We start from the raw sequence: 57,671 nt of genomic DNA, 5'->3' as shown, positions 1-57,671 counted from the left end.
ATGGCGAATGGCGGGCTTACCGCAATGTGCTGCTGACCATGGCCATCGCCGGTCTTTGGCACGGCGGCGACAGCTGGAACTTCCTGCTCTGGGGCATCGCACATGGCGTGGCACTGATGGTGGCGCGTCTGTGGCGCAATTTCGGCATGCCGGCTGTGCCATCGTGGCTATCGCATGTGTTGACGCTGGTTTTCGTCATGCTGGCCTGGACGCTTTTCCGCGCGGTGGGCTTTCACGCGGCCATGGCCATGTACCGCGGTCAATTCGGCTTGAACGGCATAGGCCTGAGCGATGGAATACACGTGCTGCTGCGGCCGTTGCATGCTCTGGCTGCCGGCCTGGGCATCGTTTGCGTGCTGCTGCCGTTGTGGCAACAGCGCTGGGAGAGCCTGCCCGACACGGCGCTGCGCCGGCTGTGGCAGGCTGCGTGGCCGCTGGCGGGTTTCCTGCTGTCGTTCGGGCTGATCGCCGCGCGCGGTTCGGTGCCTTTCCTCTACTTCCAATTCTGACGCCATGGAAGATCCCAAGCCGCTACCTCAATTGCCCGCCACGGGCGCCGGCAAGATCGCAGCTGTCGCGTTGATGGTCTTCATGTTCGGGGGCCTGGTTTCCAATATCTGGTTCGCATCGGCAACCAGGGCGCTGCTGCCTCAGGCCGCGACCAAGGCCAGTATTCTGGACGGCAAGGTGTCGAAAGAACTTGCCGCACGCATGGCCAACACGCCGCTTGCTTCCGCTGCGGCTCGCACGCAGCGCGCGCTGAGCTGGCTGACGCTGCGCGACCTGGGGCCGCGCGTGCGGCAGGGCTGCCCTGGCTGGCTCTTCCTGCGCGACGAACTGAACGTGTATGCCGATGGCGATAGTCATCTGGACACGCGCGCTGCGACAGTCTCCGCCGTACAGCGCGCGCTGGCTCGGCATGGCATTGCGTTGCTCGTCGCCGTGGTGCCCGACAAGTCGCGCATCGAGCAGCAGCATCTGTGCAGCCTGTACCGCCCGGCCTCGCTGAATTCACGCCTGGACGATTGGCTATCGCGCCTGACCGCCGAAGGCGTGCCGGCCGTTGACCTGAGCGCGGCGCTGCGCAGTGTGCCGGGCGACGCATTTTTCCGCACCGACACGCACTGGACGCAGGACGGAGCCGGCGCCGCGGCGCGGACCGTGGCCAAGCGCATCCGCGCCATGGGCGTGCCTCTGGGTTCGAGCAAGGCCGGTTATCGGGTCGAAGACGAGCCTGCGGCGCGCCGGCCGGGCGACCTGGTACGCCTAGCCGGGCTGGACGACCTGCCGCCTTCCTGGCAGCCAGCGCCCGAGATCGTGGCCAGCCGCCGCTACATTCCAGTGGCCAAGGCGGCCTCCTCGGCTGACGATCTGTTCGGCGACGAAGACCTGCCGAATGTCGCGGTGATAGGCACTTCGTATTCAACCACGTCCGATTTCGTACCCCAGCTCGCGCTGGCATTGGGAACGGGCGTGGGAAATTTCGCGCGCGACGGCGGCAAGTTCGGCGGATCGGCGCAAGCCTATTTCACCAGTACTGCCTATGCCCAGACGCCGCCCAAGCTCATCGTGTGGGAATTGGACGAGCGGGATCTACAGTCGCCGCTGGAGGCCCAGGACGCTGTCACAGTGCCGAAATAGCGCAGTCGGACCTGACCATTATGCAATCGACTTCCACCAAGATCGGAAAGTGGCCGGAATTATTCGGCACAAATGCGCTGAGCGTAAAGCCGTGGTTTTCGTACTCCGTGATCGCCTCCCTGAAATCCACGGAATCCGCATAGGTTTTGACGATCGCCAGTTCACTCTGCAAGCCGAGGAATTCGCGCACGCTCTCCGAGGAACCTTTGACGACCTTGACGTCGTACCCCTGGGTATCCATTTTCAGGAAAGGCCTCGCAAATCCGTATTCAGCCTGGAGTCTGCGCAAAGCCGTCTCGAGACGCTCCGTTTGCACGGTAATGGTCTTACGGATGGCGTTCATCTCGGTGAACAGTTTGACGTCTTCATGGGAGGGGGTGCTCAGCGAACTGAATTGATCCGCCTGCATCACATTGAATTCGGCAGTTCCGTCCCGATCGGAAATCGCCAGTTCGCTGACAATCCATTTATCATCGCCCTCGGCACGCTTGCGCGCGAGGGCGGCTTGATCCGGGTTGGGTTCGAACGAAAAGATATACCCCTTGAACCCCGCCTGTTTTCTGAGCATCATGGCGTATTGACCTTGATTGGCACCAATGTCAAAAACGCAATCGACTTCCAGATACGCCAGAAGCCTTCTCAGGTGAGTCTGCTCCCATTTTGCATAGAGCCGCAGGGGATCGATAAATCCCTGTTTTATTCTAGCTATGCTCCGCACAATAGAGTTCAGCACTATTTTCCCTTTATTTTTCGTATCTCAGGCCGCGCTTTCCGGTTTCCTCAGCGCCTGAGGTAAGCCGACGGGCAAACGCAATACCCTTTAACTCGATGAAACGATAGCAGGCCCACGACAAGGCAATCGCCACGGGTAGCGGAGCCGCCATATAGATGTCGAGCGGTGCGCCCACCAGGCCGTGCACCAGGCAGAACCAGAACAGCAGATAGGCCGGAATCCCATGTAATAGATAGACCGAATAGCTGATTTCGCCGAGCCACACCAGAAAACGCACGCGTATCTTGAGCACTGTCGCAAACAATGCGAAAAGGCCCATACCCGTGATATAGCTGATCGACACGAACACATGCGCATCGTCGTGCCGATGCCAGTAGACCGCGGCCATCAGCAACGCAACGGCCGCGATCAGCGCAGCAAGCAGCGTGACCGCCGCGCGGTACGTGAGCGTCAGGCCCCATTTGCCTAGCCTGAATCCTATGCGCGCGGCGGGGGTAACATAAGCCTGCCGAAAACACGCGCCCCAGAACATGATGGCAAGGTGGTACAGCATGCCCTTGTACTGTCCAGGAGCGGCGTCCGGTATCACGTGCAGCATGGCGGCAATGACGAATGCGGCAAGCAATACGGCGCTCGTAAGCAGCAGGCCGCGCATCCGATGCAGCACGCCCAGCCAAAACAGCACGAGGCACAGCACATAAAAATACAGTTCGGTCTCTAGCGTCCAGTAAAGACCCATCACCTGTTGGGCGCCGAAAGCGGTCGGGATCATCGTCAAGTTCGCCACGAGACCCGCGCCGCTCAGATGATTTCCGAACAGCGTCCAATACACCAGATACCCAAGCGGCACCGACACCCAGAACGCCGGGTACAGCCGGAAGAAGCGGCGCACGAGAAACCGCCGCGTGCCGCCGCCAGGCTGGCCGCGCAGGCTGGTCGGGATCAACACGCCGCTGATGCAGAAGAACATCACCACGCCGATGCGGCCGAAATCCACGACCCGCTGGAGCGTGTCGAGCCATTGGTGCGCGCCGGCTATCGGCGCGTAGAGTTCCGCGTAGTGCGTCCACAGCACCAGCAACACAGCAAGCGCACGCATGGCATCAATGTGGCCGAGACGACCGGATTGCGCAGAGGTGGCCATGTCGGTCATCAGAGAGTACTGGGCGATCGCGGCACCATCGATTCAATGACCAAGTGTATCTCGCCCCCCCCCGATCCACTAGGAATAGTCTGATCAATAAGCGGGCCGAGCGGCTTGAATCGCATTGACGCGCCTGCGGGAGGATAGTGATGATGCCAATCATCGTCGTACGTCAATGCAGCCAGACAGCAGAATCGCGGCCGCCGCACCCGCCAACAAATCTCTAATGGCTTGCATGATCGAGGTCTAGAAAAAGAAGAAAAATTCAGGGCAGGCGAATCTAGGCCCGGGCCGCTCAACCAGGCGCACAAACCTAACCCAAACGCCGGAACCGGCAACACGCTGTATGCAAACATGCGTTTTAAAGCCGATAGAAATTCGTCGCCTTCACCGAAGCGGAGTCCAAGCCGACGTAAACGTTGAATTTTCCAGGCTCGACCACGCGCTTGATCTGCTGGTTGTAGAAAGCCAGATCGTCATCGGTAATGTCGAAGCTCACTTCGCGCGACTGGCCGGGCTTCAGATCGATGCGGCGAAAGCCTCGCAGCTCTTGTACCGGACGGCTGATCGACGCCACGGGCTGGTTCAGATAGAGCTGCACCACCGTCGCGCCTTCGCGATCACCCGTATTGGTAACGGTGACGCTGGCCTTGAGCATGCCGCCGGCCTTCATCGTAGGCGCCGACAGCTTAATGTCGGAAACGGAGAAATTCGTGTAACTCAGGCCGTAGCCGAAGGGATAGAGCGGACCGTTGGTGATGTCGAAGTAGCGCGAGGTGTACTTGTCGGGATGGGCCGGGTCGAAAGGCCGGCCAGTGGGCAGATGGTTGTAGTACAACGGGATCTGACCCACCGCTCGCGGAAAGGTCACGGGCAGCTTGCCCGAGGGATTCATGTCGCCGAACAGCACGTCGGCGATGGCGTTCCCGCCTTCGGTGCCGGAGAACCAGGTTTCGAGCATCGCGTCGGCATTCTCGGCTTCCCATGGCAGCGCCAGCGGACGGCCGTTCATCAACACGATGATCAGGGGCTTGCCGGTCGCCTTCAGGGCCTTGAGCAGGCGTTCCTGCACGGGCGGTATGGTGATGTCGCTGCGGCTGGACGCCTCGTGGGCCATGCCCTGCGACTCGCCTACCGCGGCCACGATAACGTCGGCCTGCCTGGCGGCATCGACGGCCTCCTTGACCATGTCCGCTTCGCTGCGCCCGTCGACCTGCACGTCGTTCTTGTACAGATTGAGGTACTTGACCATGTCGGGATCGTCGGTGATGTCCGAACCCTTGGCATAGATCAGGCGCACCTTGCCGCCCACGATGTTCTGGATGCCTTGCCGCAAGGTAATGGTCTGGGAAGCGCGACCGGCGCCGGCCCAATTGCCCATCATGTCGACCTGGTCGTCGGCCAGCGGGCCGACCAGGGCGATGGTGCCGGCCTTCTTCAGCGGCAGGACCGAGCCCTGGTTCTTGAGCAATACCAGGCTCTCGCGCGCCACCTCGCGCGCCGCGGGACGATGCAGGCGGCTCTCGGCGAAAGAGTCGGGCAAATCGTCCGCCGCCGTGCCGATGTTGCGGTAGGGGTCCTTGAAAAGACCCAGGTCGTACTTGACGCGCAGCACGTCGCGGCAGGCCCGATCAATGTCGGCCATGCCGATCTTGCCGCTCTTGAGCAAAGGCATGAGATTGGTGCCGTAAATCGTGTCGCTCATGCTCATGTCGGTACCCGCCTGGACAGCCTTGCGCGCGGCGTCCTCGCCGTCAGCGGCCACGCCGTGCTTGATCAGTTCCATGATCGCACCGTGATCGCTGATGGTAATGCCCTTGAAACCCCACTCTTTGCGCAGCACGTCCTGCAGCAGCCATTTGTCCGACGTGGCGGGTTCGCCGTTGACGCTGTTGAGGGCGATCATCACCGCGGCCGCTCCGGCGTCGATGGCCGCCTTGTAGGGCGGGAAATAATCCTGGTACATACGCTGCGGGCTCATGTCCACGGTGTTGTAGTCGCGCCCGCCCTCGACGGCGCCGTACAGGGCGAAGTGCTTGACCGTGGCCATGATGTGGCCCGGCTGGGAGGGGTCGTCGCCCTGATAGGCCTTCACCAGGGCGGCGCCGATCCTGGAAGTCAGGTACGTGTCTTCGCCGAAGCCCTCAGAATTTCGGCCCCAGCGCGGATCGCGCGAAATGTCGACCATGGGCGAATACGTCAGGTTCAAGCCGTCAGCGCTGGCTTCGATGGCCGAAATGCGCCCCATGGTGTGGACGGCGTCCAAGTCCCAGGTCGAAGCCAGCCCCAGCCCGACGGGAAATAGGGTGCGCTGCCCGTGAATGACATCGAACGAGAAGAACAAGGGAATCTTCAGGCGGCTGCGCATGGCCGCTTCCTGCAGCACGCGGATGTCGGGGCGGACAACCGTGTTGAAGATGCCGCCCACGCGACCGTCGCTGATCTCTTTCTCGAAGCCGGCTCGATCGGGATGCGCGCCCGCCTCCAGGCTGCGCAGGCGCAGCTGGCCTATTTTTTCCTGGACGGTCATGCGCTTCATGAGCTGGTCGATGAAGGCCTCGCGCTTGGCGATGAAGGCAGGCGAAGGCTGCGCGACGGCAAGGGGCGCCGCGGCAAACGCGCCAGCCAGACCGATCAACAAGACACCAAGCGTGTAGAGCCGGTTCATAGATGTGCAAGAAGAAAATGCGCGGACAAAGCCGGCGATTTAGGAAGCGCTTGCTCGGCCTTTACCGTCCGAGCGAGTGGCGCAGCAGCTTGAGTCCGCGGCGCATCACGGCCGAGTACAGTTCGGCCGTCTTCAAGGCCCAGTCGACGCGGCGTTCGTAGGGCTGGATCTTGATGGGAAAATACGGCGACAGCTTGCGCGCCACCTGCTGCAGGGGGATCTTAGTATTGCTCTGCACCAATGCGAATAACCCGTCGCTGTCCGGCGCGAATTGGCGGGCGACATCCCAGCTTTCCATATGCTTGGCGTACCAGACGCTCTCTCTGGCGTGCAGCGTCCGCTGCCCCGGCCGGCAGGCAGTATGGTAACGGTCCAACAGCCCGTCTTGCTCGGCGACGAGCCAGTAGAGCGTGTATTCGGTCCAGTCGAGCGTGTAATTGCTGAGCAGCACGCGCCGCCAATCCTGGCCGAACTGGGTCTCAAGACGGCGATGCAGATTCAGGCACAGGGTGCGCGACAGAATGGCCGGCGTCCACCACAGGCCGGTGCGCTCCAGATGCGGATCGATGCCGAGCAGCTTGGCCGAGGCCTGCCAGAAGGAGGGTTCGGCCGTGCGCGGCATGTAATGCGTCAAGGCCTTGCCGTCGACGATCAGCGTGTCCACCGACAGGGGATGCGTAGCGAAGCAGTCCGGATCGAACACCAGGAAAAACTCGGTATCGATCAAGGCCGGTGCATAGAGCTTGATGATCTGCTGGCGATGCCAGTTGCGAATCTGATGCCGCTGCGAAAACTCGGCGAAGATGCCCATGTGCAGGGACTCGTCGACGACCTCGATCGGAAAGTCGGACCAGGCCTTGGCATAGCCCTTGACCTCCTCGACTTCGTCGTGCGGCACGACCAGTACAAAGCGGGAGAAAAGGTCCGGCGATGCAAAATGGCGCAGCGACGAAAACAGGATGTCGCAGCGGCCGATATTGTCGGCATAGTGTCGGCCACTAGTTTTGAGAGGCAGGATCGCACTGATCTGGGGCATGGCACTCGGATTAGCGGTTCAAAAAGAGCCGGTAGAGAAACCCGGGAATGTAGACGTGGCGGTAAGTCATGGCGACGCCGATGAGTTTGCCGCCTGAATCCAGCACCTGGCTCTTCAGGTTTTGGATCATCGGCTTGCGCGTGACCTCGGCCCGAACCACCAGCACTACCGCGTCGACCACCGCGGAATTTTCAATACCGTTGAAAGACTGATTGGCCGAAGGCCCATGGACCAAAATGTATTCGTGATCCTTGCGCAACGCACCGAACAGCGTGGCCGCATGCTGCCATGAGGGTCCCTGCACCTCAAGCTTGGGCCGCGCAACCACGATATTGTGCCGGGCAACCCGATGGAAATCGATGTCCGGCACTGCCTCTGACCGGCTTGCGAACAGCGCATCGCCGCCCAATTCGACGTCCTGCCAATCTATCAACCCCTGATCGTTGATCTGGCCGTAAGCCGAGGCGTCCACGGACGCCTCCATATCGAGGATCACGATAGGAAGCGCGGAACGGCGCTCCAGCTCGACGGCCAGCCCCTGGATGACCCGATGCACGCCTTCGCTCTTGCCGGAGGCGAGCAGCATGACGACTTTGGAAGTCGCGTCCGAACTGCCGCGTATGACGGAAGCCATGCGACCGTAGACCGAATGCGCGATGCGGGAATTCAGTCCGCTGCGGGAACGGCGTGGGGGCGCGGATTCCGGCTTGGCGGGCGCCGCCCCACGCCGGGCCGCGAAATAGCCGATGGCGCGGCGCACGATGATGGGCGCGCTCAGCACGGGCAATAGCAGCGCGCGCTCGATCTGTTCGGGGCTGAGAAAGGTTTCGCGCAAGCTGGCCATCACCAGCACGGCAAGGATGGAGACCACCAGCGCGGCGACGATGCTCGCCACCATCAGCAAGCCCAGGGTCAGGCTGCGCTGCGTCGGCGGCAACGGCGCCTGGATGACGCGCACGTTGGTGCTATTGGCGTTGCTGGCCTGTTCCTGTTGGATGTCGGCCTGCTCGACGAGTTGATATCTCGTGCGATAGCTGTCTGCCAGAAGATCGCGGTCGGCCTGCATCTGACGCAGCCGATCGGATATGGCGATCAGATTTTGCGACTGGGCATGGGCCTGAGCGAGCTGGGCCTGCAGTTCCTTCTGGCGGGCGATTTCTCCGGAAATATTGATCCGCAGGCTGGTCAGCCTGTCCCTGACCGTATCGTAATAGCTGTTGTGACCATAACGCGTGGCGTTGGCCAGCTGCCGCTTCTGCTTCTCGATGTTCAGGCGCACAGCCGCGATCTGCTTGTCGAGCTGCTGCACGAAAGGCGAGCCGTCCATGTAGCGCGACGCCATGTCCGAACGGCGCGTCTCCAGCTGCATCAACGAGATCTGCATCGTGGCCAGCGCCTGCACGGCCTGGGTGTTGTCGGTAAACAGCATGATGGTCGGCTGCACGTCCTGGCTGGCGACCAGCATGGTCTGAAGCGAGCTGCGGTCCTGGACCAGCGCGGCATCGTTCTCCAGCTTGCGCTGGAGCAGCAGATTTTCCAGCGCCACGGCGCGGTTGATCTGGTCAGTAATGTTGACGATGCCATGCGCCTTCTGGAAGGCCAGCAGGTCGGCATTGGCCTTGTCTAGCTTGGCCCGAACGGCGTCGCGCTGCTCGGCCAGCATAGCGGCCCGGCCCGATGTGAAGATGGCCGCGCGCTGGCTGAAATAATTCTTCAGCAGCAGGGAAAGCACCCTGGCCGCCCGTTGCGGGTCGGCATCGTAGTAAGACAGCTTGATCGTATTGGAGACGTCGCTCTGTTCGAGATGGAAGTGGCTTTCAAAATCCTGCAACTTCTTGTCGAACTCCTTCGTGCTGGCGTTGGGACCGAGTTCGGCGTGGACCACCTCCCGGTGCAGTTCGGGACTGTTCAGGATCTGGGATTCGACGCTGTTCAGCTGGCCGACGCCGGGGGCCACCGGGATGCCCTTGACCTCGTTGGACTGGTCGTAATACCCGGCAAACAACACAAGCAGCGTCGCCTGAGCCTGGTACGGCGGGGGCCGCAGCAGCGCAACGATGATACCCAGCGCCGCGATGAACAGGAACACTGCGATGGCGATCCTGCGGTAATAGAAAAAAGTATTGAGGTAATCGCGGAAGCTCAGCCCGGCGAGTTCCCTACGGTCTTGCCTCGCTCTAGTGGAAATAACCATACGGGATTTAACTACCGGACTTTGGATTGTATTTCGCCGCATGCTCGGACTCATCTTCGCCGAACGCGGAGCATGGCATGGGCCATGACGTATACTGGAGGGGCATTTTATATAGATTGCAGCTAATTGTTGCGCTTTTTTCACGCCGTCTGACGGTAACCTGAGAGGTTGGCTGCGCATGCGCCCACCACGCGTTCCGATGATACTTCGCTTGGTCTGCGCACTGGCGCTGGTGCCGACCTGCCTGACCGGTTGTTCCACGACCTGGGTGGATGCGAAATATCAGCAGCCCGCCAACTTCTCCACCTGGGTGAACGCCGCCCCCGCGCAGTATCTCATCCAGCCCGGGGACGACGTCGCCATCACCCTACCCTTAAATTCCGAACTGAACCAGAATGGCCTTGTGGCGCCCGACGGCACATTTACCATGACGCTGGCCGGCGTGCTGCCGGCGGCCGGCCGCACGACCACCCAGTTCGCCGACATCATCGACAAGGCGTTGGCGGCCAACGACGTGGTCGCCAACGCGCACGCCTCAGTCCGAGTCGCGAAATACGGCGGCCATGTGTACGTGGACGGCCAGGTCGGAAAGCCAGGGGCGGTGCCGCTCAGCGCAGACATGACCGTGATCCAGGCCATCGCGGCCGCCAGCGGCATGAAAGATACGGCACGCAGCGACGAAGTCGTGCTGATCCGGCGCAGCCCGGTGGACGGACGCCCCATGCTGCGCACCATCGACATCGACGCGCTGACCCACACGGGCGATCCGAACCAGGCAGTGGTCCTGCAGGCCTCCGACACGATCTTCGTGCCGAAATCCTCGATCGCCGAGGTCGACCAGTGGGTGGACCAGCACCTGAACCAGGCCGTGCCTTTCAGCAAATCCGTGGGCTACAGCTATAACGTAAACCCTACCCACTAAAGACCCTCGACCGCCCCATCGCCATGAATCCCCGCGGCCAGGCGGAGAGCTTGCCCGAGACGGACCAGGCCTCCTCTCACGGCGAACTCGCCCCTGTTTTCTCGACCGCCCCGGCCAGGCCGCGCATCCTGTGGCTGCTGATTGCCGTGCTGCCTCTGTTCGGCCAGACTTTTCACTACATCAAGGCACTGATGCCGCTCTGGGCGCTGTCCAAAGCCTGGCCCATACTGTCGCTGCCGCTGGCCCTTCACCTGATGCGCCACCCCCGCTTCCCCATGAGCCGGCAAATGCTCCTGAGCTTCGCCTGGCTGCTGCTGCTGCCGAGCCTTGCTGCGATGTTCTACTTCCACGAGGGCTTTTTCACCAGCATCACGGCGCAGGTCAAGCTGCTGCCACTCCTGTATTTCTTCTCATTCCTGGCCCTGCTACTCATCTTGCAGCCGACCCTACATGAGCTGGAACGTGGCTTTCTCTTCTGGGGCGCCGTCGTGTCCGCCGCCCTGATCTTGCTTGCGATCGTGGTTCCGGACAGTTGGTATCAAGGCTCCTACGCGCTCAACGCCCAGCCATTCTTCTCCAGCGACAACCGTGGCCACCGCATGCGCATGTCGATGTACTTTCCCATCGTCATGCTGTTCTTCTGCTACCGCAGGGCATGGTTCGAGCGCAGCCTGCGCTATCTGCTGGGCATGCTCGTCGCCTTCGCCGTCACGGCCCTGATCGTCAAGACGCGCGCCATGATCATCGGCATCGTAGGCGTCGTGGCCTTGAACTCCATCGTCTGGGCACGGCCCCGGACCCGGCTGCTGCTGCTGGTGCTCGCTCCCGTCGCGCTGGCAGGTATATTCTCGGTCGGCTACCTGGCCACCATCTTCGATACCGGCGCCGACAGCGGCCTCGAAGTCAAGGTGATTACCATGCAGTTGGCGACCGGGTTCCTTGGCGACAGCCCGCTGCGCTGGCTCTTTGGCGTAGGTTCGATCAGCCCCACAAGCAGCGACAGCCTGATCGCCTACTTCAACCACGCCTTTTTCCTGTCCGACATTACCTGGCTGGGGATCATTTTCGAGTACGGCATCTGCGGCGCGCTGCTGTGGCTCTTTGTCGAGCTGCGCGGCCTGGCCTTCTACCGGCGCCTGCGGACCAAGGTCGAGGACGACTTCCTCGGCGCCCTGGCCGACTACATCATCTATGTTCTGCTGATTTCTCCGTTCTACCCGCTGACGCTCACGCCCGGCGAGACCACGGTCATACTCGCGATCTTCGTCTACGTATGGCATGCGGGGGGACTCGAACACAACGATATCGACTCACGGAGTCCGCATGCCCAAGCTCAGACGTCTTAGCCTGCGCATCCTGCTGGCGATGCTGCTCTGGTCGGGCGCGACCGCCGGCGTCGCGTGCGCGCAGAATACGCCCCTACCGGTGACCATCGTTGTGAACGCCGGGGCCAACCGCCATCCCATTAGCCCGCTGATCTACGGCCTGAATTTCGGCACGACCGAAACTCTGAAAGACTTGCGCGTAACGATCAACCGTTCCGGCGGCAACAGCGCCTCGACCTACAACTGGAAAATCGACGCCCGCAACGCGGGCGTCGACTGGTTCTTCGAAAGCCAGGCGGTCGATCCGAAAGCCATCTACGACCAGTTCAACGAGCGCTTCGTAGAGCTCACCCGCGCGGGGGGAGCCGTCCCCATGCTGACCATCCCGATGATCGGCAGGGTAGCCAAGCTAGGCAAGGACCGCGCGCGGCTCGCCAGCTTCTCCATCGCCAAGTACGGTCCGCAGCAAAACTTCGACGTCAATGGCCTGATCGATGCCGGCAACGGCGTCGGACTCGACGGCAAGTTCATCAAGAACGACCCGGACGACGCCTCGGTTCCTGACGATCCGCAAAGCCAGGAAGATCGGGTCAAGCAACTGGTCCGCAAGTTCGGCCACGCCGGCGGCGCGCGCTATTACCTGATGGATAACGAGCCCAGCCTTTGGCAACTCGCCCATCGCGATATCCACCCCATTGGGGCCCACGCCCGTGAAATTGCAAGCAAGGTGATCGCCTACTCCAAAGCCGTGAAGGCGGCGGATCCGAAGGCATTGATCGTAGCGCCGGAAGAATGGGGCTGGATGGGTTTTCACTACAGCGGCTTCGATACGCAATACATGCACGACCAGAAGAGCATGGCCTATGCGCCCGACAGGCAAACCGAAACCCAGGGCATGGATTACGTACCCTGGCTGCTCACGCAATGGAAGAAAGCCGGCCATCCCATCGATGTATTCAGCCTGCACTTCTACCCCCAAGGCGGGGAATACAACGATGCGGGCGAGCCCAACACGCCAGCCATCGCGCTGGCCCGCAATCGCTCCACGCGCGACCTGTGGGACCCCAACTACAAGGACCCCAACTGGATCAACAGCGTGGTGGATCTGATCCCGACGATGCGCAAATGGGTCGATACCTACTACTATCCCGGCACGCCGATCGCGCTCACGGAATACAACTGGGGCGGCGAAAATCTCATGAACGGAGCCACGGCCCAGGCCGATCTGCTCGGCATTTTCGGCCGGGAGGGGCTGGATATCGCCACGCGCTGGGGCACCATCGATCCGTCCATGCCGGTCTATAAAGCCATCAAGCTCTACCGCAACTACGACGGCCACGGTTCGGCGTTCGGCACCACCAGCGTCGCCGACACGGCACCCGACCCGGACCAGGTCTCGTCATTCGCGGCGCTGCGCGACCATGATCACGTCATGACCATCATGGTCATCAACAAGCAGCTCGACCAATCAGCCGATACGACGATCGCAGTCGACAACTTTCCGGGCAAGGGCAAGGCCGAGACCTGGCAGCTCGCGGACAACGCCATAGCTCGCCTGCAAGACACCGACTATGCCAACAGCCAGCTGCACACTATGCTGCCGCCGCAAAGCGTGACCCTCTTCGTCCTACACGACACGGCGCATAAATGAGCAGACGGCAAGACGGGCAGAGCCCCGACTCGCCCCCGGCACAAAATCGCTCCATGATCCGGGGCGCGCTGGCCAGCCTGAGCGTGCGCCTGCTCGACCTGCCGAGCCGCTACGGCTTTCACCTGCTGGTTGCGGTCGCGCTGGGCGTGGTCGACACCGGGCGCTTCTACATCGTGTATAGCATGACGGTGGCGCTGGCCGGTTTCGGCCGCCTGGGCCTGGACATGGCGCTGACCCGGCAGATCGCGATGGACATGGCTTCGGATCGACCCGCCGCCGTACGCCCCGTGATCCGGCGCGGACTGATATTGGTTCTGGTGGCTTCCACCTGCGTCTCGGTGCTGCTCGCGGCGGGTGCCTCGCTTTTTGCCGTCCACGTGCTCAAAAAAAGCGAGCTGGCCGTGCCGCTGGCCCTGGGCGCGCTCACCCTCATTCCGCAGAATCTGGGCGCGGCATTGGCTGGCGCCCTGGCCGGACTGCAGCGCGTAAGCCGGAGCCAAATGATCTATTCCTGGCTCTGGCCGGCCATCTTCTGCGTCGCGGCCATTCCACTAAGCCTGGCGCACCTGCTCACGGTCAACAACACCCTGATCCTAACCGCCGCGAGCTTCGCCGTGGCCGCGCTCGTCGGCGCCGTTCTGCTCCAGCGCGCCTTGCCCGAGGCGCGCGCCGAACAACCCGCAACGGGGGTGCCGGCGCTACTCAAGCCGGGGCTGTCCTTCTTCTCGCTGGAAGTGACCAAGCTGCTCCTGACCTCCGCGCCCGCCATCGTGCTCGGCATCGTTGCCACGGACCGGGACGCCGGCTTGTTCGCCCTGACCTGGCGCATGGCCTTGGCCATCAATATGCTAATCAGCGGCGTGGCTGGCATGGCCGTGCCCAGGTTCGCCGAGCTGTACACGCGCGGCAACGCGCAAGCACTGGAAAAGAACGCGGCCCAGGCCATCGGCCTGGTAGTGTGCCTGGCGCTGCCGGCCGCTGCCCTCCTGCTGATCTTCCCCACCCATTTGCTGGCCCTGTTCGGCCATGGCTACGATCAGGGCGCAGCTACGCTGCGCTTGCTCACGATCGGCCAATTCGTGGCTGCCTGCTTCACCGCCATGCCCGAAATGCTGGGCATGACATCGCATATGAATGCGCTGTATCGAATCAATATCGCCACCCTGGCCGTGCTGCTCGTGGGACTGGCGGGACTGGCTCCGCTGTACGGTAGCGCGGGGGCTGCGCTGGCGACTTTGCTCGCGCTTGCCGTGAACGGCACCGCCTCGGCCTGGATGGCGCGCCGACTGCTGGGCGTGGCGCCGCATGCCTGGCTATGGCGTGAAGCGCTCGGCCATCTGCGCCGCCGCAACCCGCGCGGAGATGGAACCGCATCATGAATCGAGTCTCTTTCGCAGCAGCCATCCTCATCATCGTGCAGGCCTGCATGGGCCGCGCCGGGGCCGCACCCAGCATGGACCCGCCGCGCTATGACACCGATCTCTATTGCATGCTGCGCTCCCATACGGAGAACGGCTTCTCGGATGCCGCCCAATCGCAATGCCTGATAGGGCAGCGCACGGCCTATGACGCCATCCGACGCCGATGGGAGCAGACACCCGAAGCAATACAGGACGGCTGCAACGCATACACCCGTGCTGAGCATCCGCAGGACTACGTGACGCTGCTCGGTTGCATCGAGTCACAAAAGCGCAACGTCCCGCCAGCGCCAGACGGCAACTCGTCGCAATAAATCCGCCCACTCATCGCAGTACGATGGCAGGCTGCGCCCGCCTGTTTCGGAATCTCTTCGATGTCCCACGCCTTCTCCAGACCCACCGCGGCCAGCGCCTTCTGCGGCCAGGCCATGTACCAGGCCTGCGTGCCGGTTTTCATCCGCGGGCTGCGCGCACTGGCCGGGCAGGTGCAGCGCGCCAGCGACACGTCCAAGCTGTCGGCCGAGCGGCTGAGCGGCGTGCCCGTCGGAAAGATGGACTATCTGGGTGCGGCAGCCGAAACCCACGTGACCCGATGACCCTGAATACCTCCGTCACGCAGCACCGCCTGGGACGGGTGCTGTTCGCCTTGGCCATGGGCGGCTTTGCCATCGGCACCACCGAATTCGCCACCATGAGCCTGCTGCCCTATTTCGCACAGGGCCTGGGCATCGACGCGCCGACGGCCGGCCACGTCATCAGCGCCTATGCCTTGGGCGTAGTGGTGGGCGCGCCCATCCTGGCGGTGCTGGGTGCGCGCATGCCGCGCCGCAAGCTGCTCGTTTTGCTGATGGCCCTGTTCGCCCTGGGCAACGGCCTGAGCGGTCTGGCGCCCACCTACCACTGGATGCTGCTGTTCCGCTTCATTGCCGGCCTGCCGCACGGGGCCTACTTCGGCTTCGCCGCGCTGGTGGCGACCTCGCTGGTGCCGGATAACCGCCGCACCTGGGCCGTGGGCCGCATGTTCCTGGGGCTGACCTGCGCCACCATCCTGGGGGTGCCCCTGTCCAACTGGTTGGGACAGGCCCTGGGCTGGCGCTGGAGCTTCGGCCTGGTGGCCCTGCTCGGGCTGGCCACCATGCTGTTGGTGCGCCTGTGGGCTCCGCCCTCTCCCGTCGACCCGCAGGCCAGCCCGCTGCGCGAACTGAGCGCCCTGGCACGCGGCCAGGTATGGCTGACATTGGGCATAGGCGCCATCGGCTTCGGCGGCCTGTTCGCCGTATATACCTATCTGGCCGATACGCTGCACGATGTCACGCGGGTTTCGCCCGAAGCGACGCCGCTGGTGCTCAGCGTGCTGGGCATAGGCCTGACGGCAGGCAATCTTTTCATTCCGTATTTCGCCGACCGGGCGCTCATGCGCACCGCGGGCGCCATGCTCCTGTGGAGCGCGTTCGCGCTGGCGCTCTTTCCGTTCATGGCGGGCAATGTGTGGACGATCTCGCTGTCGGTCTTCATGATCGGCCTGGGCGGCGCGCTGGGTACGGTGCTGCAGACCCGCCTCATGGACGTGGCCCAGGACGCACAGGGCCTGGCCGCCGCGCTCAATCATTCGGCCTTCAACACCGCCAATGCTTTGGGTCCCTTCCTGGGCGGCTTGGCCATTGCGGGCGGCCACGGCTGGACATCCACCGGCTGGGTGGGATGCGGCCTGGCGCTGGGCGGCTTTGCCCTGTGGACAGTATCGGTCGCCGTCGACCGCCATAGCGGTTCGCGGCCCTGCGCGGCCTGAGCCTGCCGCGACAAGAGGCCGCGCCGACGACACCTGGCTCGCGCGGTCTTGGCCGTTCGCCTCGATCAGCGCGTGGACTCAAGCGCTGAACGTCAGCGCGCCGCTCAGGTCGCCCATGGGCTTCTGGCCCCGCGCCCGCATCGCGTCGTCGCGCAACTTGATGCCTTCGAGCGTGGGCAGATCGAACACCCGCGTGATCAGGCGCAGGATGGAGCCGGTGTCGTAAACCGTATGATCCACCAGGCCCTTCTTCGCATAGGGCGAGACCACCAGCGCCGGGATGCGCGTACCCGGCCCCCAGCGGTCGCCCTTGGGCGGAGACACGTGATCCCACCATCCGCCGTTCTCGTCCACGGTGATGATCACCACCATGTCCTGCCACTGGCTGCCGCGGCGCAGGCTGTCGACGATGTGGGCGATATGGCGGTCGCCCGATTCCACGTCGGAGTAGCCGGCATGCATGTTCAGGTTGCCCTGCGGTTTGTAGAACGTCACCGCGGGTAGCCGGCCGGCATCGACGTCGGCCATGAACTTGTTGGTGTCGGACATGTCGCCCAGACCGGCGTCGCGCAAATGTCGGGCGCGCGCCTCGGGATGCCGCGGGCCGAGATCCTCGAAGAAATTGAAGGGCTGGTGGTGATACTGGAAATTGGGCACGGGCGGAAAACCCGGCTCATTGGGCTTGCCGTCCACGGCGGCCTGCCAGCCGCCGGCATACCAGGCCCAATCCACGCCCTTGGCATCGAGCAGGTCACCGATATGCGCGTGGGTCTGCGGCGGCACCACCATCGGGCTGCCGGCATCGGCCAGCGCCGGGTTTTGCTTGTCGCGCGGTGCGTGGCTCGGCCAAAAAGGCGCGGCCATGGTGTTGACGGCGTAGCCGTCGGGCGTGAGCGCGCTGGGACCGAACACCGGCGGACCCAGCAGGGCGCTGGACGGCGACTTCTCGGGGTCAGGTTTCAGGCGCGGATCGGCCGGGTCGTCGCTTTCCAGGGTCGCGACCAGCCTGCGGGCCGGCGAGTTGTGCACGTCGGGATAGAAAGGCGCGCGCGCGGCAACAAGGTACTGGTGGTTGAGGAAGGAGCCGCCAAAAGCGCCCTGAAAGAAGTTGTCGCACAGCACGAACTCCTGGGCCAGGCTCCACAGGCGCAGGTTATAGGCCGTGTCGGCGTAATAGCCCATCGTCAGAGCGCCGGAATCGGCCCAGGCCACGAATTTGTCGTTCCTGCCGCCGTTGATCTGCATCTGGTTCTGGTAGAACACGTGCCAGAGGTCGCGCGTGACCACGCCCTGCGGCAGGTACTCGCCCTGGGGTCCGCGCAGCGCGAAGGGGCCGTTGTACAGCCCTGCCATGTACGGTGCGTCCTGCGAAACGTGGTACTTGACGTGGTTGACCGTCTGCTCGTGGGGTACCAGGCCCTTCCACACCGGCGGCAGCGTCGGCAGCGGCTTGCCGTCGCGGTCCACCTGCCGGTAGTCGTCGGCCTCGAGCGCGGACAGCGGTTTCTGCACGCCGGGAAAATTGCCGAACAGATTATTGAAGCTGCGGTTCTCGGCATAGATCACGACAATGTGCTTCACATGCTTGCGCAAGGCGTGCGTGAAAGCCGGGCTGGAAGGATGCGGCGCTGGCTGGCCGCCTTGCCCGCGGCCGTCCTGTGCCGCCAGGACGTCGCCCGCGGCCGCGCTGGCGCCCAGCGCGGCCATGCCGGTCAGAAAACCTCGGCGCGTCGCGCGCGCAAAGCCCTGGTCGATCTCGTCGCTGCCCTGGTCGTTCGTCTCTTGCGGTGTGTCGCTCATGGTTCACCTGATGGGAGGGTCCTGGCTCGTCAGCTTAAAGCCGCGGCATGTCAGTTTTCTTGCACCTCGGGCGCAAAGACGAGGGCGAAAAAAAACCCACGTCCTTGCGGACATGGGCCTTTCTACTGCGCCGCGCACCGCCGCGGCAAGCGGGCATTACATCTTGGGCATCATCAGCACGTTGGCGTTGTGCATCACCCACAGCGAACCGCCGACGGCGATGCCCAGGACCAGGGCGGTAAAAAGAAAGATCGCGGTGTTCTGCTGCTGTTCCGGGTTGGCGCCCAGGTGCAGGAAGAAGCCCAGCTGAACCAGCAGCTGGAGCACCGCGAACAGCGCCAGCGAGAGCTCGATCGCGTCGCGCGGCACCGCACCGCCCAGCACGATCCAGAAGGAGATCAGCGTCAGAACGATGGAAAGGGCGAAGCCCACGATGTAGGACTTCAGGCTGCCGTGGCCGCCATGACTGGCGTGGTCGTGGCCGGCCTCATGTGGGTGCGACATCAGAGGACTCCAAACAGATAGACGAAGGTAAACACGCAGATCCAGACGATGTCCAGGAAGTGCCAGAACAGGCTCAGGCAGGCCAGTCGGCGACGGGTCATGTCGTTCAGGCCGAAACGGCTGACCTGGTGCATCGAGATCGCGATCCAGATCAGGCCGAAGGTCACGTGCAGGCCGTGGGTGCCGACCAGCGTGAAATAGGCGGACAGGAAGGCGCTGCGGTCGGGGCCGTTGCCTTCGAGGATCAGATGATGGAATTCGTAGACTTCCATGCCGATGAAGCCCAGACCGAACAGGAAAGTGATGAGCAGCCAGCCGATCACCTTGCTCTTGTTGCCAGCGTACATATTGAGCATGGCCACGCCGAACGTAAAGCTGGAGATCAGCAGCAGCATGGTCTCGACCAGCACGTAGTGCAGGTCGAAGATTTCCTTGCCGTCGGGGCCGCCGGCATAGTTGTGGCCCAGGACGGCGAAGGTGGCGAACAGCACTGAAAAGATCAGGCAGTCGCTCATCAGGTAGATCCAGAAGCCAAGGGTGACCTTGGCTCCGTCGTCGTGGTGCTCGTGATGATGCGCCACGTCGTGCAGGGCGGAAGAAGCAGCTTGGGTCATGACTCAGGCAACCTGTTGCAGTTGACGATAGCGGGCGTTTTCGGTGGCTTGGACTTCAGCGGCCGGGACGTAGTAGTCCAGGTCGGTGCTGTAGCTGCGCACAACGAACGTGACGATCATGCCGACAAAACCGATGATGGCCATCCACCAGATGTGCCAGATCAGACCAAAGCCCATGGCCATGGAAAGAATGCCCATGATGGGACCCGCTGCGGTGTTGCGCGGCATGTGGATGTCTTCGTAGTGCGTCGGCTGCTTGTAGGCGGTGCCGTTTTCCTTGTCTTCCCAGAACTGGTCCAGGTGGTCGACGTGAGGCACGTGGGCGAAGTTGTAGAACGGCGCCGGCGAAGCGATGGCCCACTCGAGCGTGCGGCCGCCCCAGGGGTCGCCAGTCAGGTCGCGGTTCTTCTCGCGGTCCCGGATGCTGACCAGGATCTGCAGGATCAGGAAACCGATGCCCGCGGCGATGATGACCGCGCCGAACCAGGCCACCACCAGGTACGGATGCCACTCGGGGTTGTCATAGTGGTTCAGGCGGCGGGTCATGCCCTTCAGGCCCAGGATGTACAAGGGGATGAAAGCGAAGTAGAAGCCCACCAGCCAGCACCAGAACGAGCACTTGCCCAGGGTTTCGTTCAGCTTGAAGCCGAAGGCCTTGGGGAACCAGTAGTTCAGCGCGGCAATACAGCCGAACACCACGCCGCCGATGATCACGTTGTGAAAGTGCGCGATCAGGAACACGCTGTTGTGCAGCACGAAGTCGGCGCCGGGGATGGCCAGCATCACGCCGGTCATGCCGCCGATCACGAAGGTGATGATGAAGCCGATCGTCCAGTAGACCGGCACGGTCATGCGCACCCGGCCGCGGTACATGGTGAACAGCCAGTTGAAGATCTTCACGCCGGTCGGTATGGAGATGATCATCGTCGATATGCCGAAGAAAGCATTGACGTTGGCGCCCGAACCCATGGTGAAGAAGTGGTGCAGCCACACAATGAACGACATCACGCCGATCGCCGAGGTCGCGTAGACCATGGACTTGTAGCCGAACAGCGGCTTGCCCGAGAACGTGGCGACGATTTCAGAAAATGCGCCGAAGCACGGCAGGATCAGGATGTAGACCTCCGGGTGGCCCCAGATCCAGATCAGGTTGATGTACATCATGGCGTTGCCGCCGCCGTCGTTGGTAAAGAAGTGCATGCCCAGGTAGCGGTCGACCGTCAGCAGCGCCAGCGTGGCGGCCAGCACCGGGAAGGCCGCCACGATCAGCACGTTGGTGACCAGCGCCGTCCAGGTGAACACGGGCATCTTCATCAGCTTCATGCCGGGAGCGCGCATGCGCAGGATGGTGACCACGAAGTTGATGCCCGACAGCGTCGTGCCCAGGCCCGATATCTGCAGGGACCAGATGTAGTAGTCCACCCCCACCGTGGGGCTGTAGCTCAGCTCGGACAGCGGCGGATAGGCCAGCCAGCCCGTGGCGGCGAATTGCCCGATGAACAGCGAAAGCATGACCAGGACCACGCCCGAGACGAACAGCCAGAACGACAGCAGATTGAGGAAGGGATAGGCCACGTCGCGCGCGCCGATCTGCAGCGGCACCGCGATGTTCATCAAGCCCACGATGAAAGGCATGGCCATGAAGAAGATCATGATCACGCCGTGGGCGGTGAAGATCTGGTCGTAGTGATGCGGCGGCAGGAAGCCGGCCGAATCATTATTGGCGATGGCCAGCTGCGTGCGCATCATGATGGCATCGGCGAAGCCGCGCAGCAGCATGATCAGCGCCACGAAGATGTACATGATGCCGATGCGCTTGTGGTCGACCGAGGTGAACCATTCGGTCCAGAGGTACTTCCACAGACGGAAATAGGTGAGCGCCGCGACCACGACCACGCTGCCGAAAATAACGGCGGCCATGGTCACCATCACGATGGGCTCGTGGAAGGGGATGGAATCCAGTGTGAGTTTGCCGAACATCATTTACTCCGCGGCGGCGACCAGGTTTTTGGACTGGGGGGTGCAGACGGGGGAGTCCGTACCGGCGATCTTGGCCATTTGGGCATGCAGGATGAAATCGAACATGCTGGGAGGCGTACTCGAGTAGAACGTGACCGGGTTGTTTTCGCTGGGCTTGTTCAGCGCGGCGTAGACAGTCTGGGTCAGCGGGTTATTGGCGGCGCGGGCCTTGGCGACCCAGTCGTCGAAGCCCTTCTGGTCGGTGGCGATGGCGGTGAAACGCATGCCCGAGAACCCGGGGCCGCTGAAGTTCGACGAGATGCCCGCATAGGTGCCGGCATGGTCGGCGATCAGGCTGAGCTTGGTCTGCATGCCCGACATCGCGTAGATCTGGCTGCCCAACTGCGGGATGAAGAAGGAGTTCATCACCGTGGCGGACGTGATGCGAAAGTTCACCGGCGTGCCGACCGGCATCGCAATCTGGTTGACCGTGGCGATGTTCAGGTCGGGATAAATGAAGAGCCACTTCCAGTCCATGGCGACCACGTCGATATTCAGCGGCTTGACGTCGGACTTGATCGGCTTGTAGGGATCGAGTTCGTGCGTGCTCGTCCAGGTCAGGGTCGCCAGGATGGCGATAATGACGCAGGGGATGATCCACACCACCGCTTCGATGGCGGTCGAGTGCGACCAACGCGGCGCGTAGGTGGCCTTGGTATTGGTGGAGCGGTAGCGCCAGGCAAAGACCAGAGTCATGATGATCACGGGGATCACCACAATCAGCATCAGCCACAGGGCGGTCAGCATGAGGTGCTTTTCCTGCATGCCGATCGCCCCCTTGGGGTCGAGTAGTTCGGCTTTGCAGCCGCTGAGCAGCATGAGGGCGCCGACCGAGAGCGTGCGCGCCGTGGTTGCAAGGGACGGGATTTTCACTGACTACCTTCTCGTGGGTAATAAGGCCGCGATTGCAGCAACGTCGGCATAATAACGCTCAAGCGCCGCGGGGACACGCGGCACGATGTCGCACCTTCTCCTAAACTTGCACCTTATTGGGGCAAAATCCTCTGTAAACCTTAGTAACGCCACGAAAAGTCCGACACAAAGGTGCGACAAAATGTCGCACCCCATTGTTACCAATTTACAACCCAGCCCTTGTTCCGACCGGCTTCAATCCTCGGCCGAAAGGTCGCGCTCGGGCCCTGGTTTCTTGGCCAGCTTGCGTTGCAGCGAACGCCGGTGCATGCCCAGCAGCCGGGCGGCGGCCGAGACGTTGCCGCCGGTCTCGGCCAGGGCCTGGTGAATATGCTCCCACTCCAGGCGATGCAAGGGAATCATGGTTTCTTCGATGGCCACGTCCCGCGCCTGACCCAGGCCCAGGGTGCGCAGGATCATGGGGATGGTGGCCGGCTTGGGCAGATAATCGTCGGCGCCGCGCTTGATGGCCTCGACCGCCGTGGCCACGCTGGCATAGCCGGTCACGAGCAGTATGCGCATGTCGGCGCGCAGCGCGCGCAGCGGCGCGATCAGGGCCAGGCCGGAGTCCTCGCCCAGCCGCAGATCCACCAGCGCGAAGGACGGCCGCAGCGATTCGGCCAGGCTCAGCGCCTGGGCCGAGTTGCAGGCCAGATGCGTCTGCAGGCCATGGCGCGACAGACCGCGCTGCAGGGTCCGCAGATAGAGTTCGTCGTCGTCGATCAAAAGGCCTGGACCGGAAAGGGTCACGATGCGACTCCAGATTGCTTGTGCAGCGGCAAAGTAAAGCGGATGCGCGTGCCGCCGCCCTGGCCGGCGGTCAAGGTCATCTCGCCGCCCCACTGCTCGACAGTGGCATGCGAGAGGGCCAGGCCCACGCCCAGGCCTTGCGGCTTGCCGCTGTGAAACAGACCCGAGGCCGGCAACAGCGGCCGCTCCGGATCCATGCCGGCACCGTGATCGCGCACTTCGCCGCGCAGAACGCCATCCTGATAGGACAAGTGTAGTTCCACGCGCGGATCGCCCGCCTCCTCGCCCGCGTCCGCGGCATTGTTGAGCAGCGCCTGCAACAAATGCGCGATGGCGGGTTCGACCCGCAAGGTGGGCGGCAGCTCGCCGGTGCGCTTGAGTTCCACGGCGGGCCGCACCAGCGTCCACTGGCCCACCACCCGTACCAGGTCGACCTGGCTGGGCACGGCCAGGTTGCGGATGCGTTCGCGGCACAGGGCCAGCAATTCGCCCAAAGTTCGCACATCCTGGCGCATCTGGTCGTCGGGGGGCTGCCCAGTGCCGACCTGCTCGGCGATTTCGTCGGCCAGCAGCGTCATGGTCGCCAGCGGCGTGTTCAACTCGTGCGCCATGGAAGCGGCGTGAGTGGCCAGCGCGACAATGCCTTCATTGCGCGTGAAGCGTTCGCGCAGCGCCGCCAGCTCGCGCTCGCGGCTGCGCAGGCCCGCAGCCAGGCGTGTGAGGAACGAGCACACGATGGCCACGGAAATCAGGAACGTGACGGCCATGCCCCACGGCACGAGTGTGTGCTGGTCGTGCGGACTGACCAGCGGCTGGCCCAGCAGGGCCGACACGCCGTAGCCGGCGACGCTGGCCAGGGCGGCGAGCAGGGCCCAGAAGCGCGGCAAGGCCAACGCGCCCAGCGCCGTCAGCACCAGAAACATCATGCCGAATGGATTGTCGATGCCGCCGCTCCAGGCCACCATCCAGGTGAGCGCGAGCATGTCGGCCATCAGGTGCATGAAGGCCACGCCCGGCGCCAGCTCTTCGCTGCGCTGGGGCAGCGCGGTGGCGATCAGGTTGAACAGCACCAGCGCCAGCACGCCGCCCCATAGCGGCAACATGGGCAGCGACACGTCCAGAAACTTGCTCGCCACCAGGATGGCCGCGGCCTGCCCGGCGATGGCCACCCAGCGCAGGATGCACAGTGTGCGCACGAAGGAATGGGGCGCGCGCGACACAGGCGGACGCTGGGCGAAGGACATGTCTGGGCCGGATCAGGCGCCTTGGGCAGGCGCCAGGGGAACGCCCGGCCGCGACGCCGACCGGGAACCCGGCAGCGGCCGCACGCTGCCGGGATAGTAGGTGTGTACCAGCGACAGCTTCACGGCGTTGCTGGCGTTGCGCTGCGCCGCGTGCAGCGTGAGGCAATGGAAGAAGACCGCATCGCCGGGCTCGAGCGTGGGACAGACAGCCCGCGCGATCCAGTCGCGGTTGGCAGGCGGATCGGGCAGGAAGAACTTGCTCTGGTCGAACTGTTCGGATCCGAAGCCGGCGGCATGCGAGCCCGGCAGGAAGAACAGGCCGCCGTTCTCGGCGGTTTCCCGGCCCAGTGCCAGCCAGCACGACACCAGTTCCGGAGCGCTGAACGACCAGTAGCGGATGTCCTGGTGCCAGCCCGTCAGACTGCCGTAGGCGGGATGCTTGGTCATCACGCAGTTGTGATGCACGGTGGACAGCACCGGCGCCAGGCCGGGCCGCGCCAGGCCGGGCCGCGCCAGGCCGGGCCGCGCCAGGCCGAAATAGGCGGCCAGCCATTGTGCGATGCGCGGCGAGGCGGCCCATTGCGCGAACAGCGGGTCGCGGCCGTAGGCATCGAGCAGGCGCCGCGCGGTGTGGCCGCCGGCCGCCTGGCGCGAGGCGGGCGCGCCAGGATAGCGCAGATCGGCCTCGTATTCGATGGGCTCGATCGCCTGCTCCAGATGGCGCAGCGAGATATCGCGCAGCGCCGACACCGTGGCGGCATCGGCAAATCCGCGCACCACCACGAAACCCTGCTCGCGCAGCAGAGCGATCTGGCTGGCTTGCGTCATGGTCATTTTCCTGCCTTGGCCTGCTCGGCCTCGCGCTCTTCCTGCACGGTGCGCACCCATTCGCGCCACACCGACACCAGAAGCGCCATCAATACCGGCCCGACGAACAGGCCCACGATACCCAATGTTTTCACGCCGCCCACCAGGCCGAAGAAAGTCGGCAGGAAGGGCAGCTTGACCGGACCACCCACCAGGCGCGGCCGCAGGGTCTTGTCGACGATGAAAAGCTCGATCGCTCCCCAGGCGAGCAAGCCGATGCCGGCCCCGATGTGGTTCGATCCGATCAGGTAGAGCGAGACCAGCGTGAACGCGGTCGGCGCACCGCCGGGCACCAGCGCCATCACGCCGGTGATCACCGCCAGCAGCACATGCGCCGGCACGCCGGCGATCCAGTATGCGATGCCCAGCACCACGCCCTCGCCCAGCGCGATCAGGCCCATACCCGTGACGGTGGCACCGACCGTGGCCGGCACCATGCGCGAAAAACGCTGCCAGCGCGACGGCAGGATGCGCTCGCCCAGCAGGTCGACCTGGGCCAGAATCTGCCGGCCGTCCTTGTAGATGAAGAACAGCGTGAGCAGCATGAAAAGCAGCGCCAGTATCAGACGCGCCGCATTGCCCGCCAAGCCCAGCACCATGCGGTAGATATTGCCGATGTGCTCGCCGCTGACCAGTTGCACCAGGTCTCCCAGCGCATGCGGTTCGCCCAGGTAGGTGTTCCAGTACGCGGCGAGTTTCTCGCCCACTATCGGAATGGCGGGCATCCAGGCCGGCACCGCCGCGCCTTGGCGGTTGGTTGCCAGCATCCAAGCGAAAACATGGCTGGCTTCGCGAAATGCATAGATCGAGGCCAACGAAAGAGGCGCCACGAGCACCACGAGCACCAACAGCAGCGCGATGACGGCGCCGGCCGTCGTATTACCTTTGCAGAAGGCCAGAAGACGCCGATAGATCGGCCAGGTGGACAGGCCGATGACCAGCGCCGCCAAGGCCGGCACCAGGAAGTCGCTGAGGAAGTATGCCCCCGCCAGGAGCACCAGCAACAAAAGCCAGCGGGCGATCAGGGAAGCAGGTAATACAGGCGGCATAGGCGACAAGCGGCGAGATGACCGGCGGAGAAATTCCGCCCGGACTGAGCAATATACGAGTTTTGGCCGGGCCGCGTCAGGCCGGGCCGCGTCAGGCCGGGCCACGTCAGGCCGGGCCACGTCAGGCCGAGCCACGTCAGGCCGAGGCCGCCCGCCGGTCAGGGCCTGTCGACACGAAACGCCTAGACCAGGACTTCGGGCGGATCGACCGGCACGCGCTGGCGCGTGGCTTCCTGGGCCTGAGGACTGATCCGGGCGCCCTGCGCCATGAGCCGCTTGCATTCGAGCATGGATGGGTCGTTTTCGTCGCGCCCGCTCAGCAGCGGACAGCCGGCGAACAGTTCGGCGACCCAGTCGGAAAACGCCCGGATCTTGGGCGAAAGCTGGCGGTTCTGCAGATAGAGCAGCGAAATGGGCACCGGCGCGGGTCGGTATTCGGACAGTATCTCGACCAGCTCGCCCTTTTGCATGTGCGGCAGCGCCGCGTAGCGCCCCGTCTGGATAATGCCAAAGCCCTGCACGGCGCAGGCCAGATGGGCCGACCATTCGTTGACCGAGACCACGCCGGGCGGATCGACGTGCCGCAATTGCCCGTCGACCAGGAAATCCCAGCCGTGATTGCGGCCCGGCCCCAGGAAGTAATGCACGGCCTGGTGCTGCTGCAGGTTATCGAGGGTGTGCGGCACACCCTGGCGCGCCAGATAGGCGGGCGCGGCGCAGGTGAGAAGCTCAATGGCGCCGATGCGGCGCGCCACCAGGCTTGAATCCTCGAGCTCGCCGATGCGGATCACGCAATCGACCGCGTCCTGCACCAGATCCACCTTGCGGTCCGACAGGCCGATGGCCAGCTCCACGTCGGGATAGCGCGCGTGAAAGTCGCACAGCGCGGGAATGAGCAACAGCGTACCGATGCTGGGTTTGACGTCGACGCGCAGGCGCCCCTGCGGATGCGCCGAAACATCCTGCAGATAGGACTCGGTTTCCTCGACCTCGGCCAGGATGCGCACGCTGTGCTTGTAATAGGCCGCGCCGTCGGGCGTCAGGCTCAGGCGGCGCGTGGTGCGGTTGAGCAGACGCACGCCCAGATGCTTTTCGAGATTCTGGATGATGGTGGTGACGGTGGTGCGAGGCAGCACCAGAGCGTCGGCGGCGCGGGTAAAGCTGTTGGCCTCCACCACCCGAGTGAAGACCTGCATGGCTTGGAAGCGGTCCATGGAGATTCCTGGCAAAGGCTGTATGGCCGACAGCATAGACCATAAATCCGCAGATTGTTAGCCCATGCCGACTAGTATTGCCGGAAACTTGCCATTTATCCCGATATAGAAAACATTCAGAATCACAACCATCCCGTGCGATCCGTCCCGCCGCCCCATGCGGCGACGGTCTTGCGCTGCAGCAGACCCCGCGGCCCGCGCCCTGCGCCCGCCGCCCTCTCTCGGTCCGGTTCCCCTTTTTTCGCCTCTTTTCCAAGGAAACGTCATGACGATTTCTCGACCCCGCGTTTTTCGCTTTTCGGCCCTGGCCCTGACGGTGCTGCTGGCCGCGGCGGGCGGCTACGCGGTCTTGAACCCCGGCGCGCAAAACAGCGCCCAGGCCCAGCCGGCCGCACCGGCCGGCACCGCCGTCGACGTGGCGCCGGCCATCGGCCGCCCCATCATCGACTGGCAGCGCTATTCGGGACGGCTCCAGGCCATCGACCGTGTCGACATTCGCCCGCTGGTGTCGGGCACGCTGGCCCAGGTGCATTTCAAGGACGGCGCGCTGGTCAAGAAGGGCGACCTGCTCTTTACCATCGACCCTCGCCCCTATGAGGCCCAGGTCGAGCGCGCCGAGGCCAGCGCCGCCTATACCGCGGCCGATCTGGCCCGGGCCAAGCGGCTGCTGGCCGAAAACGCCATCGCGCGACGCGACTATGACCAGAAGGAAAGCGATGCCCGCGCCGCCGCCGCCGCGCTCAAGACGGCCCGCATCAACCTGGGTTATACGCGCATCGCCGCGCCGATCGACGGCCGGGTTTCGCGCGCCGAGGTCACCGCGGGCAACGTAGTGTCGGCGGGCGCTTCCTCGGCCGTGCTGACCACCATCGTGTCGGTGTCCCGCATGTACGCCTCGTTCAATGTGGACGAACAGACCTTCCTGCGCTATGTCGACGCAAACCATGTGCGGGGCGTGCCCATCCCCGTGCAGATGGGCCTGGCCGACGAAAAAGGCTATCCGCGCCGCGGCCTGGTGGAGTCGGTGGACAACCAGCTTGACCCCGGCTCGGGCACGATCCGCGTGCGCGCCGTGTTCGACAACCGCGACGGCCTGATGGTGCCGGGCCTGTATGCGCGCGTGCGCCTGGGCGGCAGCGCGCCGCACGCGGCCGTGCTGGTCGACGAAAAAGCCATCGGCACCGACCAGGACAAACGCTACGTGCTGGTCCTGGACAAGGCCAACCACGCCGATTACCGCAGCGTGCAGCTGGGCGCCAGCGTCGGCACGCTGCGCGTGGTGACGCACGGACTTGCGGCCGGCGAGCGCATCGTCGTGGGTGGTCTGCAGCGCGTGCGCCCGGGCGATCTGGTGGCGCCCAATCTCGTGTCCATGGACGATCAGAGCGCCCCTATCCAGACCGCTTCGGCCGGACTGAATTAAGAACATCAAGAACACAAACGCATACCCATGAATATCTCCAAATTCTTCATCGATCGGCCCATCTTCGCGGGCGTGCTGTCGGTGTTGGTGCTGCTGGGAGGCCTGTTGGCCATGTTCCAGCTGCCCATTTCCGAATACCCGGAAGTCGTGCCGCCTTCGGTGGTGGTGCGGGCCCAATACCCCGGCGCCAATCCCAAAGTCATCGCCGCAACCGTGGCTTCGCCGCTGGAGCAATCCATCAACGGCGTCGAGAACATGCTTTACATGCAGTCGCAGGCCAACAGCGACGGCTCTTTCGCGCTGACGGTCTTCTTCCGACTGGGCACCGATCCGGACAAGGCGCAGCAGTTGGTGCAGAACCGCGTCTCGCAGGCCCTGCCGCGCCTGCCCGAGGACGTGCAGCGTCTGGGCGTGACCACGATCAAGAGTTCGCCCACGCTGACTCTGGTGGTGCACCTGATCTCGCCCGACAACCGCTATGACGCGACCTACCTGCGTAATTACGCGGTACTCAACGTCAAGGACCGGCTGGCGCGCCTGCCCGGCGTGGGCGACGTGCAGGTGTGGGGCGCGGGCGACTACGCCATGCGCGTCTGGCTCGACCCGAATCGGGTCGCCGAGCACGGGCTGACGGCCATGGACGTCATCAATGCCATCCGTCAGCAAAACGTCCAGGTAGCCGCCGGCACCATCGGGGCCTCGCCCACCGGCGGCGACGTGCCCATGCAGTTCTCGGTGAACGCGCGCGGCCGCCTGACGACCGCGGCGCAATTCGGCCGGATTGTCCTCAAGACCGCACCCGACGGCGCGGTGACGCGCCTGTCGGATGTCGCCCGCATCCGGCTTGACGCCCAGGATTACGCGCTGCGCTCGCTGCTGAACAACAAGCAGGCGGTGGCCATGGCCATCATGCAGGCGCCGGGCTCGAACGCGCTGGACGTGTCCAGCCAGGTGCGCGCGACCATGGCGCATCTGTCCAAGGACTTCCCGCCCTCGGTGCAATACCGCATCGAATACGATCCCACGCAATTCGTACGCGCCAGCATCGAGGCCGTGGTGCACACACTGCTGGAAGCCATCGCGCTGGTGGTGCTGGTGGTGATCGTGTTCCTGCAGACCTGGCGCGCTTCGGTGATTCCGCTGCTGGCGGTGCCGGTATCCATCATCGGCACCTTCTCGCTACTGCTGGTCTTCGGCTATTCCATCAACGCGCTGTCGCTGTTCGGCATGGTGCTGGCCATCGGCATCGTGGTCGACGATGCCATCGTGGTGGTGGAGAACGTCGAGCGCAATATCGAGGCCGGCCTGTCGCCGCGCGAGGCCACTTACCGGGCCATGCGCGAGGTGAGCGGCCCCATCGTCGCCATCGCGCTGACGCTGTGCGCGGTGTTCGTGCCGCTGGCCTTCATGACCGGCCTGTCGGGTCAGTTCTACAAGCAGTTCGCGGTGACCATCGCTATATCGACGGTGATCTCGGCCTTCAACTCGCTGACGCTTTCGCCGGCCATGTCGGCCCTGCTGCTCAAGCCGCACGGCGAGCAGACCGACTGGCTGTCGCGCGCCATGCACAAGGTATTCGGCCCGTTCTTTCGCGCGTTCAACCGCGTCTTCGGCAGCGCCTCCGGACACTACGCCGACGGCGTGGGCGGCGTGCTGCGACGCAAGGGCTCCTCGATGCTGGTGTACGCCGTGCTGCTGGCGCTGACCGCGGCGGTGGCCTACATCCTGCCCGGCGGCTTTATCCCCGCGCAGGACAAGCAATACCTGGTGGCCTTTGCCCAGTTGCCCAACGGCGCCTCGCTCGACCGTACCGACAGCGTGATCCGGCGCATGAGCGACATCGCCCTGCACGAGCCTGGCGTGAAAAGCGCCATCGCCTTTCCCGGCCTGTCGATCAACGGCTTCACCAACAGCTCGAGCGCGGGCATCGTGTTCGTGACGCTGGACGACTTCGACAAGCGCCGCAGCGCCAACCTGTCGGCCAACGCCATCGCCATGCATCTGAACCAGAAATTCGCGGCCATCAAGGACTCGATCGTGGCCGTGTTCCCGCCCCCGCCCATCCTGGGACTGGGCACTTTGGGCGGGTTCAAGCTGCAGATCGAGGACCGCGGCGCGCAAGGCTATGCCGCACTGGACAAGGCGACTCAGGCTTTCATCGCCCGCGCCCGCCAGACCCCCGAGCTGGGACCGACGTTCACGAACTACCAGGTCAACGTGCCGCAGATCGACGTGGATCTGGACCGCGTCAAGGCGATGCAGCTGGGCGTGCCGGTGACCGACATGTTCGACACCATGCAGGTCTATCTGGGCTCGGTGTATGTGAACGACTTCAACCGCTTCGGCCGCGTCTTCCAGGTGCGCGCCCAGGCCGACGCGCCGTTCCGCTCGCACCCCGAGGACATTCTGCAGCTCAAGACGCGCAACGCCGCCGGCCAGATGGTGCCGCTGTCCTCGCTGGTGACGCTCAAGCAGAGCTTTGGCCCCGAGATGGTGGTGCGCTACAACGGCTACACCGCCGCCGACATCAACAGCGGCCCAGCGCCCGGCTATTCGACCAACCAGGCCCAGGCGGCCGCCGAGCGCATCGCCCGGGAAGTGCTGCCGCGCGGCTTCAAGATCGAGTGGACCGACCTGGCCTATCAGCAGATGCTGGCCGGCAACGCCGGACTGTGGGTATTCCCCATCAGCGTGCTGCTGGTCTTCCTGGTGCTGGCCGCGCTGTATGAAAGCCTGACCTTGCCGCTGGCGGTGATCATGATCGTGCCCATGAGCATCCTGGCCGCGCTCACAGGCGTATGGCTCACGCATGGCGACAACAACATCTTTACCCAGATCGGCCTGATGGTGCTGGTGGGGCTGTCGGCCAAGAACGCGATCCTGATCGTGGAATTTGCCCGCGAACTGGAAATGCAGGGCAGCACGCCGATGGCGGCCGCCATCGAGGCTTGCCGGCTGCGCCTGCGTCCCATCCTGATGACGTCCATCGCTTTCATCATGGGCGTGGTGCCGCTGGCGCTGTCTACCGGCGCGGGCGCAGAAATGCGCCATGCCATGGGCGTGGCCGTGTTCTTCGGCATGTTGGGCGTGACGCTGTTCGGCCTGTTCCTGACACCGGTTTTCTATGTGCTGCTGCGCAAACTGGGCCGCGGCGCCCTGCACTCGGCTGCGCGCCACGACGCGCCCCTGCACCACGCCAACGCCGAACAATGAGGAATATTTTGATGACAAACACGATACGAAACGGCAGGACCGCGTTCGGTCGAACCGCGCGAGGCCGAGCCTCGCTAGGCCGGGCCTCGCTAGGCTATGCGGCACTACCCCTGCTGCTGGCGCTGGCCGGCTGTGCGGTGGGTCCCGACTACCGCCGCCCGCCCGTCGACACGCCGGCCGCCTACAAAGAAGCGGCGTCCACGCAGGCTGCGATGCCGGCCGACCAGGCCGGAAGCTGGCAGCAGGCCAGGCCCGCCGAAAACGCACTGCGCGGACAGTGGTGGAAGATATTCAAGGACCCCACGCTCGATGCGCTGCAAGTGCAGGCCCAGGACGCCAACCAGAATCTGAAGGCCGCCGCCGCGCGTTTGGGTCAGTCCCGCGCCCTGGTGCGCAATGCCAGGTCCGACCGCTACCCGGAGCTGGACGCCGGTTTCGGCCCCACGCGCGAGCGCGCCTCGCCCGCCTCGCAGGGCCGCCCGGACAACGGGGCAGCCACCTACAGCTCGCTGTGGCGGGCCCAGGCCTCGGTATCCTATGAAGTCGACCTGTTCGGCCGCGTCGCCTCCTCGGTGAATGCCGCCACGGCCGACGCCCAGCAAAGCGCCGCACTGTACCGCTCGGTGCTGCTGGCCTTGCAGGCCGATGTGGCGCAAGGCTACTTCCGGGTCCGCGAACTCGACGCCGAACAGCAGATCTATCGCCGCACGGTCGAGCTGCGCGGCAAGACGATGGCGCTGATCCGGCATCGCTACGACGCCGGCGACGTGGGCGAACTGGACCTGGACCGCGCGCGCACCGACCTGGAATCGGCGCGCGCCGAACAAGTGGGCATCGCCCGCGACCGGGCCGTGGCCGAACACGCCCTGGCCGTGCTGCTGGGCAAGACGCCGGCCGAGTTCAGCCTGCCGGCCCAGCCCATCGCCCGCATCGCAATCGACATTCCCGCCGGTATGCCTTCCAGCCTGCTGGAACGCCGCCCCGATATTGCGGCCGCCGAACGCGCAATGGCCGCCGCCAATGCACGCATCGGCGTGGCCAAGGCCGCCTTCTTTCCCAGCCTGATGCTGACCGGCGCGGGAGGCTTGGAGTCCTCGGCTCTGGGCGACCTGTTCAATTGGTCCAGCCGCACTTTCCTGCTCGGTCCGCTGGTGGGCACGGCCCTGTCGCTGCCCATCTTCGACGGGGGCCGGCGCCAGGCCAACCTGGATCGCGCCCGCGCCGTGTACGAAGAGGACGTGGCCGACTACCGGCAGACCGTGCTGACGGCTTTCCGCGAAGTCGAGGACAATCTGGCCGGCCTGCGCCTGCTGCACGGCCAGACTGCCGCGCAGGATGCCGCGCTGCGGGCCGCGACCCGGGCGGCCCAGCTGTCGCAGATGCAGTACCGCGAGGGTGCGGTGAGCTATCTGGACGTGCTCGAGGCCGACCGCACCGCGCTGCAGCAGCAGCGCGCCTCGGCCCAGCTCGACGGCGACCGGGCACGCACCGTGGTGAACCTGATCCGCGCGCTGGGCGGCGGCTGGGGCCTGGCCGCGCCGCGCATCGCGGCCGAATAAGGCGTGTCGCATGCACGTGGCACAATGGGTCCGAATGACTCACCGCCGCGTGCATCCATGATCATCCTGATCGACCAGGACGGCGTGCTCGCCGACTTCGAAAATGCCTTCATATCCGCCTGGCGCCAGCGCCACCCGGATATCGCGCCCGTGGCCTTCGAGGACCGCAAGTCCTTTCACTTGCTCGAGGACTATCCGCCCGAACTGCATGCCCAGGCCCAGGCGATCTACACCGCGTCGGGCTTCATCCGTGATCTGCCGCCCGTCCCGGGCGCGGTCCAGGCGTTCAAGGAAATGCTGGCGCTGGGAATGGATCTGCGCATCTGTACCGCCCCCCTGCATCAGTACGAGAACTGCGTGGCCGAGAAATTCCAGTGGGTCGAACACCACCTGGGCCGCGCGGTCACCGAACGCATCGTCATGACACGCGACAAGACTTTGGTGCGAGGCGACATCCTCATCGACGACAAGCCCCATATCGAGGGTGCCGTGGCCCATCCGTCCTGGCGCCACATTGTCTACGACGCGCCCTACAACCGCCATGTCGCCGACCGCCCGCGCATGGTCTGGTCCAACTGGCGCGATGTGCTGGCAGACCAGTTCTACGCCGCCAACGCCTAGGACCTGCCAACACCCAAAGGCAGCGGGATACGGCCGCGAATTCCGACCTGGCGCGGCGCGGAAAAGACGACGATCAGTCGTTGACGATCTTGTAGCGACGCACGCTCATCAGAATGCCGCAGGCCACGCCCATGGTGAACAAGGCCGTGCCTCCGTAGCTCATGAAGGGAAGCGGCACCCCGACCACGGGCAATATGCCGGTCACCATGCCGATGTTCACGAACACGTACAGGAATACCATCATCGTCACCGACCCGGACAGCAGGCGGCCGAACTGCGTCGCCGCGCCGACTGCGATCGTCAGTCCGCGCGCGATCAGCAGGCTGTAGAGCACCAGGATCGCCACGCCGCCGTACAAACCGAATTCTTCCGAATACACCGCATAGATGAAGTCGGTCGTGTGCTCGGGGATGAAGTCCAGGTGGCTTTGCGTGCCCTTCATATAACCCTTGCCGTACAAGCCTCCGGAACCCACCGCGATCATCGACTGAATCGTATGAAACCCCTTGCCCAGCGGATCGGTGTTGGGGTCCAGCAGCGTGCATATCCGGTGCTTCTGGTAATCATGCAGCCCCGGCCAGGCCACATTCGGGCTGCATAGCGCGCTCTCGTTGTAGACCACCGCGCCGATGCCGATCACGCAGGCCAGCACAATCGGGATCAGCAACTTGAAAGACAGGCCGGCGAAATAGATCACGAAAAAGCCCGCGCCGAACACCAGCAGAGCCGTGCCCAGATCGGGCTGCATCATGATCAGGCCGCACGGCAGCGCCAGCAATAGGCCCGCCACGAAAAAATCGCGTATGCGCACTGCGCCCTCGTGGCGATGAAAATACCATGCCAGCGTCATCGGCACGGCGATCTTCATCATTTCCGAGGGCTGGATGCGCGTGAAACCGACGCTCAGCCAACGCGTGGCGCCCTTGCTGGTCACCCCCGCGAAATGCACGGCCACGAGCAGCGCGATGCCCAGCGCGTAAGCCGGCACCGCCAGGCGCATGAGCCGATTGGGCGGGATCAGGGCCACGATCCACATGGCCGCCAGCGCCACCAGGAAATTGCGCGCCTGGCCCATGAAGTGTCCATCCGCGGTTCCACTCGCGGCGGAATACATCACCGTCAGGCCCAGCGCAGCGCACAACAGCAAGATGAACATCAAGGGCCAGTCCAGCGCCGTGATGACGTGCCGCAACAGCTGCGCCAAGCGTTTCATTGAATACCTCCGCGCGCGGATTGCGTCCGCGCAGGCGCCGTCGGAACCGGGCCGATCGCGCTGCCCGGCGGCGCGGGGTTGAACGGCGCGGGGGCGGGCGCGGCGGGATCGGCCGGGGCCGCCGCGGGCTCGCGATGCAGGGCCGTGCCGAACAAGGCAGCATTGTCGCTGCCCCCGAAGACCGGATCGTGGAAGGCCGCCGCGGACTTGGTCAGCAGCGGCAGGTTCTTCAGTTCTCCGGCGGCCTTTTCCTTAGGCCTTTCGATCAGCCAGTAATCGAACATCTTGCGCACGATGGGCGCGGCGACGCTGGCGCCCCAAGTGCCGTGCTCGACGATGACCGCGACCGCGATCTGTGGGTGGTCCACGGGCGCGAAGCCGATATACAGGGCGTGGTCGCGCAGGTTCTTGGGCACTTCGCGCGCCTTCGCGCCGTGCAGGCTGTACACCTGCGCCGTGCCGGTCTTGCCGGCCGACGGGTATTGCGCGCCCAGGAAAGCCATGCGCGAGGTACCGATACGCGGCACGTCGGCCATCGCCGATTTCACGATGTCGAAGTACTTCTGCTTGACGGGAATGACGTGGTCAATCACCGACGGCACCCGCGTGACCTTGTCAGTGATCGGATCGCGTATCGAATGAACCAGATGAGGACGGCGATAGATGCCGTTGTCGGCCAGCGTCGACACCGCCTGCGCCAGCTGCATCATCGTGAAGGCGTTATAGCCCTGCCCCACGGTGAGCGAAACCGATTCGCCCGGATACCACTGCTGCTGTGCCTTGGTCTTGAAAGTGCGGCGCTTCCACGCCTTGGAAGGCAGCACGCCCCGCTTTTCGCCGTCCAGGTCTATTCCCGTGATCTGTCCGAAGCCAAACTGCTTGGTGAAATCGTGCAGCGGATCCACGCCGATGATCGGCCCGAGCGAGAAAAAATAAGTGTCGTCCGACACCACGATGGCCTTGTGCAGATCGACCGACCCGAAGGCCTCGCCTCCCGAGTTGTGGAATTTCTGTCCACCGAACTCGAAATAGCCCGGATCCGGAATCTGGGCGTTGGGGTCGCGCTTGCCCAGCGTCAGCATGGCCAGCGCCACGAAGGGCTTATAGGTCGATCCGATGGGAAAAGCACTGGTCAAAGGCCGGTCGATCAGCGGGTGGTCGGGCGACTCGTTGAGCTGCTTCCAGTTGTCCACGTCGATGCCGTTGACGAACAGGTTCGGATCGTACGAAGGCATCGAGACAAAGGCCAGCACCTCGCCCGTGTTCGGATCGATGGCCACCAGCGCGCCGTCCTCTTTGCCGAAGGCCTGCTCGGCCACACGCTGCAGGCCCATGTCCAGGGACAGCTTCAGGTCCGACCCGGCCACCGGATCGGTGCGGCTCAGGGTGCGCACCGGACGTCCGCCCGCCGTGATTTCCACTTCCTGCACGCCGGTCGTGCCGTGCAGCACCTTTTCGTAGCTTTGCTCTATGCCCTTCTTGCCGATGTATTCGGTGCCGCGATAGTTGCCGGTCTCGCCTTTCTTGTCGAGTTCTTCCAGATCGCTGTCGGAAATGCGGCTGATGTAGCCCACCACCTGCGCGGCGGCGGCTCCCTGGGGATATTGCCGCACCCAGCGCGCCTTGAGTTCGACACCAGGAAACATGAAGGCGTGCGCGGCGAACCACGATGCTTCGGTATCGTTGAGATTGTCGCGCAGCGTCACGGTGTCCACGCGGCTGGTTTCGCCGAGCTGGCGCTTGAACTTGCGCTTGTCGCTCGGACTCAGGTAGACCACGTGCGACAAGCGGTCAAAGAGCTTGTCGTAGTTGTAGTGAATGCCGAAATCGGCCGGCGTGACTTCGAGCGTATAAGTACGGTAGTTGCGCGCCAGCACCACACCGTTGCGGTCGTAGATCTCGCCGCGACGCGGCGGGATGGGCACCAGCGCGATCCGGTTGCGGTCCGCGCGTTCGGAAAACCCCTGATAACGCACCACCTGCAGCACCCAGAAGCGCGACGCCAGCATGCCAAAGCACACCAGCACCACAGCCGCCCCCACCAGGGCGCGCAAGCGAAAACGCCGCTTTTTCTGAAGACTGGTGTTTTTGAATTCGAACATCGCGGCTGCGCTCTCGGGCCTCAGACCGCGGAAGATTCCACGTCGTCCAGCCTGCGCTGCGGCAGTTGCAGCACCCAGCCCACGATGGGCCACAGCGCGGCGGTGATCAGGGCGCCTACCGCCCACCACCAGCCCGGCCAGTGCCCCGCCAGCCAAGCAACCATCAGATGTGTGCTCAAAGGCGCGAGCAGGAATACCGGCAACATGTGCACGGCCTGGCTCAGCAGGTCGAAACGCTGCAGGCGTCGCTGCAGCAACTGCGCGCCGTAGACCACCAGGGCGTAGGTGAGCGCATGGCCTCCCAGCAAGGCCGTGTCGTGCACGTCCAGCAAGATGCCAAAGACGAAAGCCGTCACCAGGCCCACGCGGCGGCTCTCGTAGGCGCTCCAGTAGGCCAGCACCAGCGCCATCATGTCGGGCGCCGCCGGCCACAGGCGCCAGGGCAGCATCGAGGCGAGCCACACCACGATGAGTGTGGTCCAGACAAACACGCCGCGCGCCGGACGCATCAGGCGGTCAGAGTGCGCATTGCCGACCAGTCCCACCAGACGGCCGGAGGCGTCCTGCTGTTCCTGGGAGGAAGGATTAGTTGTCATCGCCCTCTTCCTGCTGCATTTTCGTGGCCTTGCCCACGTCGACCTGCAGCACCAGGAAGTGGCGATACCGCTCGGGATGCGACAGAGGCTCGCCCATGGCCTGCGCGAAACCCGAGGCCGAGTTGCGATCGATGGAGGTGATCTTGGCCACCTGCAGGCCGGCCGGGAAAAATCCGCCCACGCCGCTGGTGATGAGCACGTCGCCCACGCGCACATCGGCGTTAGCCGACAGATAGCGCACCTCGATCTGGCCCGGCGTATTGGTGCCGAACGCGATGAGCCGCAGGCCGTTGCGCAGCACCTGGACCGGTATGGAAACGCGATCGTCCGTGAGCAAGGCCGCCTCGGACGTCATGGGCGTGACGCGCACCAACTGGCCCACCACGCCGCCTTCGTCGATCACGGGCATGCCGGGCGCCAGGCCTGCCCTGCTGCCCTTGTTGAACACCAGGCGCTGCTGACCGCCGCCGTCGGGCGGCTCGTAGAACACCTCGACCACCACGGTCGGCTCGGAAGTGTGCTCGGTGATACCGAGCAGCCGGCGCAGCTGGGCGTTTTCCGTGGCCACCTGCTGGGCGTGGGTGGACACCTGGGCCAGCTCGATACGCTGGCGCTGCAGGGCCTCGTTTTCCTGGCGTATGAGATTGGCGGCGTTGACCCACTCGTCGACCTGCTCGACCAAGTCTCGCGGCGCAAGGACGACGCGCTGGAAGGGATAAAGCGCGATGGCGACCGCGCGGCGCACCGGTTCGAGAACACGCATGCGCGCATCGACCAGCATCAGCGTCAGCGCCAACACGACCAGCACCGCCAGCCGGACTTCCGCGGGCGGGCCGCGCCGAAACAACGGAGGGGTTTGTCCTTGCATATCAGTTCCGCCGGGCTACCTTACGGAGCTGACGCGCCCCCTTGAGAAACAGCAAGCCGAAGGTACAGCGCAGGGGTCGTTTCATCTTGGGCCGGCCCGTCAGGAAAGGGGGCCGGCAAGCGCGCCGACCGCTCGCACAGTATCGCACGGCGGGCGACGGCAACACGGCCTCAATCGTTGATGAAGATGGCGCCCAGTCTCTCGAGATGCTCGAGCGCCTCGCCGCAGCCGCGCACCACGCAGGTAAGCGGATCGTCGGCCACCACCACCGGCAGGCCGGTTTCTTCCTGCAGCAGACGGTCCAGGTCGCGCAGCAGCGCGCCGCCACCGGTCAGGGCGATGCCCTTGTCGGTAATATCGGCGCCCAGCTCGGGCGGGGTCTGTTCCAGCGCGATCTTGACGGCCGAGACGATCTGATTAAGCGGATCGGTCAGCGATTCGAGGATCTCGTTGGACGAAACGGTAAAGCTGCGCGGCACGCCTTCGGCCAAATTGCGGCCCTTGACCTCGATCTCGCGGACTTCGGAGCCCGGAAAGGCCGAACCGATTTCCTTCTTGATGAGCTCGGCAGTGGGTTCGCCGATAAGCATGCCGTAGTTGCGGCGAATATAATTGACGATGGCTTCGTCGAACTTGTCGCCGCCCACGCGCACCGAGCCCTTGTAGACCATGCCGCCCAGCGAGATCACGGCCACTTCGGTCGTACCCCCGCCGATGTCGACCACCATGGAGCCGCTCGCGTCGGACACGGCCAGACCAGCGCCGATGGCCGCAGCCATGGGCTCCTCGATCAGGTAGACATGCGAAGCGCCGGCGCCCAGCGCGGATTCTCGGATGGCGCGGCGCTCGACCTGGGTCGAGCCGCAGGGCACGCAAACGATAATGCGCGGCGAAGGCGCGAGCATATTGCGCGGATGCACCATGCGGATGAACTGCTTGAGCATCTGCTCGGTCACGGTGAAGTCGGCGATCACGCCGTCCTTCATCGGACGGATGGCTTCGATGTTGCCGGGCACGCGGCCCAGCATCTGCTTGGCTTCGCGGCCGACGGCCTGGATGATCTTCTTGCCGCTGGAACCGCCTTCGTGACGGATGGCAACCACGGACGGCTCATCGAGCACGATGCCCTTGCCGCGAACGTAGATGAGCGTATTGGCGGTACCGAGGTCGATCGCCATATCGCTGGAAAAATAGCTGCGTAGGAATCCAAACATGTGAACTCAGCGAAATTCAATAAATTAGGGTCAGGGCGCAAGTTTTAAATAGGTCGCCGGCGGACTAGCCACCCGCTGGTCCCACCTGGGCGTGCCGCCCTCCGGTCGCCGCGTTGCTGCACGTACAATGACTTCAGCGATTAAGCCCTCAATGATAACTTATAATTTTGCGGGAAATAACGCTAAATCCCGGCAATTCATCGTTTGTAACGGCTCAGTTCCGCAGCGTTACGCGATGCCCCGCTCAGCTTTCACATTTCCTTCACTCCCATGGCCCTGAACGAACAAGACGTGGCCCGCATCGCCCGGCTGGCCCGCATCGAGCTCACTTCCGAGCAGCGCGTGCGCGCCCAGGAAGAACTCAACGGCATCCTGCATCTGATCGAACGCCTGCAGGCTGTCGATACGCAGGGCATCGAACCCATGGCCCACCCGCTGTCGGCCCATGAAGACGTGATCCTGCGCCTGCGCGAAGACACCGTCACCGAACGCTCCTGCGCGGCGCAGCGCGACGAAATGCTGGCCAACGCGCCGGATACCGGCGACGGCCTGTTCCTGGTTCCCAAGGTCATCGAATAAAAACGCGCGGCGCCCGACGCGCCGCCCCCATCAAGCTGGATGCAATCCCACATGGCGAACTCCGCTCTGCACAACGAATTCGGCAACATCGCCGGCCTGCGCGAGGCCCTCAAGCAGCGCCGCGTCGGCGCGGTCGAACTGGCGCAAAGCGCGCTGGACGCGGCGCGCGCCGCGGCGCGCCTGAACGCTTTTCTGCACATCGACGCTGATCTCACGCTGGCTCAGGCGCGCGCCGCCGACGCGGCCCTGGCCGCCGGCAGCGCCGGCCCGCTCGCCGGCATCCCCATTGCCCACAAGGACGTGTTCGTCACGCGCGGATGGCGCACCACCGCGGGCAGCAAAATGCTCGAAGGCTACGTCAGCCCCTTCGATGCCACCGTGGTCGAACGCCTGCAGCGGGCAGGCGCCGTATCGCTGGGCAAGCTCAACTGCGACGAGTTCGCCATGGGTTCGAGCAACGAGAACTCGGCCTACGGCCCCGTGCGCAACCCCTGGGACGAAAACGCCGTGCCCGGCGGTTCCTCGGGCGGCTCGGCCGCCGCAGTGGCGGCGGGCCTGGCCGTGGCCACCACCGGCACCGACACGGGCGGCTCGGTGCGCCAGCCCGCCTCGCTTTGCGGGGTCAGCGGCATCAAGCCTACCTACGGCACGGTATCGCGCTTCGGCATGATCGCCTATGGCTCCAGCCTGGACCAGGCCGGCGTGTTCGCGCGCAGCAGCCGAGACCTGCTCGAACTGCTGGACGTGATGAGCGGCTTCGATGAGCGCGACGCCACCAGCCTCGAATTCTGCGACGGCGCGGCCAACGCGCCTGGCCGCGTGCGCGCCGCTTTCGATGCCGTACAAGACGATTTCGACGCTGCCGGCAGTCAGCCCCTGAAAGGCCTGCGCATCGGCGTGCCCAAGGAATTCTTCGGCGCGGGCCTGGCGGCCGATGTCGTCGCGCCCATCGACGCCGCGCTCAAGCAGTTCGAGGTCCTGGGGGCACAGCGCGTGGACATCTGCCTGCCGCGTACTGAGCTGTCGATCCCGGCCTACTACGTGATCGCGCCGGCCGAAGCGTCGAGCAATCTGTCGCGCTACGACGGCGTGCGTTACGGCCACCGCGCCGCCGACTACGACGGTCTCACCGAAATGATCAGCCGCTCGCGCTCCCAGGGTTTCGGCGAAGAAGTGAAACGCCGCATCCTCACCGGGGCCTACGTGCTGTCGCACGGCTACTACGACGCCTACTACCTGCAGGCCCAGCGCCTGCGCCGCATGATCGCGCAGGATTTCCAGCGCGCCTTCGCGGACCGTTGCGACGTGATCATGGGGCCGGTGTCGCCCACCGTGGCGTGGGACCTGGGCAAAAAGAGCGGCGACCCCACCTCCGAATGGCTCATGGACATCTACACCCTGAGCCTGAATCTGGTGGGCCTGCCGGGCATGTCGGTGCCCGTGGGCTTCGGCGACAGGAGTCGCCCCGTCGGCCTTCAGATTATCGGCAACTACTTCGACGAAGGCCGCCTGTTGGCCATCGCCGACCGCTACCAGCAAGTCACCGATTGGCACAAGAAGACGCCCGTCGAAAAATGATGTCCCCGCACGCACTTCCCTCGCTGCCCCCCGGGAAGGCTACCGGCGCCTTGGGAGGGGCGGGCGCCTCCCGCGGCTATTTTTGCCCACAGCAATAATCAATTGGAACCCTGTATGGAATGGGAAATCGTCATCGGCCTGGAAACGCATACGCAGCTTTCCACCGACTCCAAGATCTTCTCGGGCAGCAGCACCCGCTTCGGCGCGGCGCCCAACACGCAGGCCAACGCCGTCGACCTGGCCCTGCCCGGCAGCCTGCCCGTGATGAATCGCGGCGCGGCCGAGCGCGCCATCCAGTTCGGCCTGGCGGTGGGCGGCAGCGTGGCGCCGCGCTCGGTCTTCGCGCGCAAGAACTACTTCTACCCCGACCTGCCCAAGGGCTACCAGATCAGCCAGTACGAACTGCCGGTGGTCTCGGGCGGCGAGATCCGCTTTTTCGTCGGCGAAGAAGAAAAGGTGGTGCACCTGACGCGCGCGCACCTGGAAGAAGACGCGGGCAAGTCGCTGCACGACGATTTCACGCTGGCCAACGGCAGGCCGGCCAGCGGCATCGACCTGAATCGCGCCGGCACGCCGCTGCTGGAAATCGTCTCCGAGCCTGAAATGCGCTCCGCCGCCGAAGCGGTGGCCTATGCGCGCGCGCTGCACGGCCTGGTGGTGTGGCTGGGCATCTGCGACGGCAATATGCAGGAAGGCTCCTTCCGCTGCGACGCCAACGTATCCGTGCGCCCCCGGGGCCAGAAGGAATTCGGTACGCGCGCCGAGGTCAAGAACGTCAACTCGTTCCGCTTTCTGGAACGCGCCATCCTGTTCGAAGCCAGGCGCCAGATCGAACTCATCGAGGACGGCGGCACGGTGGTGCAGGAAACCCGGCTGTACGACGCCGACCGCGACCAGACGCGCAGCATGCGCAGCAAGGAAGACGCGCACGACTATCGCTATTTCCCCGATCCCGATCTGCCGCCCCTGGTGATCAGCCAGGAGTGGATCGAGAAAGTGCGTACCGCCATGCCCGAGCTGCCCGATGCGCAGCGCCAGCGTTTTGCCTGCGACTACGGCCTGCCGGCCTACGACGCCGCGCAGCTGGTTTCCAGCCGCGCCATGGCCCGCTACTTCGAAGAAACCGCGAAGGCCTTGCCCGCCGGCCAGGCCAAACTGGCCGCCAACTGGGTCATGGGCGAGGTCGCCGCGCAGTTGAACCGCGAAGAGAGGGACATCGACCAGTGCCCGGTGCCGGCCGCCGCGCTCGCCGCGCTGATCAGCCGCATCCTGGACGGCACCCTCTCCAACAAGATCGCCCGCGAAGTCTTTGCCGCCATGTGGGCTGGCGAGAACGGCGGCGCACCCGACGCCATCATCGAGGCCCGCGGCCTCAAGCAGATCAGCGACACCGGCGCCATCGGCGCGATGATCGACCAGGTGCTGGCCGCCAATCAAGCCATCGTCCAGGAGTACCGCGCCGGCAAGCAAAAGGCCTTCAATTCGTTGGTGGGCCAGATCATGAAGGCCGCCAAAGGCAAGGCCAACCCGCAGCAAGTCAACGATCTGCTCAAGCAGAAGCTGGGCGGCTAGGACCCGCCAGCCTTGAAGAACCGCGCAAAAGCCGTTCGCGCGATGGCGATGCGCACGGCGCACGCGGCGATCGGCGCAGGCTTTATTTACAATGACGCCGTACCCTGAACGCGGCGCCGGGTTCTGCCCGCCGCATCTGTAATGTAATCGCCGTGTCCCAAATTCCTGCCTCCGACAGCAGTACCTTTCGCACCGACTTCGTGCGCTTCGCCGCCGAACTGGGCGTCCTGAAATTCGGCGCCTTCACGACCAAGGCCGGCCGCCTGAGCCCCTACTTTTTCAACGCGGGCCTGTTCAACACCGGCGCGGCGGTCGCCAAGCTGGCCGACTTCTACGCTCAGGCGCTGCTGGCCTCGGGCGTGCAATTCGACATGCTGTACGGCCCGGCGTACAAGGGCATCCCTCTTGTCACCGCCCTGGCGCTGGCCTTGGCCGCACGCGGCCACGACGTGCCCTTTGCCTTCAACCGCAAGGAAGCCAAGGATCACGGCGAAGGCGGCTCCCTGGTGGGGGCTGCGCTTACCGGCCGCGTCATCATCATCGATGACGTCATCTCGGCCGGCACCTCGGTGCGCGAATCCGTTCACATGATCCAGCTGTCCAAGGCCACTCCCGCCGCCGTCCTGATCGCCCTGGACCGCATGGAGCGCGCGGGCCCGGACAACGCCCTCTCGCCTCATTCCGCCGTTCAGGAAGTGGCCAATACCTACGGCATGCCGGTGGTCAGCATCGCCAGCCTGCACGACATCATGGCGCTGCTCGAGCACGAGTCGGGCTTTGCCGAACACAAGGCGGCCGTGGCCGCCTACCGCGCCAAATACGGCGTTTGATATCCCCGGATAAAGCCATGTTCCGTGTCATCTCCGCCAACCTGAACGGCATCCGTTCGGCCGCTTCCAAGGGTTTTTTCGACTGGATGGGCCGGCAAGACGCCGACGTCGTCGGCGTGCAGGAGGTCAAGGCCCAGCACGACCAGGTCACGGGCGTTTTCGACCGCCACGAGAAGATGGCCGGCTACTTCCATTACGCTGAGAAAAAGGGGTATTCCGGCGTGGGCCTGTACAGCCGACACGAACCCAGCCAAGTCGTGCGTGGCATCGGCAATCCGGAATTCGACGCCGAAGGCCGCTGGGTCGAGCTGCGCTTTGACACGCCTGCGCGCAAGTTCAGTGTCGTCAGCTGCTACTTTCCCAGCGGTTCCAGCAGCGATGAGCGCCAGCAGGCCAAGTATCGCTTCCTGGACTTCATTTATCCGCATCTCATGCGCCTGAAGGCCGACCGCCAATTCATCCTGGTGGGCGACGTCAACATCGCGCACACGCAAGCCGACCTGAAGAACTGGAAAGGCAACCTCAAGAACAGCGGCTTCCTGCCCGAGGAACGCGCCTGGATGACCTGGCTGCTGGGTGAAGGCGAGCTGAGCGACGTCTACCGCGCGCTGCATCCCGACACCACCGACGCGTGCTACACGTGGTGGAGCAATCGCGGCCAGGCCTATGCCAAGAACGTGGGGTGGCGCATCGATTACCAACTGGCCACCGGACCCGTCGCGGCCTGCGCCCGCGCCAGCGGCGTCTATAAAGGCGAGAAATTCAGCGACCACGCGCCGCTGACGGTGGATTACGACTTCGACTTGTAGCCCGTCGCCTCAGGCAACCGCTTCGGTCCGCCCCGAATAGAAGCACACTTGATTCTTGCCCAGCGCCTTGGCCCGGTACATGGCCTGATCGGCGCGGTCGAGCAGCTCGTCGGGATCCGTCACGCCGGGCGAAAGGCTCACGCCAATGCTGGCACTGACGCAGACATGCTGGCCGTCGAGCTCGATAGGCTGAGCCAGCGAGGTAAGCAGCATGTCCGCGATCTGCCCGACATAGCCGTTGGACTCGGGGTGGTTCAGGCCTTCGAGTATGACCGTGAACTCGTCGCCGGACAGGCGGGCGACCGTATCGGTATCGCGCAGGCCATGCTTGAACCTGGCCGCCACGACCTTGAGCACGGCGTCCCCGCCGGCATGGCCGTAGGTATCGTTGACCTGCTTGAAGCCATCCAGATCGATGAAAAGCACGGCCAGCATGCTCGACGTGCGGCGCGCACGCGCCATCGCCTGTTCGATGCGGTCGGCGAACTGCAGCCGATTGGGCAGGCCGGTCAACGCGTCGTGCAAGGCCAGGTAGCCCAGGTATTCACGGTCCATGTGGCGTTCCGTGGCGTCGGAAGCGAGCACCATATAGTTTTCGCTATCGCCCGACGCGTGCGGGTCCAGTCCTTTGAGCGCGACCGACTCCAGATAGATGGAACCGTCTTTCCTGCGGTTCCAGACCTTTCCTTCCCAATGACCCTGCTCGCGCACGGCCTTCCAGATGCCCTCGTAGAACTGCGGCGTCTGGCGGCCCGAGTTCAGGCTGCGCAATCGGGTGCCCAGCAGCTCGGCCTCGGTATAGCCCGTCATACGCACGTACGCCGGGTTGATCCGCTGCACCCGGCCTTGCGCATCAAGCACGGCCACGCCATTGCGCGAATGTTCGAAGATGCGGTCGAAAATGCCGAAAGCATGATCCGTCTTGCGCTGCATCTGCCTACGGTCGTAAGCCAGCAGGCAGGCGATGACCGCCACGCCCAGGATCAGCAAAAGAACGCGGGCATAGCTGGTCCCAACCAGGCCGCACAGCACGATCATGCCAACTATCCCGGCGAGTATTTTGAATTGGTGCGCTCGGGGGGGCCTGACCATGGAAATCTTCCGCGCTATTGTTTTGATTCGAGCGCAGCAATGCTAGGCGATTCCGGTATCAAATAGATCGGGGAAGACCCTGATTTCTTGCATATCTCCGGCCAACAACAAGGTTCACGCCGGCTAATCGCCGTAAATATTGACATTTAAAAACGTCAATTTTGCTACTTCACCTCACCTTCAAGCGCGCCGATCCGCGCGCGATAGGCATACAGCAGCAGCAACCCGGGCACGCCGATAACGACAGAAAACAGGAAAAAACCAGGCCAGCCCAGATGCTCGACCAGCGTGGGCGTAAGCGGCCCCGCCAGGTAAGTGCGGCCCACGGCCGACAGCGCCGACAGCAGCGCGAACTGCGTGGCCGAATATTCATGTCGACACAAGGCCATCAGAAGGCCGACGAAAGCCGCCGTGCCCAGCCCGCCGCACAGGTTTTCGACACCGACGCCCGCGGCCATCAACCAGAGATGGTTGGGACTGACCGAGATCAGCCAGTAACCCAGATTGGACACCGCCTGCAGCAGGCCGAAGGCCATGAGCGAACGATACAGGCCCCAGCGCGCCATGATGGCGCCGCCCGCAAGCGCCCCCACGATGGTCGCGGCCAGACCCAGCACCTTGTTGACCGTGCCGACCTGGGTGGCGGTATAGCCGGCCGCGCGGATCAGGAAAGTCGTGGACAGCGCGCCGGCGAACGCATCGCCCAGCTTGTAGAGCACAATGAGCAAAAGCAGTCCGGCCGCGCCGTGCCGGCTGAAGAATTCACGGAACGGTTCGACCAGGGCCTGCCCCAGATTGCCGGGCGCCGCGGCCGGCGCGTCGGGTTCCGGCGCCCATAGCGTGGCGGCCGTGCAAACCAGCATCAGCACGCCCATGAGCACATACATATGCCCCCAGCCCAGCCAGCTGTCGGCCAGCACCAGGGCCAGTCCGCCCGAAACGATCATGGCGATGCGGTAGCCCAGCACCTTGACGGCCGCGCCCGCGCCACGCTCCTCGCCGTGCAGCACGTCGGTACTATAGGCGTCGAAGGCGATGTCCTGCGTGGCCGACAGCACCGCCACCACCACGGCCAGCATAGCCAGTTCCGGCAAGGCCGAACCGGGCGAGAGCAGGCCCATGCCCATGATGGCCAGGGCCAGCAGCATCTGCATCAGCAGCATCCAGCCGCGACGCCTGCCCAGCCAGGGCGGTGCGTAGCGGTCGATCAGCGGCGCCCACAGGAACTTGAGCGTGTAGGCCGTACCCACCAGCGTGAGAAAACCTATGTTCTGCAGCGAAACGTTCGAGACCGTGGCCCAGGCCTGCAGCGTGCCGCCGGTCAAGGCCAGAGGCAGCCCGCTGGCGAAACCCAGGGCCAGTTGCGGTGCTACGCGACGGCTGAAATAGACGTTGCCCGCCGATCTCGCGGTGCTCGCATCCGTCATGGGCGCATTCCTTTGCAAAAAAATTCAACCCGAGGCGAACCGGTACATGGCCAGCGTGCTGCGCCAGTGCGGCAGCACCCGTACCTCGCGCGCCTGATTGAACGTGGCGCGCTCGATAATGCGCAAACCCACCTGCGCGGCCAGGTCCTCGAAATCGCGCAGCGTGCACAGATGGATGTTGGGCGTGTTGTACCACTGGTAGGGCATCTGCCCCGTCACCGGCATACGGCCGCGCAGAATCGACCAGCCGTGCGGCCAATAGCCAAAGTTGGGAAAGGACACAATGCCCTGGCTCGCCACCCGCATCATCTCGCGCAGGATGTGCGTGGTGTGATGCATGGACTGCAGCGTCTGCGACAGCACCACGGTTTCGAACTGCTTGTCGCCGAACAGGGCCAGCCCACCCTCCATATTCTGCTGGATGACCTCGACCCCGCGCTGCACGCAGGCAATGACGCATTGGTCGTCGATCTCCACGCCGGCGCCACGCACTTGACGATTGTCGCGCAGCCAAGCCAGGAGCGCGCCGTCGCCGCAGCCCAGATCCAGGACCCGGCTGCCCGGCTCGATCCACTGCGCGATACGCGCCAGGTCGGGGCGCAGCGCGATGGCGCCGCAATGCTCCCCAGGACGTGCGGACACCAGACTCATGCAAGCACCTCGGGCAAGTTGAGCTTGCGCGCGATGCGTTCGTAGTAGCCGCGCACTACGGCAAGGTAACGCGGATCGTCCAGCAGGAAGGCGTCGTGGCCGTGCGGCGCGTCGATCTCGGCGTAGGTGACCGGGCTGCCGTTCTTGAGCAGCGCGCGGACGATCTCGCGCGAACGCTCGGGCGGAAAGCGCCAGTCGGTCGAAAAGGAGGTCAGCAGGAAATCGGCCGTGGCCGGCGCCAGCGCGCGGGCCAGATCGCCGCCGGTATTGCGCGCCGGATCGAAATAGTCCAGCGCGCGCGTGATCAGCAAATAGGTGTTGGCGTCGAAGTAGCGCGAGAATTTCTCGCCCTGGTAGCGCAGGTACGACTCGACCTCGAACTCCACGTCGTAGCCGTAACGATAGTCGCCGTCCGCCGCCGGCTCGCGCTGCGCGCGGCCGAATTTCTCGGCCATGTCGTCGTCCGACAGATAGGTGATGTGGCCGATCATGCGCGCCACCGATAGGCCGCGGCCAGGGACGGTGTCGTGCGCGTAGTAGTCCCCGCCGTTGAAATCCGGATCGGTGATGATGGCGCGGCGCGCCACTTCGTTAAATCCGATGTTCTGCGCCGACAGGCGCGGCGTGCTGGCGATAACGATGCAATGCGCCACCCGCTGCGGGCAGGTGATGGCCCAGGACAGCGCCTGCATGCCGCCCAGCGATCCGCCCATCACCGCCGCGAAGCGCTCGATGCCGAAATGGTCAGCCACGCGGGCCTGGGCCTGCACCCAGTCTTCCACGGTCAATACGGGAAAGGCCGCGCCCCAGCGCTTGCCGGTGGCGGGATTGACGCTGGCCGGCCCGGTCGAACCGAAGCAGGAACCCAGGTTGTTGATGCCGATGACGAAGAAGCGGCTGGTGTCGACCGGCTTGCCCGGTCCAACCATATTGTCCCACCAGCCCGGCGAGCCATCGTCGGCCGCGATGCCGGCAACATGGTGCGAGGCATTGAGCGCATGGCAGATCAGCACCGCATTGCTGCGTTCGGCATTGAGCGTGCCGTAGGTTTCCACGGCCAGCTCATAGGCCTCCAACTGCTGTCCGCTCGCCAGGGGCAAGGGCTCGGTAAAAGACAGGAAGGTCGGGCAAACGACGCCGACGGACCCGGCGGAAACCGGGGGGAGCGGAAAGGCGGACGGCGCGCAATGATCGGACGCGCTTGCCTCGGCAGGGGCAATGAGGGTCATACGGACCTCTTTAGCTGGATTTATACAAGCGCCCGCAAGCGGATCAGGCAAATCGGCGCAGTTCAGGATTTGGATTCTAGCACCAGTGATCTGCGCCGAAGTCCCTGCCCACAACCCCGATAACTTACAAATGACCACCCGTAGCACCGTAAAATCGAGGGCCGTTTTGCACCGATACATCAGACTCCGTGACCGACACCCAACGCTATGCCCGCCTGGCCGCCCACGCCCCCTTGCTCGATCAAACCCTGCGCGGCATCGAGAAAGAAGGCCTGCGCGTCGACAACCGGGGCGCGCTCGCCCTGACGCCGCACCCCGCAGCGCTGGGTTCGGCCCTGACCAACGAACACGTCACTACCGACTATTCGGAATCGCTGCTCGAGCTGATCACCGGCACGCATACGCGCGTCGACGACCTGATCGGCGAGCTGGCCGACACACACCGCTTCGTGCAGGGCGCGCTGGGCGCGGAACTGATCTGGAACCAGTCCATGCCCGCCGCGCTGCCCGACGAGGCCGGGATCCCCATCGCCTGGTACGGCAAGTCCAACACCGGCATGCTCAAGCACGTCTACCGCCGCGGCCTGGCCGAGCGCTACGGCAAGACCATGCAATGCATCGCCGGGGTGCACTACAACTTCTCGCTGCCCGAGGCGCTGTGGCTGGCGCTCGATCCCGCCGACGGCGACGCGCGCGCGCACCGCAACCGCGGCTACATCGGCCTGATCCGCAACTTCACGCGCTATGCCTGGCTGCTGATGTATCTGTTCGGCGCCACGCCCGCACTGTCGCGCGATTTCCTGCACGGCCGCGACCACGGCCTGCAGACGCTGGATGCGGATACGCTCTACCTGCCGCACGCCACGAGCCTGCGCATGAGCGACCTGGGCTACCAGAGCAAGGCGCAGGCGCAACTCAAGCTTTGCTACAACGATCTGGAAACTTTCCTGGCCCGCCAGTACACCGCAGTGACGCAGCCCTGGCCGGCCTACGAGGCCATCGGCACGCATCGCGACGGGCAGTGGATACAGTTGAACACCAACGTGCTGCAGATCGAGAACGAGTACTACTCGATCATCCGCCCCAAGCGCGCAACCGGGCGCTGCGAGCGCCCGATCACCGCGCTGGCCGAGCGTGGCGTGCAGTACGTGGAAGTGCGATGTATGGACATCGACCCCTGGACGTCCACCGGCATCGCGCCCGAGGCGGCCCGCTTCATCGATGCCTTCCTGCTGTTTTGCGCCACAGCCGACAGCCCGCCTTTCCCCGAGGACGGGCGCTGCCAGCGCAGCGCCGACAACTTCGCCACCGTGGTCAAGCAGGGACGCCGGCCGGGTCTGACGCTGGACCGCGAAGGCACGCCCATCGGCCTGCGGCAGTGGGGCGAACAACTGCTGGACCTCATCGAACCGTATGCGGCGCTCTACGACCAGACCCAGGGCGGCCATGCGTATGCCGAGTCCCTGGCCTTGCAGCGCGCCAAGCTGGCCGATGTCGAACTCACGCCTTCGGCGCGCCTGCTGCGCGAACTGCGTGATTGCGGCCTGAGCTTTCACGACTACACGCTGCGGCAAAGCGGCGAGCACGCCGCGGCCCTGCGCGCGCAGGGCCTGCACGCCGATCGCGCCGCTTTCTACGCCGAGATGGCGCGCAAGTCCGTGTCCGACCAGGCCGCGATCGAGGCCTGCGATGACGTGGACTTCGATACCTACGTGGCCAAATACCACATGGCCCTCAAGCGCCCTTTCTAGGCGCCGCGGCCGGACAAGGGCGGCCTCATCTCTGCGCTTCGCGCTGGCGCCTGCGCGAGAGCATTTTCATTTTCAGCATGTCGCGCACGGCGCGAATCAAGGGCTCCTGGCCGCGCCCGCGGCGCAGGATGGCCGAAAACGGCGCCTGGCAGCCGAACTCGCTGGGCATGATCACCCGCAGCCGTCCTTCCTCCAACCAAGGGTGGGCGTAGTGCTCGGGCAGGTAGCCCACGTATTTGCCTGAAAGGATCAGCACGAGCTGGGCTTGCATGTTGTCGACAGTGGCTGTGCTGTGCTTGAAGCCTTTCGTGCCCCGACCGCCAGATCCAGGCGATTTTCCTGGATGCCCATGAGCAAGTCGTGCGGGCTGCGAATCAGCAGGTTCAGGTGCACCGCCGGAAACTGCGCGTTAAAGCGGCCGATGAGTTCGGCTGATGTATTGATCAGACTAGCCTTGGTGGCCGACCTCGGGCCCGATTCCGTATGCCGTCGCACCGCCGACCAGTACGCCGCCGAGGCGGACTCTTTTTATTCAGACGCGTTCTGGCAGGCCGGCCTGCGCCTGCTCGAGAACGACAAGCCCGACTATCGCAGTTGACCGGGGGCTGCGCCGACGCCGGGTTTGTTCGTCTTCCAATCCGGTCCCGTCAAGGCGGGATCGACGTTGCCGTCCGCGGCGACCTCGGGATGCGTGGTGTAGCGGGCCGCGATCTTGCCGTCGGGATAGAAGCGCAAAGTCAACACCGCGGCCTTGGACTGCGGGGTAGGCAGATCAAGCGTGGCGCCGTAGTCATAGGCGCCCCCGCCGTGTGGCGCGTTGGCGTTCATCACATAGCGCCAGCGCACCGGCAGGCGGCCTTTGTCCGAGGGCGCCGGCACATAGCCTTGCCTGAGCACCCGCTTGCCCGTGGCCGCGCCAGGCGGCAAATAGCCGATCAGCCCGGGGCTGACCAGATAGTCGATACCCTGTGATGTGAAGTTATAGGGATAAACCGTCACGGGATCGGGCGGGTCGGCCTGGCCGGACAGCATTTGCATGAAATGGCGGGTCTGGTCGGGAAAACCGAAGAGCATGGCCGTGGTCAGCACGGCGATGACCACCGCACCGCGCAAAGCGCGCCGCAGCGGTCCGCGCAAGGTTCTGGACTGCATGGGAAGTACGCGTCATCCTGGCTGGAACAAGCGCTGTTTTAACTCATGCGGCCCCGATCCGCGCAGATCGCACGCATGGCGCGCGCTTCGGTCAGACGGAACCCGACCGGCCCGCCGTAGCCCTGCATGAACAAGGTGTAGCGCTCGAGTCCCAGCGCATCGAGCCAGCGCCCGGCGATCTGCGCGAGAGGGTCGAAGGTATACGAAATTCCCGCGGCGCCGGTGCGCTGCTGTGGCCAAAGCCGGGATAGTCGGGGGCGATAACGTGCATGACCCGCACCAACGCTATGCATCCGCGCCTATGGCGATTCCAGCGGCCCGGTCAGAAAAAGATCGCCGTCGCAGTCCAGGGGCGGATTCAGGCCAATCGCGCTGATGCGGTCAATCAAGCGGTGCTTTGCGGCATGGGTATCGGCCTTGCGATGCTCTGGCTGATCCGTCCGCTGCTCGAGGCCGGCAAGGTCGAGCGCTTCGCCGACGAATGGCGGTAGCCGGTGAACAGTCCCGCTACCGCGGCGCGGCCTGCGCCAGCCAAGCCTCGAAACCCTCGCGCGGCATGGGCCGCGCGAACAGGTAGCCCTGCGCGTAGTCGCAGCCTGCCGCACACAGGAGGTCGCACTGGGCTTGCGTTTCCACGCCCTCGGCCACCACTTTGAGTCCCAACTTGTGCGCCATGGCGATGATGGCCTCTACGATGGTCTGATCGCTGTCGCTCGATGTCAGCGCGCTGATGAAAGAATGATCGATTTTCAGCGCCCCCAGATCGAATTTTTTCAGACAGGACAAGGCTGAATAACCGGTGCCGAAATCGTCGATGCTCACCGCCATGCCGGCAGCGCGAAGTTCCTGCAGGGTTTGCATCACCATCGGCCGCTCGTCCAGGAGCACCTTTTCGACGATCTCCACGGACAGCAGATCGGGCGGCAGCGACGACTGCCGCAAGATATCGAGCCATGCGCGACAGCTGCCGCTGATGAATTGGCGCGGCGAGACGTTGATGCAGATCCTCGCTCCGGCCTGCCGTGCACGCCACCAGGCCGCTACGTCCAGGGCCTGACGGAACACCTCGTCGCCGATCGCATCGATGAGGCCGATTTCCTCGGCAGTGGAGATGAATTCGACCGGTGGCACCATCCCGCGCGCTGGATGCGGCCAGCGCAGCAGCGCTTCGGCCCGCGCGATCTGGCCGGTGACCAGATCGACGATGGGCTGATAGTGCACCTCGAACTGCTGCTCCTGCACTGCCTGCCGCAGGTCGTTGCCCAGGTCAAGCCGCAGCCTGGCCTGCACCTGCATGGATGGCGTGAAGTAGCAGAACGCGTTCTTGCCCTGAGCCTTGACGGCATACATGGCCTGATCGGCGTAGCTGAGCAAGGTACTGTCCGTGCCGTCCTGCGGATAGATGGCGATGCCGATGCTGCCCGTCACGTGGACCCGCTTGCCTTCCAGGTCGTACGGTTCGGACAGCAGCTGCAAAATCTTCTGCGCCACCATTCCGGCCGCGGAGGCATCGGAAATTTTCGGCAGAAGAACGGCAAACTCGTCGCCCCCCAGGCGCGCCACCGTGTCGGTGGCGCGCAGCGCCGAGCTGATGCGCCGAGCCGCCTGCTTGAGCAGCGCGTCGCCGACGTGATGGCCCAGGGTGTCGTTCACTTCCTTGAAACGATCCAGGTCGACGAACAGCAGCGCCAGGGATTCCTCCTCCCGCTTGGCCCGCAGCAATTGCTCGGTCAGCCTGTCGCGCAGCAGCCTCAGATTGGGCAGTCCGGTCAAGGCATCGTAGTGGGCATCGTGGCGGACCTGCTCCATCTGCTTGCGCTCGCTGATGTCCAGGATCACCCCGACCAGGCCTCCCAGGGTGCCGTCGGCCTTGTCGAAGGTGGCTTTGTAGAACATCACGTCACGCCGGACAGCATCCTTGGCGTACATCACCGACGCCTCGTAGGCCTGCGTGCCGCGCGCCGCGAACAGCGCCTTGTCGGCATCGGAGTATTCTCCGGCAAGATCTGACGGCGACAGGTCGTACGCCGTGCGGCCCACGATCTGGTCGCGAGGCAGGCCGACAAACTCTTCGAACGCGCGGTTGCAGCCGAGGAAACGTCCTTTCTCGTCCTTGTAGAACACCGGGTTGGGAATGGTGTCCACCAGGCGGGTGACGAACTGAAGCTGGTCGGCCACATCCCGCTCGGCGCGGCGGCGCTCGGAAATGTCTTGCAGCAGACCAATGGTGGCCGGTGTATTGCGATAGCTCACCGTCACGCTGAATACTTCCGCGTCAAAAAGCGAGCCGTCGCGCCGCAGGCCTTGGAATTCATAGGCGCAGGCCTGTTTTTCCCCGCTCATGCGCCGGGCGATCTCGTCGGTGACGCGCGCGCGATCGTGCACCGCGGTCAACTCCTGCGAATTCATGCCCGCACACAACTCTGCCGGGACATAGCCGAACATGTCCGCCAGCCGGTCGTTAACATAGACAAAGCGCCCGTCCTGCACCACAAATACACCGACCAGCGCGTTGCTGCACAGGCTGCGCAGCAGGTTATCGGCGTCGCTCACCAGATATTGGAACAAGGGCTGGCCGCTTTGACTCATGGCATCCCGCGCGAAGGCTCAGTGGCCCTAAAAGGTACGCCTATTGGGAACGGATCACAACGACGTAGGTGCCCTATATATCAAAAACAAGGGGTGCCGGACCTGGACCGATCGGGATCAAGGCATGCTGCGCACCTTCCCGCCTTGCTTGGAGACTTCCGGCAAGCTGTCGAGCAAGACCTCGAACTTGCCGGCAATGTCGTTCTGCGGCACGCGGGCACAACTGAGCAACAAGCCTTGCCGCGCCGGCTCGGCGCCGCATGGTCGTAACGCGGCAGCGGCCGGGTCAGCACGCCGCGGCAGTGTGCAAATTGGTTCCATAAATATGGATAAATTGGCCCTGTACTTGGGATCCATCCTAGCATTAAAGTCTACCCAGGCAATCCCCCCTTCATCCCCGCAGCGCCGCCGCGCTACCTTGACACGAGGCCGTCATGCAAAACCTAGACATCAACACCCGCCGCCAGCTGGCCACCCCTCGCGGGGTCGGCGTCCAGTTCGATTTCTACGCCTGCCGCGCCGAAAACGCCACGCTGTGGGACAACCAGGGCAAGGAATACATCGACTTCGCCGGCGGCATCGCCGTGCTGGCCACCGGTCACCGGCATCCCAAGGTGATCGCCGCGGTCAAGGACCAACTCGACAAATTCACCCACACCGCCTTCCAGATCGTTCCCTACGAAAGCTATGTCACGCTGGCCGAAAAACTGGCCGCCGCGGCGCCGTTGTCCGGCCTGAAGAAGGCCGCCTTCTTCACGACCGGCGCCGAGGCCGTCGAGAACGCGCTCAAGATCGCCCGCACCCATACCGGCCGCTCGGGCGTGGTCGCCTTCACCGGCGCCTTCCACGGCCGCACCCATATGACGGTCACGCTGACCGGCAAGGTCGCGCCCTATAAGACTTCGCTGGGTCCCATGATGCCCGACGTCTTTCACGTGCCCTTTCCCAACAAGACGCAGAACATTTGCGTGGCCGATTCGATCAAGGCCATGGAACTGCTGTTTAAGTCGTCCATCGAACCCCAACGCGTGGCCGCCATCATCATCGAACCCGTGCAGGGCGAAGGCGGCTTCAATATCGCTGCGCCCGAACTGATGGTCGCCCTGCGCAAAACCTGCGACGAACACGGCATCGTGCTCATCGCGGACGAAGTGCAGACCGGTTTCGCCCGCACCGGCAAGATGTTCGCCATGGAGCACCACGGCGTCGAGGCCGACCTCATCACGATAGCCAAGAGCCTGGCCGGCGGCTTGCCGCTGTCGGGCGTGGTCGGCAAGGCCGAGATCATGGACGCCCCCGCCCCCGGTGGCCTGGGCGGCACATACGCCGGCAATCCGCTGGCCATCGCCGCGGCGCTGGCCGTGCAGGACGTGATCAAGGAAGAGAACCTGTGCGCCCGCGCCGTCGCGCTCGGCGACAAGCTGGCCACCCGCCTCAAGCAACTGCAGGCCGGCAATAGGAAGATCGCCGACGTGCGCAACCTGGGCTCGATGGTCGCTTGCGAACTGGTCGACGGCGAAGGCAAGCCCGACGCGGCCGCCGTGTCCGCCGTGATCAAGCAGGCGGCCGCGAAGGGCCTGCTCCTGCTGTCCTGCGGCGTATACGGCAACGTCTTGCGCTTCCTGTATCCGCTGACCATACCCGAGGCGCAATTCGACCGCGGCCTGGACATCCTGGCGCAACTGCTGGCCAAGTAAATCCATAACCCCGGCGAGCGGTGTCTTCGCTTCGAAAGACACTCGCCGCCGCATTTTGGGGGGACGAAACATCATGTCATCCAAGCTCGATCTCAAACGCCCGGACCTGCTGCGCGACGCCTGCTATATCGACGGGCAGTGGGTCAAGGGCAGCGCCAGCTTTCCCGTGGTCAATCCGGCTACCGGCCAAACCATCGTATCGGTGCCCATGCTGGGCCGCAAGCAAACCGAACAGGCCATCGCCAGCGCCAAGGCCGCTCAGACGCAGTGGGCCGCCAGGACGGCCAAGGAGCGCGCCGCCGTCATGCTCAAGTGGGCCCAGCTCATGCTGGCCAACCAGCAGGACCTGGCGGTCATCATGACCGCGGAACAGGGCAAGCCCCTGCCCGAGGCCATCGGCGAAATCGCCTAT

General features: G+C 64.4%; 50 protein-coding genes, 1 pseudogene and 1 riboswitch (2 of these 52 running past the window's edge). Of the genes and pseudogenes, 23 read left to right on the top strand and 28 right to left on the bottom strand.

The window, feature by feature from the left end:
* Together H143_RS0108285 and H143_RS0108280 are read left to right on the top strand one after the other, a co-directional pair.
* On the top strand, positions 1-509 hold the 3' portion of the coding sequence (locus H143_RS0108285; RefSeq protein ID WP_019937768.1) for an MBOAT family protein. 901 nt of this gene lie to the left of the window's left edge; only the last 509 of its 1,410 coding nucleotides appear in the window; its start codon lies off the left edge, out of view; its stop codon occupies positions 507-509.
* Between the two features lie 4 nt (positions 510-513).
* Positions 514-1,641 carry a hypothetical protein gene (locus tag H143_RS0108280; protein ID WP_019937767.1) on the top strand — a complete coding sequence of 376 codons (1,128 nt, stop codon included), beginning with the start codon at positions 514-516 and terminating at the stop codon, positions 1,639-1,641.
* On the opposite strand, the gene H143_RS0108275 is transcribed toward H143_RS0108280, so the two are convergent.
* The 5 genes from H143_RS0108275 to H143_RS0108255 form a co-directional block, all read right to left on the bottom strand.
* Positions 1,625-2,374 carry an FkbM family methyltransferase gene (locus H143_RS0108275; RefSeq protein ID WP_019937766.1) on the bottom strand — a complete coding sequence of 250 codons (750 nt, stop codon included), beginning with the start codon at positions 2,372-2,374 and terminating at the stop codon, positions 1,625-1,627. The genes H143_RS0108280 and H143_RS0108275 overlap by 17 nt on opposite strands.
* Before the next feature lie 10 nt (positions 2,375-2,384).
* Positions 2,385-3,518 (bottom strand): acyltransferase, encoded by a 1,134-nt coding sequence (locus H143_RS20250; RefSeq protein ID WP_051094472.1) that lies wholly within the window; start codon positions 3,516-3,518, stop codon positions 2,385-2,387.
* Positions 3,519-3,879: 361 nt separating this feature from the next.
* Positions 3,880-6,186 (bottom strand): beta-glucosidase BglX, encoded by a 2,307-nt coding sequence (gene bglX / locus H143_RS0108265; protein WP_019937764.1) that lies wholly within the window; start codon positions 6,184-6,186, stop codon positions 3,880-3,882.
* A gap of 61 nt (positions 6,187-6,247) precedes the next feature.
* Positions 6,248-7,222, bottom strand: coding sequence for a DUF6492 family protein (locus H143_RS0108260; protein WP_019937763.1), 975 nt, complete (start codon positions 7,220-7,222; stop codon positions 6,248-6,250).
* A 10-nt stretch (positions 7,223-7,232) separates the two neighbouring features.
* Positions 7,233-9,311: a hypothetical protein gene (locus H143_RS0108255; RefSeq protein WP_019937762.1), complete on the bottom strand. Its 2,079-nt coding sequence runs from the start codon at positions 9,309-9,311 to the stop codon at positions 7,233-7,235.
* 304 nt (positions 9,312-9,615) lie between these two features.
* On the opposite strand from H143_RS0108255, the gene H143_RS20245 reads away from it, so the two are divergent.
* From H143_RS20245 to H143_RS0108220, 7 genes are read left to right on the top strand one after another with little or no spacing between them, the layout of a single operon-like run.
* Positions 9,616-10,338 (top strand): polysaccharide biosynthesis/export family protein, encoded by a 723-nt coding sequence (locus H143_RS20245; protein ID WP_019937761.1) that lies wholly within the window; start codon positions 9,616-9,618, stop codon positions 10,336-10,338.
* Positions 10,339-10,361: 23 nt separating this feature from the next.
* On the top strand, positions 10,362-11,684 hold the full coding sequence (locus tag H143_RS0108245) for a hypothetical protein (protein WP_019937760.1): 1,323 nt from the start codon (positions 10,362-10,364) through the stop codon (positions 11,682-11,684).
* Positions 11,662-13,314 carry a glycoside hydrolase family 44 protein gene (locus H143_RS0108240; RefSeq protein WP_019937759.1) on the top strand — a complete coding sequence of 551 codons (1,653 nt, stop codon included), beginning with the start codon at positions 11,662-11,664 and terminating at the stop codon, positions 13,312-13,314. The genes H143_RS0108245 and H143_RS0108240 overlap by 23 nt, the downstream gene beginning before the upstream one ends.
* Positions 13,311-14,693: a lipopolysaccharide biosynthesis protein gene (locus H143_RS0108235; RefSeq protein WP_155803353.1), complete on the top strand. Its 1,383-nt coding sequence runs from the start codon at positions 13,311-13,313 to the stop codon at positions 14,691-14,693. The genes H143_RS0108240 and H143_RS0108235 overlap by 4 nt, the downstream gene beginning before the upstream one ends.
* Positions 14,690-15,046, top strand: coding sequence for a hypothetical protein (locus tag H143_RS0108230; RefSeq protein WP_019937757.1), 357 nt, complete (start codon positions 14,690-14,692; stop codon positions 15,044-15,046). Before H143_RS0108235 ends, H143_RS0108230 begins: the two co-directional genes overlap by 4 nt.
* A gap of 60 nt (positions 15,047-15,106) precedes the next feature.
* Positions 15,107-15,328, top strand: coding sequence for a hypothetical protein (locus H143_RS22930; RefSeq protein ID WP_019937756.1), 222 nt, complete (start codon positions 15,107-15,109; stop codon positions 15,326-15,328).
* Complete coding sequence (locus H143_RS0108220; RefSeq protein WP_019937755.1) at positions 15,325-16,521, top strand: MFS transporter; 1,197 nt, start codon at positions 15,325-15,327, stop codon at positions 16,519-16,521. Before H143_RS22930 ends, H143_RS0108220 begins: the two co-directional genes overlap by 4 nt.
* A 78-nt stretch (positions 16,522-16,599) precedes the next feature.
* On the opposite strand, the gene acpA is transcribed toward H143_RS0108220, so the two are convergent.
* From acpA to H143_RS0108170, 10 genes are all read right to left on the bottom strand, one after another.
* Entirely contained in the window at positions 16,600-18,321 is a 1,722-nt protein-coding gene (gene acpA, locus H143_RS0108215; RefSeq protein ID WP_019937754.1) for an acid phosphatase, read from the bottom strand.
* Positions 18,322-18,477: 156 nt separating this feature from the next.
* The gene (cyoD, locus tag H143_RS0108210) at positions 18,478-18,825 is read right to left on the bottom strand and encodes a cytochrome o ubiquinol oxidase subunit IV (RefSeq protein WP_019937753.1); all 348 of its coding nucleotides are present in this window, start codon (positions 18,823-18,825) and stop codon (positions 18,478-18,480) included.
* Positions 18,825-19,439: a cytochrome o ubiquinol oxidase subunit III gene (gene cyoC / locus H143_RS0108205; protein WP_019937752.1), complete on the bottom strand. Its 615-nt coding sequence runs from the start codon at positions 19,437-19,439 to the stop codon at positions 18,825-18,827. Before cyoC ends, cyoD begins: the two co-directional genes overlap by 1 nt.
* A gap of 3 nt (positions 19,440-19,442) precedes the next feature.
* Positions 19,443-21,419, bottom strand: a complete 1,977-nt coding sequence (gene cyoB, locus H143_RS0108200) for a cytochrome o ubiquinol oxidase subunit I (RefSeq protein WP_033366255.1) — start codon at positions 21,417-21,419, stop codon at positions 19,443-19,445.
* A 3-nt stretch (positions 21,420-21,422) separates the two neighbouring features.
* On the bottom strand, positions 21,423-22,331 hold the full coding sequence (cyoA, locus tag H143_RS0108195) for a ubiquinol oxidase subunit II (protein ID WP_026349849.1): 909 nt from the start codon (positions 22,329-22,331) through the stop codon (positions 21,423-21,425).
* Between the two features lie 234 nt (positions 22,332-22,565).
* Positions 22,566-23,120 carry a response regulator transcription factor gene (locus H143_RS0108190; RefSeq protein ID WP_026349848.1) on the bottom strand — a complete coding sequence of 185 codons (555 nt, stop codon included), beginning with the start codon at positions 23,118-23,120 and terminating at the stop codon, positions 22,566-22,568.
* A complete protein-coding gene (locus H143_RS0108185) occupies positions 23,117-24,364 on the bottom strand; it encodes an ATP-binding protein (RefSeq protein ID WP_019937748.1) in 1,248 nt (415 codons plus the stop codon). Before H143_RS0108185 ends, H143_RS0108190 begins: the two co-directional genes overlap by 4 nt.
* A 12-nt stretch (positions 24,365-24,376) precedes the next feature.
* Entirely contained in the window at positions 24,377-25,198 is an 822-nt protein-coding gene (locus tag H143_RS0108180) for a phytanoyl-CoA dioxygenase family protein (protein ID WP_019937747.1), read from the bottom strand.
* A complete protein-coding gene (locus H143_RS0108175) occupies positions 25,195-26,280 on the bottom strand; it encodes an AI-2E family transporter (protein ID WP_019937746.1) in 1,086 nt (361 codons plus the stop codon). Before H143_RS0108175 ends, H143_RS0108180 begins: the two co-directional genes overlap by 4 nt.
* 182 nt (positions 26,281-26,462) lie before the next feature.
* On the bottom strand, positions 26,463-27,494 hold the full coding sequence (locus H143_RS0108170) for a LysR family transcriptional regulator (RefSeq protein WP_019937745.1): 1,032 nt from the start codon (positions 27,492-27,494) through the stop codon (positions 26,463-26,465).
* A 265-nt stretch (positions 27,495-27,759) separates the two neighbouring features.
* On the opposite strand from H143_RS0108170, the gene H143_RS0108165 reads away from it, so the two are divergent.
* Genes H143_RS0108165 through H143_RS0108150 form a run of 4 tightly spaced genes read left to right on the top strand, consistent with a single transcriptional unit; the run spans position 27,760 to position 34,310 of the window.
* Positions 27,760-28,917, top strand: coding sequence for an efflux RND transporter periplasmic adaptor subunit (locus tag H143_RS0108165; protein WP_019937744.1), 1,158 nt, complete (start codon positions 27,760-27,762; stop codon positions 28,915-28,917).
* A gap of 27 nt (positions 28,918-28,944) precedes the next feature.
* The gene (locus H143_RS0108160) at positions 28,945-32,130 is read left to right on the top strand and encodes an efflux RND transporter permease subunit (protein WP_019937743.1); all 3,186 of its coding nucleotides are present in this window, start codon (positions 28,945-28,947) and stop codon (positions 32,128-32,130) included.
* 11 nt (positions 32,131-32,141) lie between these two features.
* Positions 32,142-33,689 (top strand): efflux transporter outer membrane subunit, encoded by a 1,548-nt coding sequence (locus H143_RS0108155; RefSeq protein WP_019937742.1) that lies wholly within the window; start codon positions 32,142-32,144, stop codon positions 33,687-33,689.
* Between the two features lie 57 nt (positions 33,690-33,746).
* Positions 33,747-34,310, top strand: a complete 564-nt coding sequence (locus H143_RS0108150) for a 5'-3'-deoxyribonucleotidase (protein WP_019937741.1) — start codon at positions 33,747-33,749, stop codon at positions 34,308-34,310.
* 73 nt (positions 34,311-34,383) lie between these two features.
* Here H143_RS0108150 and rodA read toward each other — a convergent pair whose 3' ends face one another.
* From rodA to H143_RS0108125, 5 genes are all read right to left on the bottom strand, one after another.
* Entirely contained in the window at positions 34,384-35,523 is a 1,140-nt protein-coding gene (gene rodA / locus H143_RS0108145) for a rod shape-determining protein RodA (RefSeq protein WP_019937740.1), read from the bottom strand.
* Positions 35,520-37,625, bottom strand: coding sequence for a penicillin-binding protein 2 (gene mrdA / locus H143_RS0108140; protein ID WP_019937739.1), 2,106 nt, complete (start codon positions 37,623-37,625; stop codon positions 35,520-35,522). Before mrdA ends, rodA begins: the two co-directional genes overlap by 4 nt.
* Positions 37,626-37,645: 20 nt before the next feature.
* Positions 37,646-38,134: a rod shape-determining protein MreD gene (mreD, locus tag H143_RS0108135; protein ID WP_033366246.1), complete on the bottom strand. Its 489-nt coding sequence runs from the start codon at positions 38,132-38,134 to the stop codon at positions 37,646-37,648.
* Between the two features lie 76 nt (positions 38,135-38,210).
* Positions 38,211-39,089 carry a rod shape-determining protein MreC gene (gene mreC, locus H143_RS0108130; RefSeq protein WP_026349845.1) on the bottom strand — a complete coding sequence of 293 codons (879 nt, stop codon included), beginning with the start codon at positions 39,087-39,089 and terminating at the stop codon, positions 38,211-38,213.
* A 170-nt stretch (positions 39,090-39,259) separates the two neighbouring features.
* Complete coding sequence (locus H143_RS0108125; RefSeq protein WP_019937736.1) at positions 39,260-40,303, bottom strand: rod shape-determining protein; 1,044 nt, start codon at positions 40,301-40,303, stop codon at positions 39,260-39,262.
* Positions 40,304-40,573: 270 nt separating this feature from the next.
* On the opposite strand from H143_RS0108125, the gene gatC reads away from it, so the two are divergent.
* The 5 genes from gatC (at position 40,574) to H143_RS0108100 (ending at position 45,671) form a co-directional block, all read left to right on the top strand.
* Positions 40,574-40,882, top strand: coding sequence for an Asp-tRNA(Asn)/Glu-tRNA(Gln) amidotransferase subunit GatC (gatC, locus tag H143_RS0108120; protein WP_019937735.1), 309 nt, complete (start codon positions 40,574-40,576; stop codon positions 40,880-40,882).
* A 51-nt stretch (positions 40,883-40,933) separates the two neighbouring features.
* Complete coding sequence (gene gatA / locus H143_RS0108115) at positions 40,934-42,460, top strand: Asp-tRNA(Asn)/Glu-tRNA(Gln) amidotransferase subunit GatA (protein WP_019937734.1); 1,527 nt, start codon at positions 40,934-40,936, stop codon at positions 42,458-42,460.
* Positions 42,461-42,574: 114 nt separating this feature from the next.
* Positions 42,575-44,032: an Asp-tRNA(Asn)/Glu-tRNA(Gln) amidotransferase subunit GatB gene (gatB, locus tag H143_RS0108110; RefSeq protein WP_019937733.1), complete on the top strand. Its 1,458-nt coding sequence runs from the start codon at positions 42,575-42,577 to the stop codon at positions 44,030-44,032.
* Between the two features lie 161 nt (positions 44,033-44,193).
* On the top strand, positions 44,194-44,862 hold the full coding sequence (pyrE, locus tag H143_RS0108105) for an orotate phosphoribosyltransferase (protein WP_026349844.1): 669 nt from the start codon (positions 44,194-44,196) through the stop codon (positions 44,860-44,862).
* 17 nt (positions 44,863-44,879) lie between these two features.
* Positions 44,880-45,671: an exodeoxyribonuclease III gene (locus tag H143_RS0108100; protein WP_019937731.1), complete on the top strand. Its 792-nt coding sequence runs from the start codon at positions 44,880-44,882 to the stop codon at positions 45,669-45,671.
* Positions 45,672-45,680: 9 nt separating this feature from the next.
* On the opposite strand, the gene H143_RS20240 is transcribed toward H143_RS0108100, so the two are convergent.
* The 4 genes from H143_RS20240 to H143_RS0108080 all read right to left on the bottom strand — a co-directional run bounded on the left by H143_RS20240 (position 45,681) and on the right by H143_RS0108080 (position 50,070).
* Positions 45,681-46,709 (bottom strand): sensor domain-containing diguanylate cyclase, encoded by a 1,029-nt coding sequence (locus tag H143_RS20240; protein WP_019937730.1) that lies wholly within the window; start codon positions 46,707-46,709, stop codon positions 45,681-45,683.
* 218 nt (positions 46,710-46,927) lie between these two features.
* On the bottom strand, positions 46,928-48,190 hold the full coding sequence (locus tag H143_RS0108090; RefSeq protein WP_019937729.1) for a muropeptide transporter: 1,263 nt from the start codon (positions 48,188-48,190) through the stop codon (positions 46,928-46,930).
* 24 nt (positions 48,191-48,214) lie between these two features.
* Entirely contained in the window at positions 48,215-48,841 is a 627-nt protein-coding gene (gene metW, locus H143_RS0108085) for a methionine biosynthesis protein MetW (protein ID WP_019937728.1), read from the bottom strand.
* Positions 48,838-50,070 carry a homoserine O-acetyltransferase gene (locus H143_RS0108080; protein WP_019937727.1) on the bottom strand — a complete coding sequence of 411 codons (1,233 nt, stop codon included), beginning with the start codon at positions 50,068-50,070 and terminating at the stop codon, positions 48,838-48,840. The genes metW and H143_RS0108080 overlap by 4 nt, the downstream gene beginning before the upstream one ends.
* A riboswitch (SAM riboswitch) is annotated at positions 50,060-50,139 on the bottom strand. Its footprint overlaps the gene before it by 11 nt.
* Positions 50,140-50,258: 119 nt before the next feature.
* Here H143_RS0108080 and gshA point away from each other — a divergent pair.
* Positions 50,259-51,821, top strand: a complete 1,563-nt coding sequence (gene gshA, locus H143_RS0108075; RefSeq protein WP_019937726.1) for a glutamate--cysteine ligase — start codon at positions 50,259-50,261, stop codon at positions 51,819-51,821.
* Between the two features lie 25 nt (positions 51,822-51,846).
* On the opposite strand, the pseudogene H143_RS21580 reads toward gshA, so the two are convergent.
* Positions 51,847-52,098, bottom strand: a pseudogene (locus tag H143_RS21580) (LysR substrate-binding domain-containing protein); the annotation flags it as partial.
* A 144-nt stretch (positions 52,099-52,242) separates the two neighbouring features.
* On the opposite strand from H143_RS21580, the gene H143_RS22415 reads away from it, so the two are divergent.
* Entirely contained in the window at positions 52,243-52,419 is a 177-nt protein-coding gene (locus H143_RS22415; RefSeq protein WP_019937724.1) for a hypothetical protein, read from the top strand.
* On the opposite strand, the gene H143_RS0108060 is transcribed toward H143_RS22415, so the two are convergent.
* A complete protein-coding gene (locus tag H143_RS0108060) occupies positions 52,407-52,973 on the bottom strand; it encodes a hypothetical protein (RefSeq protein WP_019937723.1) in 567 nt (188 codons plus the stop codon). The two genes, H143_RS22415 and H143_RS0108060, sit on opposite strands and share 13 nt — an antisense overlap.
* A 38-nt stretch (positions 52,974-53,011) precedes the next feature.
* A complete protein-coding gene (locus H143_RS0108055; RefSeq protein ID WP_026349842.1) occupies positions 53,012-53,266 on the bottom strand; it encodes a hypothetical protein in 255 nt (84 codons plus the stop codon).
* On the opposite strand from H143_RS0108055, the gene H143_RS0108050 reads away from it, so the two are divergent.
* Positions 53,261-53,464: a hypothetical protein gene (locus H143_RS0108050; RefSeq protein ID WP_019937722.1), complete on the top strand. Its 204-nt coding sequence runs from the start codon at positions 53,261-53,263 to the stop codon at positions 53,462-53,464. The genes H143_RS0108055 and H143_RS0108050 overlap by 6 nt on opposite strands.
* 16 nt (positions 53,465-53,480) lie before the next feature.
* On the opposite strand, the gene H143_RS20230 is transcribed toward H143_RS0108050, so the two are convergent.
* Complete coding sequence (locus tag H143_RS20230) at positions 53,481-55,562, bottom strand: bifunctional diguanylate cyclase/phosphodiesterase (RefSeq protein ID WP_019937721.1); 2,082 nt, start codon at positions 55,560-55,562, stop codon at positions 53,481-53,483.
* A 434-nt stretch (positions 55,563-55,996) separates the two neighbouring features.
* Between H143_RS20230 and gabT the strand changes: the two genes are divergently transcribed.
* Complete coding sequence (gabT, locus tag H143_RS0108035) at positions 55,997-57,259, top strand: 4-aminobutyrate--2-oxoglutarate transaminase (RefSeq protein WP_019937719.1); 1,263 nt, start codon at positions 55,997-55,999, stop codon at positions 57,257-57,259.
* 73 nt (positions 57,260-57,332) lie between these two features.
* On the top strand, positions 57,333-57,671 hold the beginning of the coding sequence (locus H143_RS0108030) for an NAD-dependent succinate-semialdehyde dehydrogenase (RefSeq protein ID WP_019937718.1). Its footprint extends 1,125 nt past the window's final position; only the first 339 of its 1,464 coding nucleotides appear in the window; the start codon lies at positions 57,333-57,335; its stop codon lies beyond the right edge, outside the window.

It is taken from the genome of Bordetella sp. FB-8, from assembly GCF_000382185.1.
Taxonomy (GTDB): Bacteria; Pseudomonadota; Gammaproteobacteria; order Burkholderiales; family Burkholderiaceae_B; genus Bordetella.
Note: the sequence above shows the minus strand (reverse complement) of the source record. Positions and strands in the feature narration are given on the sequence as shown.

Excerpts from the sequence above, each read along its gene's own strand:
- H143_RS0108155 (WP_019937742.1), top strand. The coding sequence starts at position 32,142 with ATGACAAACACGATACGAAACGGCAGGACCGCGTTCGGTCGAACCGCG.
- H143_RS20230 (WP_019937721.1), bottom strand. The coding sequence starts at position 55,562 with ATGAGTCAAAGCGGCCAGCCCTTGTTCCAATATCTGGTGAGCGACGCC.
- H143_RS0108175 (WP_019937746.1), bottom strand. The coding sequence starts at position 26,280 with ATGCCGCCTGTATTACCTGCTTCCCTGATCGCCCGCTGGCTTTTGTTG.
- H143_RS0108150 (WP_019937741.1), top strand. The coding sequence starts at position 33,747 with ATGATCATCCTGATCGACCAGGACGGCGTGCTCGCCGACTTCGAAAAT.
- H143_RS0108280 (WP_019937767.1), top strand. The coding sequence starts at position 514 with ATGGAAGATCCCAAGCCGCTACCTCAATTGCCCGCCACGGGCGCCGGC.
- H143_RS0108060 (WP_019937723.1), bottom strand. The coding sequence starts at position 52,973 with ATGCAGTCCAGAACCTTGCGCGGACCGCTGCGGCGCGCTTTGCGCGGT.
- H143_RS0108240 (WP_019937759.1), top strand. The coding sequence starts at position 11,662 with ATGCCCAAGCTCAGACGTCTTAGCCTGCGCATCCTGCTGGCGATGCTG.
- gatA (WP_019937734.1), top strand. The coding sequence starts at position 40,934 with ATGGCGAACTCCGCTCTGCACAACGAATTCGGCAACATCGCCGGCCTG.
- H143_RS0108090 (WP_019937729.1), bottom strand. The coding sequence starts at position 48,190 with ATGACGGATGCGAGCACCGCGAGATCGGCGGGCAACGTCTATTTCAGC.
- mreC (WP_026349845.1), bottom strand. The coding sequence starts at position 39,089 with ATGCAAGGACAAACCCCTCCGTTGTTTCGGCGCGGCCCGCCCGCGGAA.
- H143_RS22415 (WP_019937724.1), top strand. The coding sequence starts at position 52,243 with ATGAGTTCGGCTGATGTATTGATCAGACTAGCCTTGGTGGCCGACCTC.
- cyoB (WP_033366255.1), bottom strand. The coding sequence starts at position 21,419 with ATGTTCGGCAAACTCACACTGGATTCCATCCCCTTCCACGAGCCCATC.
- H143_RS0108245 (WP_019937760.1), top strand. The coding sequence starts at position 10,362 with ATGAATCCCCGCGGCCAGGCGGAGAGCTTGCCCGAGACGGACCAGGCC.
- H143_RS20250 (WP_051094472.1), bottom strand. The coding sequence starts at position 3,518 with ATGGCCACCTCTGCGCAATCCGGTCGTCTCGGCCACATTGATGCCATG.
- H143_RS22930 (WP_019937756.1), top strand. The coding sequence starts at position 15,107 with ATGTCCCACGCCTTCTCCAGACCCACCGCGGCCAGCGCCTTCTGCGGC.
- bglX (WP_019937764.1), bottom strand. The coding sequence starts at position 6,186 with ATGAACCGGCTCTACACGCTTGGTGTCTTGTTGATCGGTCTGGCTGGC.
- cyoD (WP_019937753.1), bottom strand. The coding sequence starts at position 18,825 with ATGTCGCACCCACATGAGGCCGGCCACGACCACGCCAGTCATGGCGGC.
- rodA (WP_019937740.1), bottom strand. The coding sequence starts at position 35,523 with ATGAAACGCTTGGCGCAGCTGTTGCGGCACGTCATCACGGCGCTGGAC.
- mreD (WP_033366246.1), bottom strand. The coding sequence starts at position 38,134 with ATGCGTCCGGCGCGCGGCGTGTTTGTCTGGACCACACTCATCGTGGTG.
- H143_RS0108185 (WP_019937748.1), bottom strand. The coding sequence starts at position 24,364 with ATGTCCTTCGCCCAGCGTCCGCCTGTGTCGCGCGCGCCCCATTCCTTC.
- H143_RS0108260 (WP_019937763.1), bottom strand. The coding sequence starts at position 7,222 with ATGCCCCAGATCAGTGCGATCCTGCCTCTCAAAACTAGTGGCCGACAC.
- mrdA (WP_019937739.1), bottom strand. The coding sequence starts at position 37,625 with ATGTTCGAATTCAAAAACACCAGTCTTCAGAAAAAGCGGCGTTTTCGC.
- H143_RS0108160 (WP_019937743.1), top strand. The coding sequence starts at position 28,945 with ATGAATATCTCCAAATTCTTCATCGATCGGCCCATCTTCGCGGGCGTG.
- H143_RS0108165 (WP_019937744.1), top strand. The coding sequence starts at position 27,760 with ATGACGATTTCTCGACCCCGCGTTTTTCGCTTTTCGGCCCTGGCCCTG.
- H143_RS0108055 (WP_026349842.1), bottom strand. The coding sequence starts at position 53,266 with ATGCATAGCGTTGGTGCGGGTCATGCACGTTATCGCCCCCGACTATCC.
- cyoC (WP_019937752.1), bottom strand. The coding sequence starts at position 19,439 with ATGACCCAAGCTGCTTCTTCCGCCCTGCACGACGTGGCGCATCATCAC.
- H143_RS0108235 (WP_155803353.1), top strand. The coding sequence starts at position 13,311 with ATGAGCAGACGGCAAGACGGGCAGAGCCCCGACTCGCCCCCGGCACAA.
- H143_RS20245 (WP_019937761.1), top strand. The coding sequence starts at position 9,616 with ATGATACTTCGCTTGGTCTGCGCACTGGCGCTGGTGCCGACCTGCCTG.
- H143_RS0108100 (WP_019937731.1), top strand. The coding sequence starts at position 44,880 with ATGTTCCGTGTCATCTCCGCCAACCTGAACGGCATCCGTTCGGCCGCT.
- H143_RS0108170 (WP_019937745.1), bottom strand. The coding sequence starts at position 27,494 with ATGGACCGCTTCCAAGCCATGCAGGTCTTCACTCGGGTGGTGGAGGCC.
- acpA (WP_019937754.1), bottom strand. The coding sequence starts at position 18,321 with ATGAGCGACACACCGCAAGAGACGAACGACCAGGGCAGCGACGAGATC.
- gabT (WP_019937719.1), top strand. The coding sequence starts at position 55,997 with ATGCAAAACCTAGACATCAACACCCGCCGCCAGCTGGCCACCCCTCGC.
- gatC (WP_019937735.1), top strand. The coding sequence starts at position 40,574 with ATGGCCCTGAACGAACAAGACGTGGCCCGCATCGCCCGGCTGGCCCGC.
- H143_RS20240 (WP_019937730.1), bottom strand. The coding sequence starts at position 46,709 with ATGATCGTGCTGTGCGGCCTGGTTGGGACCAGCTATGCCCGCGTTCTT.
- H143_RS0108125 (WP_019937736.1), bottom strand. The coding sequence starts at position 40,303 with ATGTTTGGATTCCTACGCAGCTATTTTTCCAGCGATATGGCGATCGAC.
- gatB (WP_019937733.1), top strand. The coding sequence starts at position 42,575 with ATGGAATGGGAAATCGTCATCGGCCTGGAAACGCATACGCAGCTTTCC.
- H143_RS0108080 (WP_019937727.1), bottom strand. The coding sequence starts at position 50,070 with ATGACCCTCATTGCCCCTGCCGAGGCAAGCGCGTCCGATCATTGCGCG.
- metW (WP_019937728.1), bottom strand. The coding sequence starts at position 48,841 with ATGAGTCTGGTGTCCGCACGTCCTGGGGAGCATTGCGGCGCCATCGCG.
- H143_RS0108180 (WP_019937747.1), bottom strand. The coding sequence starts at position 25,198 with ATGACCATGACGCAAGCCAGCCAGATCGCTCTGCTGCGCGAGCAGGGT.
- H143_RS0108230 (WP_019937757.1), top strand. The coding sequence starts at position 14,690 with ATGAATCGAGTCTCTTTCGCAGCAGCCATCCTCATCATCGTGCAGGCC.
- H143_RS0108220 (WP_019937755.1), top strand. The coding sequence starts at position 15,325 with ATGACCCTGAATACCTCCGTCACGCAGCACCGCCTGGGACGGGTGCTG.
- H143_RS0108050 (WP_019937722.1), top strand. The coding sequence starts at position 53,261 with ATGCATCCGCGCCTATGGCGATTCCAGCGGCCCGGTCAGAAAAAGATC.